Source organism: Streptomyces sp. NPDC006552, assembly GCF_040611655.1.
Classification (GTDB): Bacteria; Actinomycetota; Actinomycetes; order Streptomycetales; family Streptomycetaceae; genus Streptomyces.
Map to the genome: position 1 here is coordinate 1 of NZ_JBEXOS010000060.1, position 50135 is coordinate 50135.

The 50135-nt window shown below is 71.6% G+C and carries 46 protein-coding genes and 1 pseudogene; 21 read left to right on the plus strand and 26 right to left on the minus strand.

Annotation, left to right across the window (positions count from 1 at the left end):
• Positions 1–248 precede the first annotated feature (248 nt).
• The gene (nucS, locus tag ABZY33_RS27850) at positions 249–920 is read right to left on the minus strand and encodes an endonuclease NucS (protein ID WP_356494435.1); all 672 of its coding nucleotides are present in this window, start codon (positions 918–920) and stop codon (positions 249–251) included.
• Positions 921–1217: 297 nt separating this feature from the next.
• On the opposite strand from nucS, the gene ABZY33_RS27855 reads away from it, so the two are divergent.
• Complete coding sequence (locus tag ABZY33_RS27855; protein ID WP_356494436.1) at positions 1218–1610, plus strand: SCO5389 family protein; 393 nt, start codon at positions 1218–1220, stop codon at positions 1608–1610.
• 97 nt (positions 1611–1707) lie between these two features.
• Here the strand turns inward: ABZY33_RS27855 and ABZY33_RS27860 are convergent, their stop codons facing one another.
• A complete protein-coding gene (locus ABZY33_RS27860) occupies positions 1708–2742 on the minus strand; it encodes an LLM class flavin-dependent oxidoreductase (RefSeq protein WP_356494437.1) in 1035 nt (344 codons plus the stop codon).
• Between the two features lie 214 nt (positions 2743–2956).
• Here ABZY33_RS27860 and ABZY33_RS27865 point away from each other — a divergent pair, with 214 nt between their 5' ends.
• Complete coding sequence (locus tag ABZY33_RS27865) at positions 2957–3286, plus strand: ATP/GTP-binding protein (protein WP_356494438.1); 330 nt, start codon at positions 2957–2959, stop codon at positions 3284–3286.
• 12 nt (positions 3287–3298) lie between these two features.
• Here ABZY33_RS27865 and ABZY33_RS27870 read toward each other — a convergent pair whose 3' ends face one another.
• From ABZY33_RS27870 to mce, 7 genes are all read right to left on the minus strand, one after another.
• Positions 3299–4171 (minus strand): ABC transporter permease, encoded by an 873-nt coding sequence (locus ABZY33_RS27870; protein WP_356494439.1) that lies wholly within the window; start codon positions 4169–4171, stop codon positions 3299–3301.
• Positions 4168–5313: an ABC transporter ATP-binding protein gene (locus tag ABZY33_RS27875; protein ID WP_356494440.1), complete on the minus strand. Its 1146-nt coding sequence runs from the start codon at positions 5311–5313 to the stop codon at positions 4168–4170. Before ABZY33_RS27875 ends, ABZY33_RS27870 begins: the two co-directional genes overlap by 4 nt.
• Positions 5314–5459: 146 nt before the next feature.
• Positions 5460–6230 (minus strand): ABC transporter permease, encoded by a 771-nt coding sequence (locus tag ABZY33_RS27880; protein ID WP_356494441.1) that lies wholly within the window; start codon positions 6228–6230, stop codon positions 5460–5462.
• Between the two features lies 1 nt (position 6231).
• Complete coding sequence (locus ABZY33_RS27885; RefSeq protein WP_356494442.1) at positions 6232–7233, minus strand: ATP-binding cassette domain-containing protein; 1002 nt, start codon at positions 7231–7233, stop codon at positions 6232–6234.
• A 73-nt stretch (positions 7234–7306) separates the two neighbouring features.
• Positions 7307–8242, minus strand: a complete 936-nt coding sequence (locus ABZY33_RS27890; protein WP_356494443.1) for a cellulose-binding protein — start codon at positions 8240–8242, stop codon at positions 7307–7309.
• 183 nt (positions 8243–8425) lie between these two features.
• A complete protein-coding gene (scy, locus tag ABZY33_RS27895) occupies positions 8426–12412 on the minus strand; it encodes a polarized growth protein Scy (RefSeq protein WP_356494444.1) in 3987 nt (1328 codons plus the stop codon).
• A gap of 243 nt (positions 12413–12655) precedes the next feature.
• Entirely contained in the window at positions 12656–13096 is a 441-nt protein-coding gene (gene mce, locus ABZY33_RS27900) for a methylmalonyl-CoA epimerase (RefSeq protein ID WP_356494445.1), read from the minus strand.
• 138 nt (positions 13097–13234) lie between these two features.
• On the opposite strand from mce, the gene ABZY33_RS27905 reads away from it, so the two are divergent.
• The 3 genes and pseudogenes from ABZY33_RS27905 to ABZY33_RS27915 form a co-directional block, all read left to right on the plus strand.
• The gene (locus tag ABZY33_RS27905) at positions 13235–14437 is read left to right on the plus strand and encodes an acetyl-CoA C-acetyltransferase (RefSeq protein WP_356494446.1); all 1203 of its coding nucleotides are present in this window, start codon (positions 13235–13237) and stop codon (positions 14435–14437) included.
• 40 nt (positions 14438–14477) lie between these two features.
• On the plus strand, positions 14478–15434 hold the full coding sequence (gene meaB, locus ABZY33_RS27910; RefSeq protein WP_356494447.1) for a methylmalonyl Co-A mutase-associated GTPase MeaB: 957 nt from the start codon (positions 14478–14480) through the stop codon (positions 15432–15434).
• A 72-nt stretch (positions 15435–15506) separates the two neighbouring features.
• Positions 15507–15662 (plus strand): annotated as a pseudogene (locus ABZY33_RS27915) (MFS transporter); the annotation flags it as partial.
• An 81-nt stretch (positions 15663–15743) separates the two neighbouring features.
• Here ABZY33_RS27915 and ABZY33_RS27920 read toward each other — a convergent pair.
• Complete coding sequence (locus tag ABZY33_RS27920) at positions 15744–16364, minus strand: PepSY domain-containing protein (protein ID WP_356494448.1); 621 nt, start codon at positions 16362–16364, stop codon at positions 15744–15746.
• 136 nt (positions 16365–16500) lie between these two features.
• On the opposite strand from ABZY33_RS27920, the gene ABZY33_RS27925 reads away from it, so the two are divergent.
• Both ABZY33_RS27925 and ABZY33_RS27930 read left to right on the plus strand, forming a co-directional pair.
• The gene (locus ABZY33_RS27925; RefSeq protein WP_356494449.1) at positions 16501–17172 is read left to right on the plus strand and encodes a response regulator transcription factor; all 672 of its coding nucleotides are present in this window, start codon (positions 16501–16503) and stop codon (positions 17170–17172) included.
• Entirely contained in the window at positions 17169–18584 is a 1416-nt protein-coding gene (locus tag ABZY33_RS27930; RefSeq protein WP_356494450.1) for an ATP-binding protein, read from the plus strand. The genes ABZY33_RS27925 and ABZY33_RS27930 overlap by 4 nt, the downstream gene beginning before the upstream one ends.
• A gap of 81 nt (positions 18585–18665) precedes the next feature.
• Here the strand turns inward: ABZY33_RS27930 and ABZY33_RS27935 are convergent, their stop codons facing one another.
• The 4 genes from ABZY33_RS27935 to ABZY33_RS27950 all read right to left on the minus strand — a co-directional run bounded on the left by ABZY33_RS27935 (position 18666) and on the right by ABZY33_RS27950 (position 21338).
• Positions 18666–19142, minus strand: a complete 477-nt coding sequence (locus ABZY33_RS27935; protein ID WP_356494451.1) for a MarR family transcriptional regulator — start codon at positions 19140–19142, stop codon at positions 18666–18668.
• A gap of 129 nt (positions 19143–19271) precedes the next feature.
• Positions 19272–20051: an AIM24 family protein gene (locus tag ABZY33_RS27940; RefSeq protein ID WP_356494452.1), complete on the minus strand. Its 780-nt coding sequence runs from the start codon at positions 20049–20051 to the stop codon at positions 19272–19274.
• On the minus strand, positions 20048–20698 hold the full coding sequence (locus ABZY33_RS27945; protein WP_356494478.1) for an AIM24 family protein: 651 nt from the start codon (positions 20696–20698) through the stop codon (positions 20048–20050). The genes ABZY33_RS27940 and ABZY33_RS27945 overlap by 4 nt, the downstream gene beginning before the upstream one ends.
• A 1-nt stretch (position 20699) precedes the next feature.
• Positions 20700–21338, minus strand: a complete 639-nt coding sequence (locus ABZY33_RS27950; RefSeq protein WP_356494453.1) for an AIM24 family protein — start codon at positions 21336–21338, stop codon at positions 20700–20702.
• 139 nt (positions 21339–21477) lie between these two features.
• Here ABZY33_RS27950 and ABZY33_RS27955 point away from each other — a divergent pair, with 139 nt between their 5' ends.
• From ABZY33_RS27955 to ABZY33_RS27975, 5 genes are all read left to right on the plus strand, one after another.
• A complete protein-coding gene (locus ABZY33_RS27955) occupies positions 21478–21831 on the plus strand; it encodes a DUF3817 domain-containing protein (RefSeq protein ID WP_356494454.1) in 354 nt (117 codons plus the stop codon).
• Positions 21828–22124, plus strand: a complete 297-nt coding sequence (locus tag ABZY33_RS27960; protein ID WP_356494455.1) for an MTH1187 family thiamine-binding protein — start codon at positions 21828–21830, stop codon at positions 22122–22124. The genes ABZY33_RS27955 and ABZY33_RS27960 overlap by 4 nt, the downstream gene beginning before the upstream one ends.
• Positions 22125–22192: 68 nt before the next feature.
• Positions 22193–22702, plus strand: coding sequence for a MarR family transcriptional regulator (locus tag ABZY33_RS27965; protein WP_356494456.1), 510 nt, complete (start codon positions 22193–22195; stop codon positions 22700–22702).
• A 47-nt stretch (positions 22703–22749) separates the two neighbouring features.
• Positions 22750–23088, plus strand: a complete 339-nt coding sequence (locus tag ABZY33_RS27970) for a DUF3817 domain-containing protein (protein ID WP_356494457.1) — start codon at positions 22750–22752, stop codon at positions 23086–23088.
• A gap of 88 nt (positions 23089–23176) precedes the next feature.
• Positions 23177–24877 carry a methylmalonyl-CoA mutase family protein gene (locus ABZY33_RS27975; protein WP_356494479.1) on the plus strand — a complete coding sequence of 567 codons (1701 nt, stop codon included), beginning with the start codon at positions 23177–23179 and terminating at the stop codon, positions 24875–24877.
• Between the two features lie 462 nt (positions 24878–25339).
• Here the strand turns inward: ABZY33_RS27975 and ABZY33_RS27980 are convergent, their stop codons facing one another.
• Both ABZY33_RS27980 and ABZY33_RS27985 read right to left on the minus strand, forming a co-directional pair.
• Positions 25340–26755, minus strand: a complete 1416-nt coding sequence (locus ABZY33_RS27980) for a HAMP domain-containing sensor histidine kinase (protein ID WP_356494458.1) — start codon at positions 26753–26755, stop codon at positions 25340–25342.
• Positions 26752–27465: a response regulator transcription factor gene (locus tag ABZY33_RS27985; RefSeq protein WP_356494459.1), complete on the minus strand. Its 714-nt coding sequence runs from the start codon at positions 27463–27465 to the stop codon at positions 26752–26754. The genes ABZY33_RS27980 and ABZY33_RS27985 overlap by 4 nt, the downstream gene beginning before the upstream one ends.
• Before the next feature lie 65 nt (positions 27466–27530).
• On the opposite strand from ABZY33_RS27985, the gene ABZY33_RS27990 reads away from it, so the two are divergent.
• The 3 genes from ABZY33_RS27990 (at position 27531) to ABZY33_RS28000 (ending at position 30199) form a co-directional block, all read left to right on the plus strand.
• The gene (locus ABZY33_RS27990) at positions 27531–28688 is read left to right on the plus strand and encodes a UDP-N-acetylglucosamine--N-acetylmuramyl-(pentapeptide) pyrophosphoryl-undecaprenol N-acetylglucosamine transferase (protein ID WP_356494460.1); all 1158 of its coding nucleotides are present in this window, start codon (positions 27531–27533) and stop codon (positions 28686–28688) included.
• Positions 28685–29683 carry a GDP-mannose 4,6-dehydratase gene (locus ABZY33_RS27995; protein WP_356494461.1) on the plus strand — a complete coding sequence of 333 codons (999 nt, stop codon included), beginning with the start codon at positions 28685–28687 and terminating at the stop codon, positions 29681–29683. The genes ABZY33_RS27990 and ABZY33_RS27995 overlap by 4 nt, the downstream gene beginning before the upstream one ends.
• A 96-nt stretch (positions 29684–29779) precedes the next feature.
• Positions 29780–30199, plus strand: a complete 420-nt coding sequence (locus tag ABZY33_RS28000) for a hypothetical protein (protein WP_356494462.1) — start codon at positions 29780–29782, stop codon at positions 30197–30199.
• A 50-nt stretch (positions 30200–30249) separates the two neighbouring features.
• Here the strand turns inward: ABZY33_RS28000 and ABZY33_RS28005 are convergent, their stop codons facing one another.
• Positions 30250–30876: a TetR/AcrR family transcriptional regulator gene (locus tag ABZY33_RS28005; protein WP_356494463.1), complete on the minus strand. Its 627-nt coding sequence runs from the start codon at positions 30874–30876 to the stop codon at positions 30250–30252.
• 328 nt (positions 30877–31204) lie between these two features.
• Between ABZY33_RS28005 and ABZY33_RS28010 the strand changes: the two genes are divergently transcribed.
• From ABZY33_RS28010 to ABZY33_RS28025, 4 genes are all read left to right on the plus strand, one after another.
• Positions 31205–32185 carry a tetratricopeptide repeat protein gene (locus tag ABZY33_RS28010; RefSeq protein ID WP_356494464.1) on the plus strand — a complete coding sequence of 327 codons (981 nt, stop codon included), beginning with the start codon at positions 31205–31207 and terminating at the stop codon, positions 32183–32185.
• A gap of 637 nt (positions 32186–32822) precedes the next feature.
• A complete protein-coding gene (locus ABZY33_RS28015) occupies positions 32823–33440 on the plus strand; it encodes a DUF6230 family protein (RefSeq protein WP_356494465.1) in 618 nt (205 codons plus the stop codon).
• Positions 33441–33596: 156 nt separating this feature from the next.
• A complete protein-coding gene (locus tag ABZY33_RS28020) occupies positions 33597–34166 on the plus strand; it encodes a DUF6114 domain-containing protein (protein ID WP_356494466.1) in 570 nt (189 codons plus the stop codon).
• A gap of 94 nt (positions 34167–34260) precedes the next feature.
• Positions 34261–35526: a hypothetical protein gene (locus ABZY33_RS28025; RefSeq protein WP_356494467.1), complete on the plus strand. Its 1266-nt coding sequence runs from the start codon at positions 34261–34263 to the stop codon at positions 35524–35526.
• Between the two features lie 103 nt (positions 35527–35629).
• Here ABZY33_RS28025 and pyk read toward each other — a convergent pair whose 3' ends face one another.
• The 3 genes from pyk to pta form a co-directional block, all read right to left on the minus strand.
• Positions 35630–37060 (minus strand): pyruvate kinase, encoded by a 1431-nt coding sequence (gene pyk / locus ABZY33_RS28030; RefSeq protein ID WP_356494468.1) that lies wholly within the window; start codon positions 37058–37060, stop codon positions 35630–35632.
• Between the two features lie 74 nt (positions 37061–37134).
• A complete protein-coding gene (locus tag ABZY33_RS28035; protein WP_356494469.1) occupies positions 37135–38352 on the minus strand; it encodes an acetate kinase in 1218 nt (405 codons plus the stop codon).
• Positions 38353–38386: 34 nt separating this feature from the next.
• Positions 38387–40462 (minus strand): phosphate acetyltransferase, encoded by a 2076-nt coding sequence (gene pta, locus ABZY33_RS28040; protein WP_356494470.1) that lies wholly within the window; start codon positions 40460–40462, stop codon positions 38387–38389.
• Between the two features lie 243 nt (positions 40463–40705).
• Between pta and ABZY33_RS28045 the strand changes: the two genes are divergently transcribed.
• Complete coding sequence (locus ABZY33_RS28045) at positions 40706–41731, plus strand: 6-phosphofructokinase (protein WP_356494471.1); 1026 nt, start codon at positions 40706–40708, stop codon at positions 41729–41731.
• 134 nt (positions 41732–41865) lie between these two features.
• Here the strand turns inward: ABZY33_RS28045 and ABZY33_RS28050 are convergent, their stop codons facing one another.
• The 6 genes from ABZY33_RS28050 to ABZY33_RS28075 form a co-directional block, all read right to left on the minus strand.
• Positions 41866–42567: a helix-turn-helix transcriptional regulator gene (locus ABZY33_RS28050; protein WP_356494472.1), complete on the minus strand. Its 702-nt coding sequence runs from the start codon at positions 42565–42567 to the stop codon at positions 41866–41868.
• 88 nt (positions 42568–42655) lie between these two features.
• A complete protein-coding gene (locus ABZY33_RS28055) occupies positions 42656–43483 on the minus strand; it encodes a carbohydrate ABC transporter permease (protein WP_356494473.1) in 828 nt (275 codons plus the stop codon).
• Entirely contained in the window at positions 43484–44290 is an 807-nt protein-coding gene (locus ABZY33_RS28060; protein ID WP_356494480.1) for a sugar ABC transporter permease, read from the minus strand. It lies immediately after the preceding gene.
• A 100-nt stretch (positions 44291–44390) separates the two neighbouring features.
• On the minus strand, positions 44391–45758 hold the full coding sequence (locus ABZY33_RS28065) for an extracellular solute-binding protein (protein WP_356494474.1): 1368 nt from the start codon (positions 45756–45758) through the stop codon (positions 44391–44393).
• A 106-nt stretch (positions 45759–45864) separates the two neighbouring features.
• Entirely contained in the window at positions 45865–46542 is a 678-nt protein-coding gene (locus ABZY33_RS28070) for a response regulator (protein ID WP_356494475.1), read from the minus strand.
• Positions 46539–48224 carry a sensor histidine kinase gene (locus ABZY33_RS28075; RefSeq protein WP_356494476.1) on the minus strand — a complete coding sequence of 562 codons (1686 nt, stop codon included), beginning with the start codon at positions 48222–48224 and terminating at the stop codon, positions 46539–46541. The genes ABZY33_RS28070 and ABZY33_RS28075 overlap by 4 nt, the downstream gene beginning before the upstream one ends.
• Before the next feature lie 181 nt (positions 48225–48405).
• Here ABZY33_RS28075 and ABZY33_RS28080 point away from each other — a divergent pair, with 181 nt between their 5' ends.
• On the plus strand, positions 48406–49785 hold the full coding sequence (locus ABZY33_RS28080) for a cation:dicarboxylase symporter family transporter (protein WP_356494477.1): 1380 nt from the start codon (positions 48406–48408) through the stop codon (positions 49783–49785).
• The last annotated feature ends 350 nt before the right edge of the window (positions 49786–50135 follow it).

A 50135-nucleotide genomic window follows, 5' to 3' on the forward strand; every position in this document is an offset into this window, starting at 1 on the left:
GGCGACCGCGGCGGAACTCATCGCCCGGCGCCGGGTCCGTGGTGGGCGGCCCCTCGCCCGCGGCCGGCTCAGACGAGAGCGGCGACCAGGAAGGCCCCGCGCCCCTGGCGGGGTCGGCGTGACCCCGGCTTCGTCGGGGCCGGGCGTCCGGGCGCTCGCGCCCTTCGCGGGGTCGGTGTGACCCCGGCTTCGTCGTGTACGGGCGTCCGGGCGCCACGCGCCCCTGGCGGGGTCGGTCGGGGTCGGGGTCAGAACAGGCGGAGCTTGTCGTCCTCGATGCCGCGCAGCGCGTTGTAGTCCAGGACGGCGCAGCCGATCCCGCGGTCCGTCGCGAGCACCCGCGCCTGCGGCTTGATCTCCTGGGCGGCGAAGACACCGCGGACCGGCGCGAGGTGCGGGTCGCGGTTCAACAGCTCCAGATAACGCGTCAGTTGCTCGACCCCGTCGATCTCGCCGCGCCGCTTGATCTCCACCGCGACGGTCTGCCCCTCGCCGTCCCGGCAGAGGATGTCGACCGGGCCGATCGCCGTCATGTACTCGCGGCGGATCAGCGTGTAGCCCTCGCCGAGCGTGTCGATGCGGTCGGCGAGCAGCTCTTGCAGGTGCGCTTCCACGCCGTCCTTGATGAGACCCGGGTCGACCCCCAGCTCGTGCGAGGAGTCGTGCAGGATCTCCTCCATCGTGATGATGAGCTTCTCGCCCGCCTTGTTGATGACGGTCCACGTACCGGCCTCGTCACCGGTGCCCTCTTTGAGGGTGCACGGGGGCGACATCCAGTTGAGGGGCTTGTAGGCCCGGTCGTCCGCATGGATGGAGACGCTGCCGTCCGCCTTCACGAGGATCAGACGGGGGGCGGAGGGGAGGTGGGCGGTGAGCCTGCCCGCGTAATCCACGGAGCAGCGGGCGATGACAAGACGCATGGTCGGCAACGCTACTCGACGCCGGCCGGTCCACGCGATTCGCCCGCCCTCCGCCCACCGGCGCCCCGCCCGGGCGCTCGTGGCGCGCCCCATATGGTGCGGAACTCACCCGTTCGATATTGGCCGGTTGTGTGCGAGTCGAGCGCCGCACGCCCTGTTGCCGTCCCGTCGCGTTGCATACCGTAGAAGCAGGAGGTCGCGGCGCGTGCACGCTGCGTGTTCGCAAGCGTGGCGCGCCCGTGGGCTCCTGGACTGTCCGTCAACCCCCGCTTCCCCGGGGGTGCGAGAGGAGAACCCATGTCGCTCGACGTCTCACCGGCACTGTTGGAACAGGCCGAGCGAGGCGAGGTCGACGAAGCGGATTTCGTCGACTGCGTCCGGACCTCCCTGCCTTACGCGTGGGAGATGGTCAGCTCCCTGGTGGCTCAGCTGAAGGTCGACGGCGGAGAGTTCGCCGACAACCAGACGCCGCCGCCGGACGAGCAGGCACGGGGACAGCTGCTGCGTGCGCTCGCGAGCGACGCGATACGCGGCGCGCTGCAGCGGCACTTCGGTGTCCGGCTCGCGTTCCAGAACTGCCACCGGGTCGCGGTCTTCCCGCAGGACCCGTCGGTGGACGGCACGCTGGCCCGCTTCACCTCGGCCCGCAACCAGCTGCTCAACCAGTCGCCCGAACTGCGTGACTGCTGACGGCTGAACCACCATGCCCGCCGTCCCGTACGCGGGAGGTGCGTCAGTACGGGACGGCAGGCAGCGCGGCCCACGGGCTCCCCGCACCCGGTGCGGATCAGCCGAGCCGCGGCAGCACCTCGGTACCGAGCCGCCGCACGTTCTCCTCCGTCGCGGCGAGGTCGCCGGAACCCTCCACGAGGAGCGCGAAGCGCGTGATGCCGGTCCGCTCGGCGGTCGCGGCGAGCCGGTCCGCGCACACCTGCGGGGTGCCGACCGGATGCAGACCGCAGAGCAGCTCGGTGTACGCGACCGGGTCCCGCATCGCCCGCGCCCGTCCGTCCACGGTCACATGGGCCTCCAGGCCCTGCTTCAGCCACCCCGGCATCGTCTTGAGCAGCGTCTCCCGGGCCTCGCCGCGCCCGTCGCCGACCTGGGCGACACCGGCCGAGACATGGGGCGCCGCGGCGACCGCCCGCGCGGGCACCCCGGCCTCCCGGGCGCACCGCCGCCACGCGGCCACCATCTGCGCCTTCTCCTCGTCCCCGATGTGCATCCCGAGGAGCATCGCCAGCCCCCGCTCCGCGGCGAGCCGCACGCTCTTGGGCGACGTACAGGCGACGACGACCTCCGGTCCCGCCGGATCGCCCCCGCCGATCGCCTCCGCGGGACGCGGCACGACCGGCACCTCCCGGAAGGAGAACCGCTCGCCCCCGGCCGCCACGCGGGCCTCGCGCAGCCAGCGCAGCAGCAGGTCGAGGGAGTCGGGGAAGCCCCGCTCGTACGCCTCCAGACCCGCGCCGAAGACCTCCAGGTCCACCCAGGGGCCGCCGCGCCCCACCCCGAGCGAGAACCGCCCGCCGGACGTGAGGTGCAGCAGGGCCGCCTGCTCGCCCAGGGCCACCGGATGGGCCGTCGGCAGCACGCTCACCGCGGTGCCGACCCGCAGCGTGCGGGTGCGGCCGAGCAGCAGCGCGGCCAGGGTGATCGCCGACGGGCACGTCCCGTACGGCACGAAGTGGTGCTCGGCGAGCCACACCGCGTCCAGGCCCGCCTCCTCGGCGACCTCGGCCGACCGCACCGCCCGGTGCAGCGCCTCCCCCTGGCCCTGCCCCGGGAACTGGGCGGCCAGGACAAACGTTCCTACGCGCATCGCACTTCTGCCTTCCTTGGCGCCGACGCGGGCACTCCCCCTGAAGGCAACAACGGCTGACAAGTGCCAAGGGCACGGCTCGGCGGGAAGATTGGCAGATTGTCCGGAAAGCCTTGACAGGGCGCGGTGGCGGTGTGCGGCGGGTACCCCTGGAGCCGCGGCGTACGCTGGACGTCGAACTTCTACCCCTTGCACACAGCCCGTGAGGTGAGCCGTGTCTCCGCGTCGCAACCGTCCCAAGGTCGGCGGACCGCCCGCAGACAGCAGCACGGGTGAGGGGCGGCGCTACGGCGGCTTCCAGTCCACCGAGAGCTGGCAGGGCGAGGAGTGGTGCCTGCGCCACGTGGCGGGCGCGAGCGCGGCCGGCAAGACGTACCGCTGCCCCGGATGCGACCAGGAGATCCCCTCCGGGGTCGCCCACGTCGTGGCGTGGCCGCAGTACGGCGGGGTGGACGACCGGCGGCACTGGCACAAGGCGTGCTGGAACGCGAAGGACCGCCGCACCACGAAGGTGCAGCGGTCCCGCGGCGCCCCGCGCTACTGAGGGCGAACGCGCCTACACGTCGCGGTTGTTCAGCGTGAAGAAGGCGCCGCCGAGCACCACCGCCGTGGCCACGCCCATGATCCACAGCGGGTCCCAGCCCGACGGGCCCGAGGTGCCGCCCGCCACCGCGGTGTCGTAGAGCACCGCGAGCTGGCTGGGGATCGAGTACTCGAACAGGGCCTGCTGGAGGTCCTTGAGCGAGTCCGAGAACATGAACAGGGCGAGGACCAGCGGCAGCAGCACGACGCCGATCATGATCGTGACGGCGCCCGCCGAGTGCCGCACCAGCGTGCCGACGCCGAGCGCGAGCAGGCCGAGCAGCGCGACGAACAGGCCGACGCCGACGGTCGCCTTGAACAGCTGCGCGCCGCCCGGCGTGTCGACGCCCAGGATGCCCATCTGGAGGACGGCCACCAGGGCGGCCAGGACGGTCGTCAGCACGAAGACCAGCACGAAGAAGACGATGGCCTTGGCGGCCAGCACCCGGCTGCGGCTGGAGCAGGCCGTCATCGTCGTGCGGATCATGCCGGTGCCGTACTCCGAGGCGATGGTCAGGACGCCGAGCGTGATCACGCAGATCGTGCCGAGGAGGACCCCGAAGAAGCCGAAGCCGAGCACCTCCTCCGGGCGCGGCCGCGCGGTGTCGGACGAGGCGACGACCGCCGCCGAGGCCAGGCCGATGCCGACCATCAGCACGATCATCACGCCGAGCGTCCACATCGTCGAGCGCACCGAGCGGATCTTCGTCCACTCCGAGGCCAGCGCGTCGCCCAGGTGCGCCCGGCGCACCGGGATCGGCGAGGTGTACGTGCCCGGACCCGCCGGCCCGCCGGGCATCGCCGGGGGCTGCTGCGGAGCGGCGTAGGGCGTGGGCGGCGTGCTCATCGGGCGTCCTTGTCCATGGTCGGGGCTGCGGCGGCGGGCGGCTGCGGCGCGGCCGGGACCGGCGCCGGGGGCGCCGCGTACGGGTTCGGCACGGGAGCGCCGGCCGGCTGCGCCTGGGGCGGCGGCGGGGCGTACCAGCCCGGCTGGCCCGCTCCGGCCACCGGCAGCTGCTGTGGCGGCAGCACGCCCGGCGGCAGCGGCTGCTGGAAGCCGGCGAGCTGGTCGGTGGTCGAGCGGTAGTCGACGGCGCCCTGCGTCATGCGCATGTACGCCTCCTCCAGCGAGGCCTGGTGCGGCGACAGCTCCCACAGCCGCACGTCCGCGCCGTGCGCCAGATCGCTGATCCGCGGCAGCGGCAGGCCGGTGACGCGCAGCGCGCCGTCCTGCTCGGGCAGCACCTGGCCGCCGGCCTCGGTCAGCGCGGCGGTCAGCTTCTCGCGCTGCTGCGGCTCCGCGTCGGGGGTGCGGACCCGGGCGAAGTCGGCCGAGTTGTGCGAGATGAAGTCCTTGACGCTCATGTCGGCGAGCAGCTGCCCGCGGCCGATGACGATCAGGTGCTCGGCGGTGAGCGCCATCTCGCTCATCAGGTGGGAGGAGACGAAGACGGTACGGCCCTCGGCGGCGAGCGACTTCATCAGGTTCCGCACCCAGAGGATGCCCTCGGGGTCCAGGCCGTTGACCGGCTCGTCGAAGAGGAGGACCTGCGGGTCGCCGAGGAGCGCGGCCGCGATGCCCAGGCGCTGGCCCATGCCGAGCGAGAACCCCTTGGAGCGCCGCTTGGCGACCTCCTGGAGGCCCACGACGCCGAGCACCTCGTCGACACGGCGGGCCGGGATTCCGGCCAGCTGGGCCAGGCAGAGCAGGTGGCTGCGGGCGGCCCGCCCGCCGTGCATCGCCTTGGCGTCGAGCAGGGCGCCGACCTGGCGCGGCGCGTTCGGCAGCTTGTTGTACGGGTGGCCGCCGATCGTCACGTGTCCGGAGGTCGGCTGGTCCAGGCCGAGGATCATGCGCATCGTCGTCGACTTGCCCGAACCGTTCGGTCCGAGGAAGCCGGTCACGGTCCCCGGCCGCACCTGGAAGGAAAGGTTGTACACGGCCGTCTTGGCGCCGTAGCGCTTCGTCAGGCCGACTGCCTCGATCATTCTCCGCACCCATCGGAAGGTTCTGAAAGGTTCAGGACGTCGGGGCACACGCCCCCGTAAGGGTTAGGAGGATATCCGGGCGCTGACGGTTCCGGCCAAGAGTAGGTAAAGAGGCGGGCGGGGCCGATGGGGCCTCGGGGGATGACTCAGGCGTCACGCTTCTTCAACAGTACGTAAGCGACGAGCAGCGCGACCGCCACCCACACCAGCAGGATCGCGAGCCCGCCGTAGGGCCCGTACGGGGCGTCGTCGTCCGGCGGTGTCACCACCTGCATGATCTTCAGCCCCGCCTGGTCGGGGAAGTACTGGGCGACCTTCTTCGTCGCCGAGACGTTCCCGAGGATCGGCGAGACCAGGAAGAGGAACGGCATGAGGATGCCGAGCGAGAGCATGGGGGAGCGCAGGATCGCCGCGACCCCCATGGCGAACATCGCCATCAGCGTCATGTAGACGGCGGCGCCCAGGACCGCACGCAGCACGTTCGGGGCGCCCAGGTCGGTCGAGTGGGAGCCGAGCATCAGCTGGCCGAGGAAGAACGCCGCGAAGCTCGTGACCAGCGCGATGACGAGCGCGAGCAGCGAGGCGACCGCGACCTTGGAGAAGAGGAACGTGGCGCGCTGGGGGACCGCCGCCAGCGAGGTGCGGATCATGCCCGTGCTGTACTCGCTCCCCACCACCAGGACCCCGAAGACGACCAGCGCCAGCTGGCCGAGGGTCAGACCGGAGAATGCGGTGAAGGTCGGGTCGAAGGTGAGCTTGTCCTCGGTGGAGAGGTTCTTGAAGTCGTTCTTGGACAGGGCGCTGATCAGCATGCCGAGGCCGACGGAGACGAGCACGGCGAGGCCGAGCGTGAGCGCCGTCGAGTTCACCGATTTGATCTTGGTCCACTCGGAGCGGAGGACCTGGGCCGCGGCCATCTCAGGCCCCCTTCCGGTTGTCGCGCTGCTGCCAGTTCCCGCCCCAGCCCTGACCGGGCGGCTGCGGCTGCGGCGGCTGCGGTGCGGTGGAGGAGGGGCCCGAGTGGGCGTGGTACTCGACCGACTCGGCGGTCAGCTGCATGAACGCCTCCTCGAGCGAAGCCTGCTGGGGGCTCAGCTCGTGCAGGACGAGCTGGTGGCCCGCGGCCAGTTCACCGAGCTCCTCGGCGGAGTGGCCGTCGACCTCCAGCGCCCCGTTCCCCGCCTCGACGGCGGTGATGCCCGCCTCGTGCAGCACATCGAGGAGCCGCTCGCGCTGCGGCGAGCGCAGCCGCACGAAGCTGCGGGAGTTCTCCCGGATGAAGTCCGCCATGGAGGTGTCGGCGAGGAGCCGGCCCTGGCCGATGACGACGAGGTGGTCGGCGGTGAGTGCCATCTCGCTCATGAGGTGCGAGGAGACGAAGACCGTACGGCCGGCGGTCGCGAGGGACTTCATCAGGTTGCGGATCCAGTGGATGCCCTCGGGGTCGAGACCGTTCACCGGCTCGTCGAACATCAGGATCTGCGGGTCGCCGAGGAGCGCGCCCGCGATGCCGAGCCGCTGGCCCATGCCGAGCGAGAACCCCTTGGCCTTCTTCTTGGCGACCGCGGTGAGGCCGACGGTGTCCAGGACCTCACCGACCCGGCTGCGCGGGATCCCGTTGGACTGCGCCAGACACAGCAGGTGGTTGTAGGCGCTGCGGCCGCCGTGCATCGCCTTGGCGTCCAGCAGCGCCCCGATGTACTTCAGGGGGTTCTTCAGCTGTGCGTAGTGCTTGCCGTCGATGCGGACCGTGCCGGCGGACGGGTTGTCCAGGCCGAGCATCATCCGCATCGTGGTCGACTTGCCCGCCCCGTTCGGACCCAGGAACCCCGTCACGATGCCGGGCCGGACGGAGAAGGTCAGATTGTTGACGGCCATCTTCTCGCCGTACCGCTTGGTCAGCCCCTCGAGCTCGATCATGCGGTCACCGTAGAACGGCCAGGAGCCCCCTGCCACCGATATGGGGCAAGGGGCTCCTGTAGGCCGGAGAACGTCAGCGGGACTGCTGCGCGGGCACCCCGCGCGTGACCGGCTCGTCGTCGGCCGGCGCACCGGCCGCGGCGACCGCGGCGCCCGTGAGGGTCGCCAGCATCTCGCGCACGTTCGTCAGCTGTGCGTTGATCGAGTCGCGACGGTTCGTCAGGGCGGCGAGCTCGCGCTCCGACTCGCTGCGGATACGGTCCGCCTTGGCGTTGGCGTCCGCCACGATGTCCTCGGCCTGGCGCTGCGCCGTCTCCACCGTCTGACGGGCCCGGCGCTCGGCGTCGGTGCGCAGCTTCTCGGCCTCCAGGCGCAGCTGCTCGGCCCGGTGCTCGATCTCCGCGAGCCGCTTCTCGGCCTTGGCCTGACGGGAGGCCAGGTCACGCTCGGACTGCTCGCGGCGCTTGGCCAGATTGGTCTCGAAGTCGGCGGCGGCCTGCGCGGCCTTGGCGCGGGTCTCCTCGAAGAGGGCGTCCGCCTCCTCGCGCTTCTGCTGCGCGTCCTTCTGCGCCTCGCTGCGCAGCGAGGTCGCCTCGCCCTTGGCCTTCTCGACGATCCGGACGCCCTCGTCCTCGGCCTTGGACTTGCGCTCGGCGGCGAACGACTCCGCGTCGTTGCGCACCTGCTGGGCCGCGGACTCGGCGAGCTCACGGTGCTGCTCGGCGGCCCGGCGGGCCTCCTCGCGCAGGTCCTTCGCCTCCTCCTCGGCGAGGCGGAGGATCTTCTCGACGCGCGCGCCCAGGCCGGCGTACGACGGCTCCGCGTCGTTCACCTGCGCCTGCGCGTTCTGCGTCTCGAGGTGGAGTTCCTCGATGCGCTTTTCCAGAGCAGTGATTCGGGCCAGAGCGCTGTCACGGTCGGAGACGAGCTTCGAGATGCGTTCGTCCACCTGAGCGCGGTCGTACCCACGCCGCACAAGCTCGAAGCCGTAGGGGGAAGTGTCGCTCATGGGGTTCCTGTCGAATGAGACCGGTGAGGTGATAGAGGGAATCCTAGGGGCCGAAGCGGCGTGTCATCGAGCGGATGCCGGTTTGATCTGGAGAATGACACTCCTTTTGAGTGGCGTAACGGCGGAGGGCTTGCCAGGGACCGGGTCGAAGGTCCGTGCGAAGCATGACGATCGGCCTCCTGGCTACCCCTCCGACCCCTTGCCACTCGAACGGGTGGCGCCCGCCGTCGCGCCCGCCTTGACGCCACTGTCCTTGCCCCCGTTGCCGGCCGGCGTCTCGAAAGACTCCAACGCCTCCAGCACGTCCTGGACACGGGAGATCTCGGCATTGATGTCCTTGCGGCGCCGGACCAGGACGTCGAGCTCGTGCCGGCCCTTGTCGATCATCGCCGTGGCCTCCGCCTCGGCGTCCGCCTTGATCTTCTCCGCCTCGCGGGAGAGGTCGGCCTTCTTCTGCTCGGCTTCCTTGAGCAGCCCCTCGGCCTTCTTCACCGCCGCGATCCGGACCTTGCTCGCCTCCGAATTCGCGTCGTTCAGCAGCTCCTTGGCCTTGGCCTGCGCCTCGGCGAGCTGCTCCTCCGCGGCCTTGACCAGGGCGTCGCACCGTTCGCCCGCGTTCTTCATGGTCTCCGCCGACTCGCGCCGGGCCCGCTCGTGCAGCTCCTCGATCTCGCTGGTGATGCGCGCGCGCAGCTCCTCGGCCCGCTCGCGGATCTGCGTCGCGTCCCGGCGCGCCCCGACCAGCAGCTCGTCCGCGTCCGTACGGGCCTTCTCCACCCGCGAGTTGCCCTCGACGGTGCCCTCGGAGACGAGCCGGTCGGCCTCCTTGCGGGCCGCGCCGACCATCCGGTCCGCCTGCGCCTCGGCCTCGGCGGTCGCCTTCTGCGCCGCCTCCTGCGCCTCGCGCATCAGCTTGTCCGCCTCGACGGTGGACTCGGTGATGAGGGTGTCGACCTGCTCCGCCGCCTCCGTACGTCGCTTGTTGGCGTCCTTGCGGGCCTCGTCCAGGGTGCGCTCGGCCTCCTCGCGCGCCGCCGACGTGACGCGCTCGGCCTCGGCCGCCGCGTCCGCCTCGACCCGCTCGGCGTCGCCGCGGATCCGCTCCGCGTGCGCTTGCGCGGAGCCGACCGTCTCGGCGGCCTCGGCGCGCAGCCGCTCCGCGTCCCCGGTGGCGTCCGCGATCAGCTTCTCGGCGCCCGCGACGGCCTCGGTGCGCACCCGCTCGGCCTCGGTCCGCGTCTGTTCGGTCAACTGCTCGGCTGCGGCCGTCGATTCGGCGCGCAGCCGCTCGGCCTCGGCGGCCGCGGCGGCGACCAGCTCCTCGGCCTTCGCGGTCGACTCGGCGCGCACGCGCTCCGCCTCCGCGTTCGTCTCCGTCGTCAGCCGCTCGGCCTCGGCCGCGGCCTCCGTGATCAGCGCGTCCACCTGCGTGGCGGCCTCGGACCTGATCCGGTTCGCGTCGTCACGGGCGTCCGCCCGCGTACGGGACGCGTCCTGGTCGGCGGCGGCCCGCAGGTCCGACACCTCCGTGCGCACGCGCTGGGCGTGCTCGGAGGCCTCCGTACGCAGCCGCTCCGCCTCCGCGATCGCCTCCGCCACGGTGCGCTCCGCGAGGGCCTTGGCGGCCTCCGCCTCGGCGCTCGCCTCGCCGCGGACCCGGGTGGCGTCCTCGGTGGCGCGCTCGCGCTCCGCGTAGGCGTCGGAGCGGACCCGGTCGGCCTCCTCCTGTGCCTCCTGGCGCGTGCGCTCCGCCGCGTGCTCGGCGGCGCTGCGCAGCCCGGTGATCTCCTCCTGCGCCTGCTCCTGGAGCCCGGCCACGGAGTCGCGGACCTGCTGGGCGGTCTGCTCGGCGCTCGCCACCATCTCGGTGGCCCGCCGGTCCGCCTCCTCGACGAGGCGTGCGGCCTCGGCCTGCGCCTCCTCGACCCGGGCCCGGGCCACCGCGAGCAGCTCCTCGCTCTGCTCGCGGGCCCGCTCGCGCTCCTGGTCGGCCTCCTGGCGCGCGCTGCCGAGCGTCTCCTCGGCCTCGCGGCGCCGGCGGGCGGCCTCCTCCTGGGCGGCGGCCAGCGTCTCGGCGGCCTCCGTGGCGATGCGCTCCGCCGCGTTCTGTGCCTCGGAGCGGATGCGGTCGGCGGACTCCTGCGCCTCCGTCTTGAGCCGCTCCGCCTCGGCGGCGGCCTCGGAACGCAGCCGCACCGCGAGGTTCTCCGCCTCCGCACGGGCCGTCGAGGCGTCCGCCGCGGCCTCCGTGCGCAGCCGCTCGGCCTCCGTCTCGGCCTGCGCCTGCACCGTGCGTACACGCTCGGCCGCCTCGGTCCGCAGCCGCTCGCCCTCGTCGGCCGCTTCCTTGCGCAGCCGCTCGGCCTCGGCGCGCGCGTCGGTCAGCGCCGTCTCGGCCGCGGTCAGCCGCTCCTCGGCCTCCGTGTGCAGCCGGGTCAGCTCCGCGGCCGCCTCGTCCTGGCGGGCCGCTATGGCACGCTCGGTCTCGTCCTTCAGCTCCTGCGCGGTGCGCTCGGCCTCGGCGCGGGTGGTCTCCGCCTGCTCCTCGGCCTCGGTGCGCTGCCGCTCGGCCTCCGCGCGCGTGCGCTCCAGCGTCTCCTCGGCCTGCGTGCGCAGCGCCGTGGCCCGCTCGATGGCCTCGGTGCGCACCCGCTCGCTCTCGGCGGTCGCCGCGCCGCGCAGCTCGTCGCCGTCCGCGCGCGCCTTGGCCAGCAGCTCCTCGGCCGTCCTGGCCGACTCCTCGATCTGCTGGACGGCCTCGCGGCGGGCCTCGGCCCGGATCCGCTCGCCCTCCTCGACCGCCTCGGCGCGCAGCTGCTCGGCCTCGCCGCGCAGCCGCCGTGCCTCCTCCTGGAGCTCGACGGTCTTGGCGCGGTACTCCTTGGTGTCGTCCTTCGCGGTGCCCTTGAGCTGCTCCGCGATGTCGTGCGCCTCGGCGCGCAGCCGGTCCGCGGCGGCCTCGGCCTCGGCGCGGATCCGCTCGGCCTCCTCGGTGGCGGCCTTGGTCGTCGACTTCGCTTCCTCGGACGCCTTGTTGAGGACGTCCTCGGCGGTACGGGCGGCCTTCGCCAGCTCGCCCGCGGTCTCCTCGGCCGTCGCCGCGCGGGCCTTCTCCTTGGCCTCCGCGATCAGCTGCTCGGCCTCGGCGCGCGCGGTGGCGACGAGCTGCTCGGCCTCGGACCGGGTGGCCTCGGCCTCCTTGGTCGCCTCCCCGACGAGGCGGGCCACCTGCTCCTTGGCCGTGCGCGTGCGCTGCTCGTTGGTCGACTCGGCGCTCGCCAGCTGCTTGGCGGCGGCCTCCCTGGCCTCGCTCAGCACCTTGTCGGCCTCGGCGCGGGCCTCGCGCAGCGCGGTGTCGGCCTCGCTGATGCGCTGCTCGGCGGCGCGGCTCAGCTCGGCGGCCTGGCGGCGCGCGGTGTCGGACTCGGCCGTCGTCGACGTGCGCAGCTGCTCGGCGTGGTCGGTGGCCTCCTGGGCCTGCGTGGACGCCGCGGCCAGCAGCCGCTCGGCGTCCTGGCGGGCGCGGGCCAGGATCGCCTGCGCCTGGGCGCTCGCGTTCTCCGCCTCGTCGGTCAGCCTGCGGCGGGCCTCCGCCGCGACCCGCTCGGCCTCCGCGCGGGCGGCGGCCAGCGCCTGGTCGGCCTCGGTGCGCGACTCGTCGAGCAGCCGGCGGGCCTGCTGCTCGGTGCGCGAGCGCAGCTGCTCGGCCCACTGCACGTTCTCGTTGACGTGGGTCTCGACCGTGCGGCGGCGCTCGGCCAGCTCCTGGTCGAGCTGCTGGCGCCGGCTGACCGCCTCCGCGTGCAGCTCGGCCTGCAACCGGGACTGCTGTTCGGCGTGCTCCTGGAGGATGCGCTGGGTCTGCGCCCGGGCCTCGCGCAGCTCCCGCTCCGCGTCGGCGCGCAGCTGCTCGGCCTGGATCTGGGCAGTACGGAGCAACTGCTCGGCCTGGTAGCCGATGTCCGCCCCGTCATAGGCGGGCCGGGTCGCGAGGCTGCGCCGCGCCTCGTGCAACTTGGCGCGCAACACCTCGACCTGGTATCCCAGGTCCTCGGCGTGCTGGACGGCCTTCTCCCGCTCGGTCTTCAGCCGGTCCATCTCGGCTTCGAACCGCGAGAGATGGTCGGTCTCAGCCGGCCTTAGGCCGTCCTGGCTCTCGTAGCCCCGCACTGCGCGGTCCCATCCGTCCCCTGGTCGCAAGTACTTCCTTACGAGCCCCCTCCGTCCGCCGGACGGGGGCTCCCGGGGAATGGTGTCAGATCGAGAACGGCGGCGCCCCGGGCTTGCTTGCGCGCAGCCCGAACCGCCCCGACCCTCGTCCCCCGATACCCGGACCCCGGCCCGCGGCTGCCCCGTCGTCCCGCTTGCACGCGACAGCCGCCCCTTAACCCTACCGGCCCAAGTATGTGGAGGTCAGTGCTCCGCCGTCTCCTGAGGGGCGGCGGTGACGAGTTCGGTCAGTACACCGTGGCAGTCCTTGGGGTGCAGGAACGTGATGCGCGACCCCATCGAACCCCGTCGCGGCTCGTCGTACAGCACGCGTACGCCCTTGCCGCGGATGTCCGCGGCGTCCGCGTCGACGTCCGCCGTGCCGAAGGCGATGTGGTGCACCCCCTCACCGTTCTTGGCCAGCCACTTGCCCACCGCGGAGTCCTCGCGGGTGGGTTCGAGCAGCTGGAGGTAGGAGGCGCCCCCGTCGCTCGTCTCGTTGATCTTGAGCATGGCCTCGCGCACGCCCTGCTCCTCGTTGACCTCGGTGTGGAACACCTCGAAGCCGTACGTGGCCCGGTAGAACTCGACGGTCGCGTCGAGGTCGTGACAGGCGATCCCGATGTGGTCGATTCGCGTCAGCATGCTGTAAGTGCAGCGCGGTCCGCGGTGGTTACGCAACGTGCGCGCGATCACACCGGCCGGGCGATGACGTGCGGCGTACCGCTCAGTACATTCGGGTAAACCCTCGTTCACTCCTCCTCCCTCAAGGGGCCGTGCCTCATGTCTGGAACGACCGGTACCACCTCAGTGATCGTCGCGGGCGCGCGGACGCCCATGGGCCGCCTGCTCGGCTCGCTCAAGTCCTTCTCCGGGGCCGATCTCGGCGGATTCGCGATCAAGGCCGCCCTCGACCGTGCGGGTATCGGTGGCGACCAGGTGCAGTACGTGATCATGGGTCAGGTGCTGACGGCCGGGGCGGGGCAGATCCCGGCGCGCCAGGCCGCCGTCAAGGCGGGCATCCCGATGAACGTGCCGGCGCTGACGATCAACAAGGTCTGCCTCTCGGGCCTCGACGCGATCGCCCTCGCCGACCAGCTGATCCGCGCCGGCGAGTTCGACATCGTGGTCGCCGGCGGCCAGGAGTCCATGACCAACGCCCCGCACCTGCTCCCGAAGTCCCGCGAGGGCTACAAGTACGGCGCCGTCGAGATGCTCGACGCGATGGCGTACGACGGCCTGACGGACTCCTTCGAGTCCATCCCGATGGGCGCCTCGACGGAGAAGCACAACACCCGCCTGGGCATCGCCCGGCCCGAGCAGGACGAGGTCGGCGCCCGCTCCCACCAGCGGGCCGCCGCCGCGCAGAAGAACGGCCTGTACGAGGCCGAGATCACCCCGGTGGAGATCCCGCAGCGCAAGGGCGAGCCGGTCCTGTTCAGCAAGGACGAGGGCATCCGCGCCGAGACGACCGCGGAGTCGCTCGGCAAGCTGCGCCCCGCCTTCGCCAAGGACGGCACGATCACCGCCGGCACCTCCTCGCAGATCTCCGACGGCGCCGCCGCCGTGGTCGTCATGAGCAAGGCCAGGGCGGAGCAGCTCGGCCTGGAGTGGATCGCCGAGATCGGCGCGCACGGGAACGTGGCGGGCCCGGACAACTCGCTGCAGTCCCAGCCCTCGAACGCGATCCGCCACGCCCTGAAGAAGGAGGGCCTGGAGGTCGCCGATCTCGACCTCATCGAGATCAACGAGGCGTTCGCGGCCGTCGCGGTGCAGTCGATGAAGGACCTCGGCGTCTCCGCGGAGAAGGTGAACGTCAACGGCGGCGCGATCGCCCTCGGCCACCCGATCGGGATGTCCGGCGCCCGGATCGTGCTCCACCTCGCCCTGGAGCTGAAGCGGCGCGGCGGCGGCGTCGGCGCGGCCGCCCTGTGCGGTGGCGGTGGCCAGGGTGACGCGCTGGTGCTGCGGGTACCCAAGGCGTGACCCATGTCGTCGGTACGGGTTTGAAGCGAACGGAGCTGTGATGCAGGACGTCCCCACGCTGGTCGCCCAGGCGAGAGAGGGCAGGCCGCGCGCCGTGGCCCGGCTGATCTCCCTGGTGGAGGGGGCGTCCCCGCAGCTGCGCGAGGTCATGGCCGCGCTCGCGCCGCTGACCGGCAACGCGTACGTGGTCGGGCTCACCGGGTCGCCCGGCGTCGGCAAGTCCACCTCCACGTCGGCGCTGGTCAGCGCGTACCGGCGGGCCGGGAAGCGGGTCGGGGTGCTGGCCGTCGACCCGTCCTCGCCGTTCAGCGGGGGCGCCCTGCTGGGCGACCGGGTGCGGATGTCGGACCACGCCTCCGACCCGGGCGTCTACATCCGCTCGATGGCCACCCGCGGCCACCTCGGCGGCCTCGCCTGGGCCGCGCCCCAGGCGATCCGGGTCCTGGACGCGGCCGGTTGCGACATCGTTCTGGTCGAGACCGTGGGTGTCGGCCAGTCCGAGGTGGAGATCGCCTCCCAGGCCGACACCAGCGTCGTGCTGCTCGCCCCCGGCATGGGCGACGGCATCCAGGCGGCCAAGGCCGGAATCCTGGAGATCGGCGACGTGTACGTGGTCAACAAGGCCGACCGGGACGGCGCCGACGCCACCGCACGCGAGCTGAACCACATGCTCGGCCTCGGTGAGGCGCGGGGGCCCGGCGACTGGCGCCCGCCGATCGTGAAGACCGTCGCGGCGCGCGGCGAGGGCGTCGACGAGGTCGTGGAGGCGCTGGAGAAGCACCGTGCGTGGATGGAGGAGCGCGGGGTGCTGGGCGAGCGCCGGGCCGCCCGCGCCGCCCGCGAGGTCGAGACGATCGCGGTGACCGCGCTGCGCGAGCGGATCGGCGACCTGTCCGGCGACCGCCGGCTCGGCGCGCTGGCCGAGCGGATCGTGGCGGGCGAGCTCGACCCCTACCGGGCCGCGGACGAACTGGTGGAGGGCCTCACCGGGAACTGAGCGGGCGGGCGCCCGCGCCGCCCTGATCGGCCGGCTGTCGTACGGGACCGTCTCCCTGTCCCTGCTGCTGGGGCGGTGGCGTGTGTGGGCCTGTTCGTCGCCCCGGCCTTGACGACGGCCTACCTCATCGCGGACGAGGCGGTCGGCCCGGGCCTGCGCGCGCAGGCGGGCGCCTGGGTCAACACCGCGGTGAACGCGGGCAGTTCGTGCGGCACGGCGAGGAGCGGAGCCCGGCAAAACGAGCCCCGCCGTCGGACGAGAGGCAGCGGGGTCCGGGGCAGAGCCCCGTGACCCGCGCCGGAAGAAACCTCAGTCGTCGTCGCCGTCGCCATCAACGGACCGGTCCACGGACACCGCGCCCGACCGGAAGTCGACCCGCCAGTCCTGCTGCTTCCCGTTCGCCGCGGTCGTCTCGGTCTCCCACGCCTTGACGACCCCGTCGTCATCCGCGTCGACCGAGGTCACCACGCCCTTTCCGGCGGCAGCCCGCGCCGCGTCCTCGGCGGACACCGACGCACCCTTCAGCGCGGCGGCGACCCGCGCCGCGTCCCCGTCGTCGTCCTTCTCCGTGTGCGAGCCGAGCACCTTCCCCGTACCGGGATCGACGTCGACGTCGTGCCACGTGTTGCCGGCGCCGATGACGTCGACCTCCCAGACCAGGCGGCCGTCGTCGGAGTCGAGGTCGGCGCCGGCCGCGGTGCCCGGGGTGTGCTTCAGGGCGGCGGCGATCGCGTCCCCGGCCTTCACCTTCGCGCCCTTCGCCTCGTTCGCGTTCTCCTGCGCGTCGCTGACACCGTCGTCCTTGACCCGCACACTCGACCGCGGGCCCGACGAGGGGCCGTCCTCGGCGACCGCCACCGTGGTGGCGGTGCCCGCGCCCAGCACGGCGACGGCGGCGACGGCGGCGATGGCGGTCGTACGGCGCTTCATGAGGTTCTCCAGTTCGTCGTCCGAAGGAGTGCTCCGGTCGTGTTCTTGCGACGGGGACCAACCTGCCCGAGCGACCCTGAAGCCCCGCTGAAGAAGCCTGAAGGACTCTTCAGCTTCGACCTGCCACCCTCTTGCTATGCGCTTGTTGATCGTCGAGGACGAAAAGCGGCTCGCCCTGTCGCTGGCCAAGGGGCTCACCGCCGAGGGTTACGCCGTGGACGTGGTCCACGACGGCCTGGAGGGACTGCACCGCGCCGGCGAGGGCACGTACGACCTGGTCGTCCTCGACATCATGCTGCCCGGCCTGAACGGCTACCGCGTCTGCGCCGCCCTGCGCGCCGCGGGCCACGACGTGCCGATCCTGATGCTCACCGCGAAGGACGGCGAGTACGACGAGGCCGAGGGGCTCGACACCGGCGCCGACGACTACCTGACGAAACCCTTCTCGTACGTGGTCCTCGTCGCCCGGGTGAAGGCGCTGCTGCGCCGCCGGGGCAGCGCGGGCAGCGCCTCGCCCCTGCACACCGTCGGCCCCTACGAGGTGGACACCGCGGCCCGCCGGGTCACCCGCGCCGGGCACGGTGAGATCGCACTGACCGCCAAGGAGTTCTCGGTCCTGGAGCAGCTCGTGCTGCGCGCCGGGGAGGTCGTGTCCAAGGGCGACATCCTGGAGCACGTCTGGGACTTCGCCTACGAGGGCGATCCGAACATCGTCGAGGTGTACGTCAGCGCCCTGCGCCGCAAGCTCGACGCCTCCCTCATCCGGACCGTGCGCGGCGCCGGTTACCGCCTGGAGGCCCCCCGGTGAGGCGGGCCTTCGGCTCGGTGCGGGCCCGCGCGGCGCTGGCCGCCACCCTCGTCGTCGCGGTCGCCCTGGTCGCGGCCGGAACCGCCGTGCTGCTCGCCCTGCGCACCGACCTCACGGGGCGGGCGGACAGCGCCGCCGACTCGGCCGCGCGCCGTGTCGCCACCTCCCTGGCCACCGGGACCGCGCCCGACGCCCTGGACCTGGACGACGACGACCAGCCGGTGCAGGTCGTCGACGAGGACGGCAGGCTGCTGGCCGCCACCGACGACCTGCGCCGGATCAGCGGGACCGGCACGAGCGCGGTCGAGCCGGTCCCGGCTGCGGCCGAGGACAGGGACGACGACGGGGCTGCCCGAGGCAAGGTCGCCGACACGGTCGAGCACAGCGACGGCAGCGCGACGATCGAGGAGGACAGCGCCGACTACCGGTTCGCCGCGCTGGAGGTGGAGGACACCGCGTACGGCGAGCTGACCGTGTACGCGGGCAGCCCCCGCTCGGCCGAACAGGGCGCCGTCTCCACGGCGCTGACCGCCATGCTCATCGGCTTCCCGCTCCTGCTCGTGGTGGTGGGGACGGTCACCTGGCTGGTCACGCGGCGCGCGCTGCGGCCCGTCGAGGGCATCCGCGCCGAGATGGCCGCGATCACCGCCTCCCAGGACCTGGCGCGCCGGGTGCCCGAGCCCCGGACCCATGACGAGGTGGCGCGCCTCGCACGGACGACGAACGAGACCCTCGCCGCGCTGGAGGCCTCCGTCGAGCGCCAGCGCCGGTTCGTCGCGGACGCCTCGCACGAGCTGCGCAGCCCGATCGCGAGCCTGCGCACCCAGCTCGAAGTGGGCGCGGCGCACCCGGAGTTGCTCGATGTGAGCGGCGCCGTCGAGGACACCGTACGGCTCCAGGAGCTGGCGGCCGATCTGCTGCTGCTCGCCCGGCTCGACGCCGGGGAGCGGCCCGGCCGCGCCCGCGTCGACCTCGCCGCGCTGGTCCGCGAGGAGCTCTCGCAACGGACCGGGGACCGCCACCCGGTCGCCGTGGAGGTCCGGGGGAGCGCCCCGGTGAGCGGCTCCCGGGGCCAGCTGGCGCGGGTGCTCGGCAATCTGGTGGACAACGCGCAGCGGCACGCCCGTACCGGCGTTCGGGTGGCGGTGGCCACCGAGGGGGAGCGGGTGCTCCTGACCGTCGCCGACGACGGGGACGGCGTACCGGAGAGCGAACGGGAGCGGATCTTCGAACGGTTCGTGCGGCTCGACGACGCACGCTCCCGGGACGGCGGCGGGGCCGGTCTCGGCCTCGCCATCGCCCGGGACGTGGCCGCGCGGCACGGCGGCACCCTGACGGTGCGCGCCGCGCCCGGCGGCGGAGCCCTCTTCGCGCTCGGACTGCCCGCGGACCCGGACGCGGACCGCGTCTGAGTCAGTAGGGGAGAATCGGTCGGAGGAAACGGGCCACGGAGGAAGCCAGGGGCCCTCCGTGACCGTCGGGATTCGCAGGTGTCACGGTTTGCCGCGCTGCGAACGCAGGTGGTCGGCGATGGGTGTGAGCGCCCGGTGCAGGTGGCCCAGGTCGCCCGGCGGGACGAGATCGACGAAGTGCTGCCGCACGGACGCCACATGGTGCGGGGCGACCTTCTGCATGGTCTCCAGACCGAAGTCGGTGAGCACGGTGTAGAGGCCGCGCCGGTCCGACTCGCAGTTCTCGCGGCGCACCAGGCCCGCGTTCTCCATGCGGGTGATCTGGTGCGAGAGCCGGCTCTTGGACTGCAGGGTCGCCGCGGCCAGATCGCTCATCCGCATCCGCAGCTCCTCGGCCTCGGAGAGGTTCACCAGGATCTCGTAGTCGTTCATCGTCAGGCCGAAGGGCTGGAGATCCTTCTCCAACTGGTAGTTCAGCAGCCTGTTGACCTCCAGGTGGGTGCGCCAGGCGCACTGTTCCTCGTCGGTCAGCCACTGCGTGGCCGTTTCGGTCTCCATGAAATCGATTCTACCTAAGAAGTTGAAAGGCGAACGAATGTGAGGGCTGTGACGCCTCACACCCCCCGGTCGTGGCGTACCGCACGGAAAGGGGTCACGCGTTCGACGTCACACTCCGCAGACTACCGCTCACAGCCCGAAGCGACGCTGGAGGTCTCCGAGCTGTCCGGGAAGACGCGGTGCGGACGGCTGACCCTGGCCCGCGCCCGGCCCGCCCCCGGGGACGCCCGCCTGGTGCGCCACCTCACCCGTTGGGCGCTCGGGCAGCAGCGCCTCGCTGGACTGCAGCAGGACCGTCCCCGCGCCCACGAACTCGAACTGATGCTCCTCGCCGGAGACCCCGCCGACGCCCGTCATCGCACGTAGACCGCCGATCACGCCGGTCAGGTACCCGTGGTCGTAGTGGTGGCACGGCGAGGGGCAGTCCGCCCAGCCGACGAGCGCCTGTGGATCTACGCGCACGGGCGGTTCCATGAAGACGACAGGACCGTTCGACGCGGCGACGAATTTGCCGGTGCCAATGAGCGTGAGGAAGCCCGGCACGATCGATTGCTTCAGTGCGAGAGTTGGCTGAAAAGCGAGCAGATTCCCGGCACGGATGGTCAGATTGCCGTCATCCAGGTCGTAGGAGTTCACATCGAAGGCCCGGTCCGCGAGGAGCATCTTGCCGCTGCCCTCCGCCACCACCCAGTCGCTCGCGTGCAGCGGCGAATGGAACGAGGTGCGCACGAGCCGGTCGAGCCGCCCGTGCCCGATGCCGTTGAACTCCATCCGCCCGTAGTAGGCGATCATCTTGCCCTTCTGCAGGAACCACTGGCTGCCCTTGAGTTCCACGCAGAAGGTGTAGTTGTTGACGTTGTCGTCGACGGGCAGGGTCGCCGGGTCGTGCACTACCGGTCCGGTTGTCACAGCTTCTCCTCCGAGGCCTGGACGTACACCGCGCCGCTCCCGCTCAGCTCCAGCTGGAACGCCTCGCCGCTGCCGCGGCCCACCATGTCCCGCCAGCCCAGCGCCGTGGACAGCTTGTTGCGCACGTCCCCGTGGTGGGCGACGTAGGCCTGCGGGTCGACGTGGACGGACCGGCCCGGGGTGATCGGGACCTCGATGACGCCGCCGTGCGCCATCACCGCCACCGACCCCTGCCCCTTGAGCGTCGTGGTGAACAGCCCCTGGCCGGTGACCTGTCCGCGCACCATGCCCATGACGCCACCCTGCGCGCCCAGGAACATCGTGCCCTGCTGCAACGACCCGTCGAACGCGAGCAGCCGGTCGGCCTCCACGTACAGCGTGTCGCCGGAGAGCGTGATCACCTGCACGTGGTGGCCGCCGTGCCCGAACAGCACCGTCCCGCTGCCCTCGACGGTCATCAGCGGCGTCGCCTCGTTCGCCACCCGCCGGCCCAGCATGGACATCACACCGCCCTGCCCGCCCTGGACGTTGGGCGTGAAGGAGACGTCCCCCTTGTACGCGAGCATCGCGCCGCGCTGGCTGTAGAGCCGCTGCCCGGGCAGGACGGTCGCCTCGATCATCTTCGAGTTGATCTCACGGAAGGGCATCTCACACATCCCCCGCGATCGTGGTGCGCTCACTGGGCTGGACGTAGACGAGCCCGTCGCCCTCGAACCGGATCTGGAACGCCTCGCCGCCGCCCTCCCCCAGGAACGTACGGAAGGTGACACCGGACTGGAACGTCTGGTGCAGGTTCCCCTGGTGCGCGACGTACGCGCCCGGGTCGACGGTCAGCGGGTAGTCGCGGCTGACGCGGAGCACCACCGCTGGGCCGTCGCTCATGATCGCGACCTGGCCGTGCCCCTCGACGGTCGTGGTGAACAGGCCGTTGCCCTGCGAGGCGCCGCGCACCCCGGTGAAGGTGGTGCCCGTGCGCAGCCCGGCGGCCGTGCAGAGCAGGTTGCCCGACTCCACGTAGAGCTTGTCGCCGCGCAGCTCGACCAGGTTGATCTCACTGGCCCGGTCGGCGAACCAGCAGGTGCCCTGGCCCGTCACCTCCATCACCACCATCTGCTCGCCGGTGATGCGGCGCGTCACCATCCCGCGTATCCCCTCACCCCCACCGCTCAGCTTTTTGAACGTCATCCGGCCGTCGTACGCGACCATCGACCCGTTCTTCGCCTTGACGCCGTCACCCGTCATGTCGACGGCGAGCATCTTGCTGCCCTGCAGCCGGAACGTTGCCACGCCTCGAAGGTAACCGGCCCGGGGAGCCCGCCGACAGGGCCCGCGAGGAGCGGTGCCACAATGAGCAACGCTTGTGCGTGCGTTCACAAGATCGTCGCCCGCACCACCGCCCGCCCGCCGCTCCTGCCGAAGGTGACCCGTGGACATCAAGACCGCCTCCGCCCTCCGACGCCTCCGCCTGGTCTCCGCGCCCGAGGCCGTCTCGTTCCTGCTGCTCATCGTCTGCTCGGTGCTGAAGCGCACGACCGACTTCAACGCGGTGCCGGTCATGGGCATGGTGCACGGCATCCTCTTCGTGCTCTACGTGATCTTCTGGCTGGACGCCTGGAACCGCGCGAAGTGGCCGCTGGGCCGGGCCGCCCTGTACTTCGTCCTCTCCGTCCTGCCCACCGGCGGCTTCTTCGCCGAGCGCAAGCTCAAGCGCGAGGCCGAGAGCGCCGTCGACCAGGCCATCGCCGCCCGCGCCCGCCAGGAAGGGATCGTGAACGCATGATCGTCGCCTTCTCCGTGACCCCGCTCGGGGTCGGCGAGGACGTGGGGGAGTACGTGGCCGACGCGGTCCGCGTCGTCCGCGACTCGGGTCTGCCGAACCGCACCGACGCGATGTTCACCTCCGTCGAGGGCGAGTGGGACGAGGTCATGGACGTCGTCAAGCGCGCCGTGGCGGCCGTCGAGGCGCGGGCGCCCCGGGTGTCGCTGGTGCTCAAGGCGGACATCCGGCCCGGCGTCACCGACGGCCTGACGTCCAAGCCGGCCACCGTGGAACGCCACCTCGCCCAGGGCTGACCGGGGCCGGGCGGCCAAAGGGCGAGACGGAGCTGACCGGCATGTGACCGGCCGGTAAGGTCGGGTGCGTGCCGAAGCCGCTCAGCCTTGCCTTCGATCCCATCGCCCGCGCCGACGAACTGTGGAAGCAGCGCTGGGGATCCGTGCCCTCGATGGGTGCGATCACCTCGATCATGCGCGCCCACCAGATCCTGCTGGGCGAGGTCGACGCCGTCGTCAAGCCGTACGGACTGACCTTCGCGCGCTACGAGGCACTGGTGCTGCTCACCTTCTCCAAGGAGGGCGAGCTGCCCATGTCGAAGATCGGCGAGCGGCTCATGGTGCACCCCACCTCCGTGACCAACACGGTCGACCGGCTGGTGCGCTCGGGCCTCGTCGCCAAGCGCCCGAACCCCAACGACGGCCGCGGCACGCTGGCCACCATCACCGGCAAGGGCCGCGAGGTCGTCGAGGCGGCGACGCGCGACCTGATGGCGATGGACTTCGGGCTCGGCGTCTACGACGCGGAGGAGTGCGGCGAGATCTTCGCGATGCTGCGGCCCCTGCGGGTGGCGGCGCACGACTTCGACGAGGCGTGAGCGGGCCCGGCTGAAGATCGCGCAAATCGGGCAGTTAGGCTCCTCCCATGAAGAAGAGCGTGCTGACCCGCTACCGCGTCATGGCCTACGTGACCGGTGTGCTCCTGGTCCTCCTGTGTCTCGGCATGATCGCCAAGTACGCGCTCGGTATCGACGGCGCGGCGGACGCCACGCGCGTCATCGCCATCGCGCACGGCTGGCTCTACGTCATCTACCTGGTCTTCGCCTTCGACCTCGGGTCCAAGGCGAAGTGGCCGGTGGGCAAGCAGCTGTGGGTGCTCATCGCGGGCACCATCCCGACGGCCGCGTTCTTCGTGGAGCGCAAGGTCTCCGCGGAGCTGGACGCCAAGGTCGCCGACGACGGCACGAAGCTCGCCCGGGCCTGACCCCCGCCGCTCACACCCCTGCGAGGTGTGAGCGGTTTGCCATCGACTTTTACTAGGACGTCCTAGTAAATTGGCCTCCATGGGAAGCATGGACGCTGACGCCATCGCGGAGGGCCGCCGCCGCTGGCAGGCCCGGTACGACTCCGCCCGTAAGCGGGACGCCGACTTCACCACCCTCTCGGGTGACCCGGTCGAGCCGGTCTACGGGCCCCGGCCCGGGGACACGTACGAGGGCTTCGAGCGGATCGGGTGGCCGGGCGAGTACCCGTTCACCCGCGGCCTCCACCCGACCGGGTACCGGGGCAGGACCTGGACCATCCGCCAGTTCGCGGGGTTCGGCAACGCGCAGCAGACCAACGAGCGCTACAAGATGATCCTGGCCGCCGGCGGCGGCGGGCTCTCCGTCGCCTTCGACATGCCGACGCTCATGGGCCGCGACTCCGACGACCCGCGCTCCCTCGGCGAGGTCGGGCACTGCGGCGTCGCCATCGACTCGGCCGCCGACATGGAGGTCCTCTTCCAGGACATCCCGCTCGGCGACGTCACCACGTCGATGACGATCAGCGGCCCCGCCGTCCCCGTCTTCTGCATGTACCTGGTCGCGGCCGAGCGCCAGGGCGTCGACCCGGCGGTCCTCAACGGCACGCTCCAGACCGACATCTTCAAGGAGTACATCGCCCAGAAGGAGTGGCTCTTCCAGCCCGAGCCGCACCTGCGCCTGATCGGCGACCTGATGGAGCACTGCGCCGCGTCCATCCCGGCGTACAAGCCGCTCTCGGTCTCCGGGTACCACATCCGCGAGGCGGGCTCCACGGCCGCGCAGGAGCTGGCGTACACGCTGGCGGACGGGTTCGGGTACGTCGAGCTGGGCCTGGCCCGTGGCCTCGACGTGGACGTCTTCGCGCCCGGCCTGTCCTTCTTCTTCGACGCGCACCTCGACTTCTTCGAGGAGATCGCCAAGTTCCGCGCGGCCCGGCGGATCTGGGCCCGCTGGATGCGCGACGTGTACGGGGCGAGGAGCGACAAGGCGCAGTGGCTGCGCTTCCACACCCAGACCGCCGGTGTCTCGCTCACCGCCCAGCAGCCGTACAACAACGTGGTGCGTACGGCGGTGGAGGCGCTGGCAGCGGTGCTCGGCGGCACCAACTCCCTGCACACGAACGCCCTCGACGAGACGCTCGCGCTCCCCAGCGAGCAGGCCGCGGAGATCGCGCTGCGTACGCAGCAGGTGCTCATGGAGGAGACCGGCGTCGCCAACGTCGCGGATCCGCTCGGCGGCGCCTGGTACGTGGAGCAGCTCACGGACCGGATCGAGGCCGACGCGGAGAAGATCTTCGACCAGATCAAGGAGCGCGGGCTGCGGGCCCACCCCGACGGGCAGCACCCCATCGGCCCGATCACCTCCGGCATCCTGCGCGGCATCGAGGACGGCTGGTTCACCGGCGAGATCGCCGAGTCCGCCTTCCAGTACCAGAAGTCCCTGGAGAAGGGGGACAAGCGGGTCGTCGGCGTCAACGTCGCTCACGGTTCTGTCACCGGTGACCTGGAGATCCTGCGGGTCAGCCATGAGGTGGAGCGGGAGCAGGTGCGGGCTCTTGCCGGGCGCAAGGCGGGGCGGGACGAGGCCGCTGTGCGGGGGGCGCTGGAGCGGATGCTGGGGGCTGCGCGGGACGGTTCGAACATGATCGGGCCCATGCTTGACGCTGTCCGCGCGGAGGCGACCCTGGGGGAGATCTGTGGGGTGCTCCGGGACGAGTGGGGCGTCTATACGGAGCCGGCTGGGTTCTAGGGGGTTGGGTTCTGCGGGGTGCGCCGCGGGGCTGGGTCGGTGTGGGGACGGGTTGCAAGTTCCCGCGCCTCTGGGCGGCTGTTCGGCTGCCCCGCGGTGGTGGCTGGTCGCGCAGTTCCCCGCGCCCCCAGGTAGTGGGCCGGCTGTCCCGCCGTGGGGCTTCTCGCGCAGTTCCCCGCGCCCCTGCAAGGCGCACTGCGTGCGCCCGCTTTTGGCTGCGGGTCGGTGGGGGCTGGTCGCGCCGTTCCCCGCGCCCCTGAGATGCGCACTTCGTGCGGCATCTCATTGGCGCCCTATGAGGCGCGGCCTCATCCCGGCGCCCCATGGAGCTGCGGCGGAGCCGCATGCTCCAGGGGCGCGGGGAACTGCGCGACCAGCCCCCACGGCGCGTCAGCCGAAGGACTACCCATAAGGGGCGCGGGGAACTGCGCAAAAAAGCCCCGCCAGAGTGCAGGCACAGATTTAGGGGCCGCCTGGTGGGGGCGCGAAGGTCAGCCGGAACAGCGCTCCACCCCCGCCCGCGGCCTCCGCAACAAGCTCCGCCCCATGCGCCCGAGCAATTTGCTGGGCCATCGCCAGCCCGAGCCCAGAACCCGGCAGCGCCCGAGACGCCTCGGCCCGGTAGAACCGGTCGAAGACATGCGGAAGGTCCCCAGGAGCGATCCCGGGCCCGTGATCCCGCACCGTCACCTCCCGCCGGGTCAACACGACCTCGACCGGCCCCCCACCCGGCGGAGTGAACTTCGCCGCGTTGCCGAGCAGGTTCGCCAGCAGCCGGGACAGCCGCGAGGGGACACCGGGCAGCGTGACCCTGGCCGCGTCCGGCAGCACCGTGAGCGTGAAGGCGACTGCGGGCCAGTGCGCCCGCGCCGCCTCCACCGCGTGCGCGACCAGCGGGGCGAGCGCCACCTCCTCGACCAGCGGCCGCGGCTCCTCGTCACGGGCCAGCTCGATCAAGTCGTTGACGAGGGACGTGACTTCGTGGATCTGCCGGCCGAGCGCCGCGGAGGCCCGATCCCGCTGAGCCGGGGTCAACCGTTCGGCCCGCGCCAGCAGCTCCGCGTTCGTGCGCAGCGCCGTCAACGGCGTCCGCAGTTCGTGCGAGGCGTCGGCCACGAGCCTGCGCCGGGCCGCCACCGACTCCTCCAGCTCACCCAGCATCGTGTTGAACGAGGCGGCCAGGCGCGTCACCTCGTCCCGCCGCCCCGGCGGCAGATCGATGCGCGTCCGGGCGTCCCGGGTCGCCGCGATCCGCTCCGCGGTGGCCGTCAGCCGGGCGACCGGCGCCAGACCGCGCCGCGCCACCCAGTAACCGCCCGCCGCCGCGAGCAGCACCCCCGCCACGCTGATCGCGGCCAGCAGCGCGGTCGCCTGCCGCAACCCCTTCGCCGTCGGATCCGACCGCAGCGCCACCTGCAAGGCCGTGTCGGCCCCGCCACCCGTGAACGGCGTCGTCAGCATCCGCACCCGGTGCCCCTGGAGCGTGAGGTCCGTGTAGTACGGCGCGCGCGTGCCCGCCGCGACGGCCCGCGTGGCGTCGGTGACCGGCAGCAGGTACGGCCCGCCGGGGTCGTCCGCCGCGTCGGCGGGGACGAGCTGGGCGCAGGCCGGGGCCGCCAGATACCGGCACTCCCCGGCGAGCACGCCCGGCGGCTCGCCCCGGTTCTGCTGCGTGGCCAGGGTCGCGGCCTGGGCCAGCTGGAGTTCGAGCTGGTGCCCGAGCTCGTAGCGGATCACGGCGTACGAGGCCAGGCACACGCCCACCGTGATCAGCGCGACCGTGGCGCAGGCCAGCAGCGCGAGCCGGGTGCGCAGCGGGGTGCGGTCCTTGATCCGGGCCCGCCTCCGCACCTGCCGCTCGGCCGCGTCCCCGTTCACGGCGTGCCCAGCCGGTAGCCGACCCCGTGGACCGTGTGCAGCAGCCGCGGCTCGCCGGGGCCCTCCAGCTTGCGCCGCAAGTAACCGATGTACACGGCGAGGGAGTTGGACTCCGGCCCGAAGTCGCGGCCCCACACCGCCTCGTGGATCACCTCGCGCGGCAGCACCTGCCCGGCGTTGCGCACCAGGACCTCCAGGAGCGCGAACTCCGTACGGCTGAACTCCAGGGCCCGGCCGCCGCGCCGGCCCGCGCGGGTCCGCGGGTCGACGACGAGATCGCCGTAGGCGAGCGTCCCGGGGGAGTCGTCCGGCGCCGGGTCGGCGGCCGCCCGGCGCAGCAGCGCCCGCACCCGCGCCACCAGTTCGTCCAGCGCGAACGGCTTGACCAGGTAGTCGTCGGCGCCCGCGTCGAGCCCGTCCACCCGCTCGCTCACCGAGTCGAGCGCGGTCAGCACCAGCACGGGCGTCCGGTCCCCCACGGCCCGCATCTGCCGGCACACCGCCAGTCCGTCCAGGACCGGCATCATCACGTCGAGGACGACGAGGTCCGGCTCCCAGCGCGCGAGCGCGCCCAGCGCCCGCTGGCCGTCGGACGCGCCCCGCACGAGGTGCCCCTCGACGCTCAGCGCGTCCTCCACCGCCGAGCGGACCTCGGGATCGTCGTCCACGACCAGCACCCTGGCCGCACCGCGCTCGCTCGCTGATCTCATGGTCACCACGGTGCCAAACCGGGCTCTTAAAACCCTCTTAGAGCGCCCCGCGACGCTCACTTCTCATGCGAAGCGACTCGCGCAGCCCTCTGCGCACCCCCTTGTCCGTCGTCATCGGCGCGGGCGGCACCGGTGGGCACATCTACCCCGGGCTCGCCCTCGCCGACGCCCTGCGCCGGGCCGTCCCCGACGCGGTGATCTCCTTCGTCGGCACCGAACGCGGCCTGGAGACCCGGCTGATCCCGGCCGCCGGGTACCGCCTGCACACCGTCGACATGATCCCGTTCGACCCCTCACTCGGCGCCCGCCGCTACCTCCTGCCGGCGGCGCTGCTGAAGTCCGGCGCCCAGTGCAGGGCCATCCTGCGCGCGCAGGGCGCCCAGGTCGCCGTCGGCATGGGCGGCTATCCGAGCGCGCCCGTCATCGTGGGCGCCCGGGCGGCGGCGCTGCCCAGCCTCATCCACGAGTCCAACGCGGTGCCCGGCCGGGCCAACCGGTTCGCCGCCCGCCTCACCCCCCACATCGCCGTCGCCTTCGACCGCAGCCGCGCCCATCTGCCGGGCGGCGCGCGGGCGTTCACCACCGGCATGCCGATCGCCGCGGCCCTCGCGGAGCTGGACCGACCGGCCCTGCGGGACGCCGCCCGCCGCGCACTCGGCGTCCCCGACGGCGCCCGGCTCGTCCTCGTCAACGGCGGCAGCCTCGGCGCGGCGCGGCTGACCGAGGCGGCGGTGGGCCTGGCGGCCCACTGGCGCGGCCGCCCCGACGTCCATCTCCTCATCAAGACGGGCCCGGCCGCCCTCGACGCCACCCGGCGCCGGCTCCTGGGCACCCCCGCGGCCGCCGTCCCCTACCTCGACCGGATGGACCTCGCCTACGCCGCCGCCGACCTGGTCGTGTGCCGGGCGGGCTCGGCGACGGTCGCCGAACTCGCCACCACACGGGTCCCGGCCGTCCTCGTCCCCTATCCGCACGCGCCGGGCGACCACCAGACCCACAACGCGCGGGTGCTGAGCGACGCGGGCGCAGGGCTCCTGCTGCCCGACGCCGACACCACCCCCGACAACCTCGCCGCCCTCGTCGAACCGCTGCTCGCCGCCCCGGCGCGGCTCGCGGCGATGTCGGCGGCCGCACCCCAGGGCCCGCACGCCAGGGCGGCCGACCTCCTGGCGGACCACGTCATAGAACTCGCAGGACACACAAGGGAGTTGCAGCGCACATGAGTACGACATCCAGCTGGGCAGGGCACACGGTGCTCGTCACCGGGGCGGAGGGCTTCATCGGCTCGACGCTCGTCGACCTGCTCCTCGACGCGTGCGCACACGTCCGCGCCTTCGTCCACTACAAGCCCTACGCCGACAAGGGCCACCTGGCCCACCTCCTCGACGACCCCCGAGTGGAGTTCTGGGCGGGCGACGTCCGCGACGCGGGCCGCGTCGCGGACGCCGTCGCCGGCTGCGACACGGTCTTCCACCTGGCCGCGTTGATCGGCATCCCGTACTCGTACGACTCTCCGGGCGCGTACGTCCAGACGAACGTGGTCGGCACCGAGAACATCGCCGAGGCCTGCCGCCGCCACGCGGTCCGCCGCCTCGTCCACACCTCGACCAGCGAGGTCTACGGCACGGCGCTGACGGCCCCGATCGCCGAGGACCACCCCCTCCAGCCGCAGTCCCCGTACTCGGCCTCGAAGATCGGCGCGGACATGATGGCGCTGTCCCACTGGCACGCCTTCGAACTCCCGGTGACGGTGGTCCGCCCCTTCAACACCTACGGCCCGCGCCAGTCGGCCCGCGCCGTCATCCCCACGATCCTGGCCCAGCTCCACTCCGGAGCCCGCGAGATCAGGCTCGGCTCGCTGACCCCGACCCGCGACTTCACGTACGTCACGGACACGGCCCGCGGCTTCCTGGCGGTGGCGGAGTGCGACCGCGCGCTGGGCCAGGTCGTCAACCTCGGCACGGGCCAGGAAATCTCGATCGGCGCCCTGGCCGAGGCCCTCATCCATGCCACGGGCAGAGACGCCCGGGTGGTCGTCGACCCGACCCGCCTGCGCCCTTCGGGGAGCGAGGTCCATCGCCTCCTCTCCGACAACACCCGGGCCCGCGAGTGGGCGGACTGGCAGCCCCAGGTCACGCTCCCGGAGGGCCTGAAGCACACGTCCCAGTGGGTGGCTGAGAACCTGGGGGTGTTCGCGCCGGGGCGCTATCAGGTTTGATGGCCAGGACGGACACGAGGACACGACCGACGAGCACTCCGGCAGTACCGAAGCTGGTACGACGGGAGTCCAGGGAGCCAGGCAGGAGCGGTGCTCATGAGTTTCGGCCTGACGCTCTACCGGTTCTCCGGCGGCGAGCTGGCCGGTCTGAGCGCCGACGCCATCCGAGACTTCCTCGCGCGTCACTCCGATCTGCGGACGGGCGTGAGCACGGGTCCCGAGGAGTTCAGGATCCGGGCCCACGACGGCAGCGAGGCCGAACTGTCCCTGTGTGACGGAGTGTTGGCGGTGGAGCGTCCGCAGGCGGGCGCCGTGTGGGACGTGCTCATCGGCCTCGTCACTCACATCGGCGCCGGCATCCTCCTTCCCGACGGGGCCTTTCTGTGTCCGGAGGGGATGCGGGGGGAACTGCCGGACGGTATGGCGGATGACGCGGCTGTGTGCGTCCCCGAGATCACCTTGGACGCGGTCGAGAGAATCGCCGGCCCCTTCGTCAAGCCACTGGGACAGCGCTGAACTCGTGCCCCGCCGCTGCCCGGCGTCCGCCCGACGGGCCCCCGAGGGCGTTACGGCGACGCCGCCGCCAGACCGCCCAACAGCAACGCCGTGAACCGCCGTACCCACTCCCCGTCCACCGGCTCCGCGCTCACCAGCGTCCGGTGCACCACCGCTCCCGCCACCACGTCGAAGATGAGGTCGGCCGTGGCCGCCGCCACGAACGGGTCGTCGTCGGAGGGGAGTTCGCCGCGGCGCTCCGCGCGGGCGCGGCCCTCCAGGACGAGGCGCTTCTGGCGGTCCACGATCGAGGTGCGGATGCGTTCGCGGAGCGGGGCGTCCCGGGTGGACTCCGCTACCACCGCCATCAGCGCCGTCTTGGTCTCCGGGCGGTCCAGGATCGCCGCGAACTGGAGGACCACGCCCTCGATGTCGGCGGCCAGGGAACCATTGTCGGGGAGTTCGAGTTCATCGAAGAGGACGGCGACCGCGTCGACCACGAGCTCGTTCTTGCCCGCCCAGCGCCGGTACAGCGTCGTCTTGGCGACACCGGCCCGCGTCGCCACGTCGCCGAGGGTCAGCTTCGACCAGCCGAGGTCGACGAGGGCCGCCCGTGTCGCCTCCAGGATCGCCTCGTCCGCCGCGGCGGACCGCGGCCGGCCGAGACGGCCTGGTGGGGGCGGGGTGCGGCGCTGCATGGACGCGACCATACCGGCCGGTAGCAAGAAGAGCGCGCGTGAGGCAGATCACCCGGGGGCGCCCCCCGGCGCCCCGCCTCCGGCAGATACGCTACGAGCCGTAGCGAAAGCACGATCTCGTACGACCGACTCGGATCTGCACCCCGGGCGGCCACGGCGAGCGGCAACCACGAGGTGCCGGGTGGGGACCCGGTACCGCACCAGGTGCCGGGTGGGGACCCGGCATCGACGCATCAGGCCGAGTCCGCTCCGTACGCCTCGCAATCCGGCGGGAGGCGACGGAGGGGACCCGGCCCACAACGGTCCGCGGAAGGGGGAGACTGTACGCATGCAGCCACGGAACATGTCCATGAGCGGAGTCGTCGATCTCGCCGCGGTGAAGGCGGCCCAGGAGGCGAAGGCGAAGGCGGAGCAGGCGCGCGCCGAAGCGGCCCGCCAGGGCGGCGGCCCGGCCGCCGTGTCGCCGTCGAGCCTTGTCATCGATGTCGACGAGGCCGGCTTCGAGCGGGATGTTTTGCAGCGCTCCACCGAGGTGCCCGTCGTCATCGACTTCTGGGCCGAGTGGTGCGAGCCCTGCAAGCAGCTGAGCCCGCTGCTCGAGCGCCTCGCCACCGAGTACAGCGGCCGCTTCGTGCTCGCCAAGATCGACGTCGACGCCAACCAGATGTTGATGCAGCAGTTCGGGGTCCAGGGCATCCCCGCCGTCTTCGCGGTGGTGGCCGGGCAGGCGCTGCCCCTCTTCCAGGGCGCGGCCCCCGAGGCCCAGATCCGCGGCACCCTCGACCAGCTGATCCAGGTCGCCGAGGAGCGCTTCGGCCTCACCGGCATCGCCGTCGATGGGAGCGCCGTCGACGCGGAGGGCGCCGCACCGGTCGTGGAGGCTCCGGCCGGTCCCTACGACGCGCTCCTCGAAGCCGCGGTCCGCGCCCTTGACGCGGGCGACCTGGCGGGGGCCGTCCAGGCGTACAAGAACGTGCTCTCCGACGACCCCGGCAACTCCGAGGCCAAGCTCGGCCTCGGCCAGGCCGAACTGCTCCAGCGGGTGCAGGGCATCGACCCGCAGCAGGTCCGCAGGGACGCCGCCGAGAAGCCGCAGGACGTGGCCGCGCAGATCGCCGCCGCCGACCTGGACCTGGTGGGGGGCCATGTCGAGGACGCCTTCGGGCGACTGGTCGACGCCGTGGCCCGCTCGGCGGGCGACGACCGGAACGCGGCGCGGGTCCGGCTGCTTGAACTGTTCGAGCTCGTGGGGAGCGACGACCCGCGCGTGACCACCGCGCGTACGGCCCTGGCCCGGGTTCTCTTCTGAGTCCCGCGGTGACCTGTCCTTAAACACTGCGGCTTGTGATGCCGGGGTGAAAATTTCGTCCGCGAGGACGCACGGCGGCCGCACTTTGCCAAAACTTGGTAAATGCGGCCGCTGTTACTTGGAGTAAGTCACACCCTCTCCTCTGCCCGGTTCCGTACCGGAATCAACCACTTTGGCGATGGCCAGAGCGGCACCCTGCGTCGCCGTTCGATGCCGGGCGGTCGTTGTTCGGTTATCCGCCCGTTACCCATGAGTAACGAACCCCCTTGTGTCCACGCCGGGAATGCACCACGATCGGGCACGCTCGGTCCACTCCTCACCGTCCGACAGCCATTCGCGCGGCGGGGGTCGTGGGTCCCCACCGGGCAGGTCGGCGGCGGACCAAGGGGAGCGCCGTCGGTCTGGGACAGGGGGGTCTTGACCGTGAGGTCGAGCCTGTCCAGCGGGTTGCGCGTGATGGCTCAGGTGCGACCAGTGGTTGTCGCTCGGGGGTGATCGCCGGTGATCAGGGTGCGGATGCGCCTCCGATGCGGGCGCTCTCCTTCCCGAGGACGTAGCACTTCTCCCATCCCTGCCCGGCTGAGCCGCTCTTGGGGCAGTCAGGGCCGGAGATGTACGTCCGAGAAGGAGGAAAGTCATGAAGTCCGTGACTCGTGGCGGGACCAGATGGAAGCGGTTCGCCGTAGTCATGGTGCCGAGCGTCGCGGCGACTGCCGCGATAGGTGTGGCCCTGTCCCAGGGCGCGCTTGCGGCATCGTTCAGCGTTTCGGGCCAGTCGTTCAAGGTGACGGCCAGCTCTCTCGATGGCAAGGGCTTCGCCCAGTACGGCGCCATCGACACCGGTAAGACGGGTGCGCACCCGGTCGCCGTCGTCGGCATGAAGACGGCGACGATCCACGACCTGTGCCAGTCCGTCGTGGTGCCGGTCCCGGTCTTCGGCGATGTGTCGATGAAGCTCAAGGCCGGCAACGACCCGAAGAACCCGGTAGAGGCGAAGACCCTCTACATCGATGCCGATGACCTGAAGACCGATGCGACGTTCGAGAACATCGACATCGGTGTGGCGGCCGGTGACGCCAGCAAGGGCCCGGGTATCCACCAGGGCGACAAGGCGGACCCGAACTCGTTCGCCCAGCAGGCCGACTCGGTGCACTTCGAGAAGGTCCAGCAGCGGGCGTGGGCCACGACGGCCGCCACGTTCAAGCTCTCTGGCCTCAAGATGAGTGTCCAGAAGGGCAAGCACGAGTGCTACTAGTCCGCAAGGGTCCGCTCAGGGCCCGGGACTAGGCACGTGATGCGCTGAACGGCCGGGCGCGGGGGCGGACGGGTAACGCTCCGAGTCGTCCCCGTGCCCGGAACCGGCCAGCCATCGTCACCACAGAGCAACGCCATTCCCGAGGAGCTGTACGAGATGAGCGCCGAAGCGCACGCAGGGCGGAGCCCGAAGACGGGTAACATGCGCCAGTCGTTCCGAGGGTGGCGCGGTCAGCGCCCGTTCTGGGGTGGCCTGCTGGCCATCCTCGGCGGCATTCCCATCATGTACTTCCCGTACGCGAATCTGACGCTCGGCAGCATGACGATCCGGATGGCGACGACGGCGGGGGCCGGGTCGCTCATCATCGGGGTCCTGCTGGTGGTGCTCGGCCTGACGATGTGGTTCCAGCCGCACTCCCGGGTGTTCGCGGGTGTGGCGGCGATTCTTCTCGCCCTGGTCTCCCTGGTGGTCTCCAACTTCGGCGGTTTCGTCATCGGCTTCCTGCTCGCCCTGATCGGCGGCGCCCTCGGCGTCGCCTGGGCGCCGGGGCGGCCGCGCGACGAGGCGGCCGAGGCAACCACGCGGGGCGGTGACGGCGCCGGGAGTCAGGACCAGGGCGGCGTGCCGCCGGTCGCGGGAGCCACCTACCGGGTCGCGGGCGCAAACGACGATGTGTCAGGGACGAGCCCGGAGAACGGGACGAACGGGAGGCACCGTGCCGGCTGACGAGGTGCACCACGAGGACCCCATGGTGGATTCTCGTGCGAGAACCGGGCCGCGGCATGCAGCACCGAGGAAGCATCTTTTCACCAGGCTGCACATGCCCGCGGGCAAGGCGATAGCCATCGCGGCCATGCCCACGGCCGTACTGATGGGACTCGGTCTGACGCCCACGCTGGCGTCGGCCAAGGACAACCCGACCAAATTCTCGGCGGACGATTACAAGGCGTGCGCCGACGCGGTCGAGGCGGAGCGCGACGCCAAGAGCGGTGGCGCCGACGGCAAGACCGGCAAGGACAAGGCCGAGGAGTCCACGACCCCGAAGCCGTCCGCCTCCGCGTCCACCGGCAAGGACAGCGACAAGGGTCCGGCCAAGGACACCGCCAAGGGCACCGATCAGGGCAAGGACGGCGCCGAGGACCCGGGCAAGGACACCGGCTCCGAGAAGGCGGCACAGCCGACCCCGTCGCCGTCGGCCTCCTCCGGGACGAAGTCCGCGGGCGCCACCACGGCCACGCCGTCCCCCTCGAAGTCCGAGACCAAGAACCCGCTCGACCCGCTGGGTGTGGGCGACGCGCTGAAGGACCTGTTCACGCCGAAGGACAAGGAGACGGCTAGCCCTTCTCCCAGCCCGTCGGCGTCGGCCACCGGATCCGGTGCCGCGCAGGGTTCCACGGCCCAGGACTCCAAGGATCAGGACTCCAAGGACCTGGGTTCCGCAGCCAAGGACACCGTCGACGGCGTCGGCGACACGGTCAAGGACACGGCCGGCAAGGCCGGCGACGCGGTCAAGGACACCAAGGACAGCGTCGACAAGGCCACCGAGGACGCCGCGAAGAAGGCCGAGGACGCGGCGACCCCGTCTCCTTCCGCCAGCGGCATCCCGGACGACTGCCCGGTCGCCACCGACGCCGAGGGGGCAGACGAGGACACCCCGGCGCAACTGCCCAACGACGTCTGGAAGCTGCAGGCCAGCTCGCTCCTGCTCAAGGGTGCGGACTACCAGGGCCTGGTGGACGTCCGGATGGCCGACGGCTCCACCAAGCGGGTCATGAAGTACGTCATCTCCAACGGGACGGACATCGGGGATCTGCACCAGATCGCCCCCGGGCCCGACGGGAAGTACTTCCACATCCGCTCGGACAAGGGCTCCACGTCCACCATCCGGGACGGGAAGACCACCATGTACACGGAGGAGCTGTCGGGCAACCTGCTCGGGCTCATCCCCATGACGTTCAACGCGGACAACCCGCCGCCGATCAACCTGCCGATCCTCTACTTCACCAACGTGAAGGTGACGCAGGCCGCCCAGTTCGGCGGCACCCTGCACGTGCCGGGACTGCACACCACGGTCGAGAACAGCTGACCCCGACCCGCACGGCCCGTTCCGGGAGCCGCACAGACGCCGAGGGCGCCCCCTGTCTCGTACCGGGGGCGCCCTCGGCGCGTGTGCTGCGAGCGGTGGTGCGTCAGTCGCGGTCGCCGCCGCCCAGGTGGTGCACCCGGACCATGTTGGTGGTGCCGGGGACGCCGGGGGGCGAACCGGCGGTGATGACCACGGTCTCGCCGTCGTTGAAGCGGTTCAGCCGCACCAGCTCGGCGTCGACCAGCTCGACCATGGCGTCCGTGTTGTCCACGTGCGGCACGACGTAGGACTCCACGCCCCAGCTCAGCGAGAGCTGGTTGCGGGTGTTCTCGTCCGTGGTGAAGGCGAGGATCGGCTGGGCCGCGCGGTAGCGGGACAGGCGGCGGGCCGTGTCACCGGACTGCGTGAAGGCGACCAGCGCCTCCGCGCTCAGGAAGTCGGCGATCTCGGCGGCGGCACGGGCCACCGAACCGCCCTGGGTACGCGGCTTCTTGCCGGGCACCAGCGGCTGAAGGCCCTTGGAGAGCAGCTCGACCTCGGCCGCCTGGACGATCTTCGACATCGTCTTGACGGTCTCGATCGGGTAGGCGCCGACCGAGGACTCGGCCGACAGCATGACCGCGTCGGCGCCGTCCAGGATCGCGTTGGCGACGTCGGACGCCTCGGCGCGCGTGGGGCGCGAGTTGGTGATCATCGACTCCATCATCTGGGTCGCGACGATCACCGGCTTGGCGTTGCGGCGGCACATCTCCACGAGGCGCTTCTGCACCATCGGGACCTTCTCCAGCGGGTACTCGACGGCCAGGTCGCCACGGGCGACCATGACGGCGTCGAACGCCGCGACGACGCCCTCCATGTTGGCGACGGCCTGCGGCTTCTCCACCTTGGCGATGACGGGGACCCGGCGGCCCTCCTCGTCCATCACCTTGTGGACGTCCTTGACGTCGCTCGCGTCACGCACGAAGGACAGGGCGACCATGTCGCAGCCCATCCGCAGCGCGAAGCGCAGGTCATCGATGTCCTTCTCCGACAGGGCGGGCACGTTGACGGCCGCACCGGGCAGGTTGATGCCCTTGTGGTCGGAGATGACACCGCCCTCGACGACGATCGTCTTCACGCGCGGCCCGTCGACCTCGACGACGCGCAGCTCGACGTTGCCGTCGTTGATCAGGACCTGGTCGCCCTTGGAGACGTCGCCGGGCAGCCCCTTGTAGGTGGTGCCGCAGATCGACTTGTCACCGGGCACGTCCTCGGTGGTGATGGTGAACTCGTCACCGCGCACCAGCTCGACGGGGCCCTCGGCGAAGGTCTCCAGACGGATCTTCGGGCCCTGGAGGTCGGCGAGGACGCCCACCGCGCGGCCGGTCTTCCCGGCGGCGGCGCGCACCCGGTCGTAACGACCCTGGTGCTCGGCGTGCGAGCCGTGGCTGAAGTTGAAGCGGGCCACGTTCATACCGGCTTCGATCAGCGAGACGAGCTGCTCTTCGGAGTCGACGGCTGGGCCCAGCGTGCAGACGATTTTGGAACGGCGCATGGGGGCGATCCTATCGGTTTGTTTCGCTACGGAATATTCCGTCTGGTGGAATCTACAAATGGGCGGGCGGGTGCTCAGTCGTTGCGCGGGGCGACCAGCGCGTAGGTCTGCCGGGCGATCTCCAGCTCCTCGTCCGTGGGGACCACCGCGACGGCGACCCGGGCGTACTCGGGCGAGATGAGCCGGGCCTCGTCGGAACGTACGGAGTTGAGCGCGCCGTCGACCGCGAGCCCCAGCTCCTCCAGGCCCGCGACCGCAGCTTCCCGCACCGGCGCCGCGTTCTCCCCCACCCCGGCGGTGAACACGACCGCGTCCACCCGGCCGAGCACCGCGTAGTAGGCACCGATGTACTTCTTCAGGCGGTGGATGTAGATGTCGAAGGCGAGCTGCGCCTCCTGGTCGCCCTCGTCGATCCGGCGGCGGATCTCCCGCATGTCGTTGTCCCCGCAGAGTCCGATCAGGCCGCTCTTCTTGTTGAGGAGGTCGTCGATCTCGTCCGCGGACATGTTGCCCACCCGCATCAGATGGAAGATGACGGCCGGGTCGATGTCGCCTGAACGCGTCCCCATCACCAGCCCCTCGAGCGGGGTGAGCCCCATCGACGTGTCCACGCACCGGCCGCCGCGGACCGCGGACGCCGACGCGCCGTTGCCCAGGTGCAGCACGATGACGTTCACGTCCTCCGGCTCCTTGCCGAGCAGCCGCGCCGCCCGGCGCGAGACGTAGGCGTGCGAGGTGCCGTGGAAGCCGTAGCGGCGCACCCGGTGCTCGTCGGCGGTCTTCACGTCGATCGCGTACCGCGCCGCCGACTCCGGCATCGTCGTGTGGAACGCCGTGTCGAAGACCGCGACCTGCGGCAGGTCCGGGCGGAGCGCCATCGCCGTGCGGATGCCCGTCAGGTTGGCCGGGTTGTGCAGCGGCGCCACCGGGATCAGCCGCTCCACCTCCTTGAGCACCGCGTCGTCGATCACGGTCGGCTCGGAGAAGAAGAGGCCGCCGTGGACCACGCGGTGGCCGATCGCGGCCAGATCGGGGGAGTCGAGGCCGAGCCCGTCCCGGGCCAGCTCCTCGGCGACCGCCTTCAGGGCCTCCTCGTGGTCGGCGATCGGCCGGCTGTGCTCACGGGCCTCGCCGCCCTCGCCGGTCAGCGGCGTGTGCTTGAGGCGCGAGGTCTCCTCCCCGATGCGCTCGACGAGCCCGGCCGCGAGCCGGGAGCTGTCACGCATGTCGAGAAGCTGGTACTTCACCGACGAGGAGCCGGAGTTGAGGACGAGGACTCGGGTCGCGTTCACGGAAAGGAGTGCCTTTTTCGTCGGGTACGAGGGTTCAGTTGGCCGGCGTCTGGGCCTGGATCGCCGTGATGGCGACGGTGTTCACGATGTCCTGCACGAGCGCGCCGCGGGACAGGTCGTTGACCGGCTTGCGCAGGCCCTGGAGGACCGGACCGACGGCGATCGCGCCGGCCGAGCGCTGCACGGCCTTGTAGGTGTTGTTGCCGGTGTTGAGGTCCGGGAAGATCAGCACGCTGGCCTGGCCCGCCACCTCGGAGCCCGGCAGCTTGGTGGCCGCGACGCTCGGCTCGACCGCCGCGTCGTACTGGATCGGCCCCTCGATCCGCAGGTCGCCGCGGCGCTCGCGGACCAGCTCGGTCGCCTCGCGGACCTTGTCCACGTCGGCGCCGGAGCCGGAGGTGCCCGTCGAGTACGACAGCATCGCGATCCGCGGGTCGACCCCGAACTGCTCGGCGGTGACCGCGGACTGCATGGCGATGTCGGCGAGCTGGCGCGCGTCCGGGTCCGGGTTCACGGCGCAGTCGCCGTAGACGAGGACCTTGTCGGCCAGGCACATGAAGAAGACGGAGGAGACGATCGCCGCGTCCGGCTTCGTCTTGATGATCTCGAAGGCGGGCCGGATGGTCGCGGCCGTGGAGTGTACGGAGCCGGAGACCATGCCGTCGGCCAGCCCCTCCTGGACCATCAGCGTGCCGAAGTAGTTCACGTCGGCGACCACGTCGTGCGCCAGCTCCACCGTGACGCCCTTGTGGGCGCGCAGCTGCGCGTACACGGTGGCGAACCGGTCGCGCAGCTCGTGCGTCTGCGGGTCGATCAGCTCGGCGTCCGCGAGATCGACGCCGAGGTCCGCGGCCTTCTTGCGGATCTGCTCTACCGGACCGAGCAGGGTCAGGCCGCAGACGCCGCGGCGCAGCAGCACGTCGGCGGCGCGCAGCACCCGCTCCTCGGTGCCCTCGGGCAGCACGACGCGGCGCTTGTCGGCGCGGGCCCGCTCCAGCAGCTTGTGCTCGAACATCATCGGCGTGACGCGGTCGGTCGCGGGCGCCTGGATCGTCCTGAGCAGCCCGGCCGTGTCGACGTACCGCTCGAAGAGGCCGAGGGCCGTCTCCGCCTTGCGGGGCGTCGCCGCGTTCAGCTTGCCCTCCAGGGCGAAGAGCTCGGCCGCCGTGGGGAACGAGCCGCCGGCCACCGCGACCACCGGCGTGCCCGGCGCGAGCCGGTCGGCGAGCTTGAGGATCTCCTCGCCGGGCCGCTCGTTCAGGGTCAGCAGGACGCCCGCGATGGGCGGGGTGCCGGCGCTGTGCGCGGCGAGCGAGCCGACCACCAGGTCCGCGCGGTCGCCCGGGGTGACGACCATGCAGCCCGGGGTCAGGGCGTTCAGGAAGTTCGGCAGCATGGCGCCGCCGAAGACGAAGTCCAGGGCGTCACGGGCCAGCCCCGCGCCGTCGCCGAGCAGCACTGTGCCGCCCAGGGCGTGGGTGATCTGGGAGACGGTCGGCGCGGAGAGCGCGGGCTCGTCGGGCAGGACGAAGGTGGGCACCGGCAGATGGGCCGTGAGCTTCTCCTGGATGCCGTCGCGGTCCTCGGCGGCGACCCGGTTGACGATCATCGCGAGCACGTCGCAGCCCAGGCCGTCGTAGGCGCGGTAGGCGTTGCGGGTCTCGGCGTGCACCGACTCGGCCGGCTGCTTGCGGCCGCCGACCACCGGGATGACGGACGCCCCGAACTCGTTCGCGAGCCGCGCGTTCAGCGCCAGCTCGTCCGGGAGCTGGGTGTCGGCGTAGTCGGTGCCGAGCACGAGCACGACGTCGTACTCCCGGGCCACCGCGTGGAACCGGTCGACCAGGCGCGAGAGCAGCTCGTCGGTGCCCCGCTCGGCCTGGACCGCCGAGGCCTCGTCGTAGGCGAGGCCGTACACGCTCGCCGGGTCCTGGGAGAGCCGGTAGCGGGAGCGCAGCAGGTCGAAGAGGCGGTCGGGGCCGTCGTGGACGAGGGGACGGAAGACACCCACCCGGTCGACCTGGCGGGTCAGCAGCTCCATCACCCCCAGCTCGACGACCTGGCGGCCGTCGCCCCGCTCGATCCCGGTCACGTACACGCTGCGCGTCACGCGTGCTCTCCGTCTCCGTCGAGGCCAAAAAAATGGCCGTAATGAAGGCTGTGCCCTCTTGACAATACCTCTGGGGGTGGGTAAGTCGCCCCCCGGGCGAACGTCCTGTACAGCGCGGTCCGAGTGCCCTGGGACAGCATGCCGAAGCTCCCCCCGGCGGCGCGGGCGAACGCACCGCCTCCTGGAGCGTGGAAGAATTGCCGTGGCTCACACGTACCGGCAGCGAGCAGGAGACACAGCACGATGCGCATCGGAGTTCTGACCGCAGGCGGCGACTGCCCTGGACTGAACGCAGTGATCCGGTCGGTCGTGCACCGCGCCGTCACGCACTACGGCGACGAGGTGATCGGCTTCGAGGACGGTTACGCGGGCCTCCTCGACGGCCGCGCCCGGCCCCTCGATCTCAACGCGGTCAGCGGCATACTCGCCCGTGGCGGCACCATCCTGGGCTCGTCCCGCCTGGAGCGAGACAAGTTCCGCGCGGCCTGCGAGGACGTCAAGCAGCTCGCCGAGGCCGGCGGCTTCGACGTGCTCATCCCGATCGGCGGCGAGGGCACGCTCACCGCGGCCCGGATGCTCTCCGACGCGGGGCTGCCCGTGGTCGGCGTCCCGAAGACGATCGACAACGACATCTCCTCCACCGACCGCACCTTCGGCTTCGACACGGCCGTCGGCGTCGCCACCGAGGCGATGGACCGGCTCAAGACGACCGCCGAGTCCCACCAGCGGGTGATGGTCGTCGAGGTCATGGGCCGGCACGCGGGCTGGATCGCCCTGGAGTCCGGGATGGCCGGCGGCGCGCACGGCATCTGCCTGCCCGAGCGGCCCTTCGACCCGGCCGACCTGGTCAAGATGGTCGAGGAGCGGTTCGCCCGCGGCAAGAAGTTCGCCGTCATCTGCGTCGCCGAGGGCGCGCACCCCGCCGACGGCACGATGGACTACGGCAAGGGCGCGATCGACCAGTTCGGCCACGAGCGCTTCCAGGGCATCGGCACCGCCCTCGCCTACGAGCTGGAGTCCCGGCTCGGCAAGGAGGCGCGGCCCGTCATCCTCGGCCATGTGCAGCGCGGGGGGACGCCGACCGCGTACGACCGGGTGCTCGCCACGCGGTTCGGGTGGCACGCGGTGGAGGCCGCGCACCGCGGGGAGTTCGGGCGGATGACCGCGCTGCGCGGCACCGACATCACGATGGTGCCGCTGGCTGAGGCGGTCACCGAGCTCAAGACCGTCCCGGCGGACCGGATCGAGGAGGCGGAGTCCGTCTTCTAGGCGCGGGGTCGGTTTGCGCGGCGTCGCGTCTGCGGGGTGAGGTACGTAGCCGGGTGCGACGCCCGTGCGTGGTTGCTCGCGCGGTTCCCCGCGCCCCTGAGGGGCGCACTCCGTGCCGCCCCCGGGCGCCGGGCTCAGGCGTGGCGGATTCGGGACCAGAACTCGTCCAGGATGCGGTCCAGGAAATCGCGGCCCGCGTCGCCCGAATCCGCCGAGGTGCCGCCGCCCCAGCTCAGCGTGGAGGTCATCAGCGCCTGGTACTCCAGGTGCATCTCGTGCAGCACGTCCTCCGCCTCGCGCCGCTGCACCGGTACGAGCCGGGTCAGCGGCCGCACGTACGCCTGCCAGCGCGTGGTCGCCGCGCTGCGCAGCAGCTCCGCCAGCTGGGTGTCCCGGCCGGTCACCGTCGAGAACGCGCGCGGCGCGAGCCGCAGCGTCCCGGCGAGCGCGCTCGACTGGCGCTCGTTGCCCCGCCAGTCGCCGGTCTCCTCCATCCGCAGGTACGCGTGGATCTCCACGCCGGCCTCGCGCGCCACGTCCTCCGGGGCGAGCCCGAGCGCGAGCCGGTGTTCGCGCAGCGTGCGGGGCGCGCCGATCAGCTCGCCCGGCGAACACCACAGCGCCCCGGCGAGCGCGGTGAGCTCACCCGCCAGCGGCGCCGCGTCGCCGCGCTCCCAGGCGAGGATCGTCTCCGGGGTGATGTGCGCGAGCCCGTAGGACGCGCGCATGCCGTACGCGACATGGCCCGGGGCCATGCCCAGTGCCTCACGAAGGCGGCGGGCGGCCGGGGCGTTGAACGGAGGGGTGGGCTGATGCGACGCGGCGGTGTGCTGCACGGGCACAAAATAGGGGGGATGGGCCCGCTTGGCTACGGTGCGTTCGTCTTGCGTGACATGTCGTAGGAACGTACAGCGGTCCCGGCCGTCACCCCTTGACCGCGCCGCCGAGCGCGAAGCCGCCGCCGAACCGGCGGGAGACCAGCACGTACAGCAGGATCACCGGCGTCGAGTAGATGACCGAGAACGCCGCGAGCTGGCCGTAGACGACCGTGCCGCGGTTGCCGAAGAAGTCGTTGATGCTGACCGACGCCGGCATCTGGTCGGGGGAGAGCAACAGCATGAACGGGACGAAGAAGTTGCCCCACATCATCGCGAAGCAGAACACCGTGACGACGGCGACGCCCGGGCCCATCAGCGGCAGCACGATCCGCACCAGGGACTGGAAGGTGCTCGCGCCGTCCGTCCAGGCCGCCTCCTCCAGCTCCTTCGGGACGCCGTCCATGAAGTTCTTCATCAGCCAGATGGCGAACGGGAGCTGGGAGGCGGTGAAGAAGTAGATCGTGCCCGCCATCGTGTCGATCAGGTTCACCTGCACGAACAGCGCGTAGACCGGGACCATGATCGCCGTGATCGGCAGGCACGTCGCGAAGAGGATCGTCGCGAGGTACGGGTTGTTCAGGCGCGAGCGGTAGCGGGAGAGCGGGTACGCGGCGAGCGCCGCGCAGACCACCGTCAGGGCCGTCGCCCCGCCGCACAGGATCAGGCTGTTCAGGAGCGGCGTGAAGGTGATGTCCGGCTTCAGGACCGCGTCGAAGTTGTCGAGCGTGGCGTGGGCCGGGAACTTCACGCGCAGAGTGGCGTCGGCGTCCAGGGAGGACAGGACCACCCAGGCCAGCGGGAGCGCGAAGGCGAGGGCGACCAGGGTCAGGGTCGCGTCGGCGGTGAGCCGGTTCCTGGTGGTGCGGCGGGCCACTCATGCCTCCGGGCGCAGCAGGCGCATGTAGACCAGCGAGAACAGGGAGCCGACCACGAGCAGGAGCAGGGCGACCGCCGTGCCGTAGCCGATCATGCTCTTCTGGAAGGCTTGCTCGTACATGAACAGCGGCAGGGTCTGGCTGTGGTTGCCCGGGCCACCGCGCGTCATCACCCAGATCAGCCCGAAGACGGAGAGCGTCTGCAAGGTGTTGAGCATCAGGTTCGTGCCGATGGAGCGGCGGATCATCGGCAGCGTGACGCGCCACAGCCGCTGCCAGGCGTTCGCGCCGTCCACCTCGGCGGCCTCGCTGATCTCCGTCGGGATCTCGGAGAGCGCCGCCGAGTAGACGAGCATCGAGAAAGCCGTGCCACGCCACACGTTCGCGAACGACACGGCGAGGATCGGCAGCGTGAACAGCCAGTTCTGACCCGGCAGATGGAGCCAGCCGAGGATCGCGTTCAGCGTGCCCTCGCGCCGGAAGAACGCGTAGAGCAGGAACCCGGCGACGACCTCCGGCAGCACCCACGCCGTGACGACGACGGCGCCGGTGACCGTGCGGACCGGTTTCGAGGCGCGTTGCATCAGCGCCGCGAGGGCCAGCCCCAGCGTGTTCTGGCCGACGATCGACGACAGGAACGTGAAGACGAGGGTGAGCCGGACCGCGTTCAGGAAGGCGTCGTCCTTGAAGGCGGCCCGGAAGTTGGCGAAGCCGACGAAGGACGACTCCGCCTGGCCGGTGAGCTGGAGGTCGGTGAAGGCGATGTAGGCGCAGTAGGCGATCGGCCCGGCGAGGAAGAGGAGCATGATGATCGTCGCCGGGGCGATGGGCAGGGCGCGCAGTGCTGTCGTGGCGCGGCGGTTCACGTGGCTCGGGTCACCTTCCCGTGGTTCGGCACCGGTCCGGTCAGGGCTTGCTGACGACCTTGCCGTCCGCCGCCGTCTTCAGCTGCTCGTCGTAGGCCGCGGCCGCCTTCGCCACCGACGCGTCCCCGGTCGTCACCGACTCCATCGCCTCCTGGATCGCGGTGGAGACCTTGGGGTACGCGGGATAGGCCGGCCGGTAGTGGGTCGTGGCGACCAGGTCCGTGAAGAACTTGATGCCGGGCTGCGCCTGCACGTAGGCCGGGTCGGCGGCGACGTCCTTGCGGACCGCGATGCCGGAGTTGGCGATGTACCAGCGCCGCGCGTTCGCCTTGGTCTGCATCGTCTTGACGAAGTCGAAGGCGAGATCGGGGTTGCCCGCCTTGGCGGGGACGGCCCAGGTCCAGCCGCCGGACATGCTGACCTTGCCGGGAGCCTGGCCCCCTTGCGTCGGCATGTGCGCGAGCCCCAGCTTCTGCGACCACTCGGGCCACGCGTGGCCGCTGCCCTTGAGCCAGTCCTGCGGCAGCCAGGAGCCGTCGAGGTCGATACCGAGCTTGCCCTGCGGGAGCATCTCGCCGCGCACCCGGGTCGCCCAGTTCGGGTCGAGGGCGTCGGAGACGTCGGGGCCGAGCTTCTCCTTGAAGACGGTGTCCACGAACGCGAGGCTGTCCTTGAACGCCTTCGAGCCCGCGACCCACTTGTCCGACGCGCTGTCGTAGAGCGGATCGCCGCCCGTGCCGTCCGTCCCGTACAGCAGCATCTCGAAGCCCTGCATGGTCGCGGCCTCGCCGTTCGGCTTGCCCGTGTAGACGTTCAGCGGGATCGCGTCCGGGACCTTCTTCTTGATGGTGCGGGCCGCGTCGAGAATGTCGGCCCAGTTCTTCGGCTGCCAGGGCGTGGTGATGCCGGCCTTCTCGAAGATGCCCTTGTCGTACCAGAGGCCGCGGGTGTCGGTGCCGTCCGGGACGCCGTACGTCTTGCCGTCCTGGGCCTTGGCCGCGGTCTTCGCCGTGCCGATGAACTGGTCCCAGTCCGCCCACTTGGCGAGGTAGGGATCCAGCGGCTTCAGATAGCCGCTGGTGATGTCCGAGTTGATGAGGAAGGTGTCCTCGTAGACCAGGTCGGGCGCCGTCTTGGGGGAGCGCAGCATCTGCTGGAGCTTCGTGTAGTACTCGGAGTCCGGCGCCTTGATCGGGACGAGTTCGACCTTCTTGCCCGGGTGGGCCTTCTCGAACTGCTTCTTCATCGCGGCCAGATAGGTGTCCATGACCTTGATCTGGTTGTCCGTGGACTGCTTGAACGAGACCTTGATGGTGTTCGCGTCACTGCCGGAGCCGCCGCCGCAGGCGGTGAGCGTTCCGGCGGCCAGCAGGGCGGCGGCGACGAGGAGAGGGGCGGTGGGGCGCACGGGCACGACCTCCTACGGAGCTCACGGGCACCAATGCTCGCGGGGCTGCCCGTGAACGTACGGGCCGGTTCGGAGCAAGGTCAATGGGTGTGCACCGCAGGCCGGTTCACTTCCAGGAGTAGACCAGTTCGGGCCTGCCGACCTGCCCGTACTGCGGGCTGCGCGCGGCCAGGCCCGAGTCCACCAGGTGCTCCAGATAGCGGCGCGCGGTGATGCGCGAGATACCGGCCGAACCGGCGGCCGCGGCCGCCGTCAGACCCGTCGGCGCCGCCTCCCGCAGCGTCTGCGTCACCCGCTCCAGCGTGGGCGCGCTCAGCCCCTTCGGCAGCGCGGCCGGGGCGGGGGAGCGCAGATTGGCCAGCGCCCGGTCGACCTCGTCCTGCCCGGCCGCCTCCCCGCTCGACGTGCGGTACTCGGCGTAGCGCGCGAGCCGGTCGCGCAGCGTGGCGAAGGTGAAGGGCTTCAGCACGTACTGCACGACGCCCAGCGAGACCCCCTCCCGCACGACCGCGAGATCGCGGGCCGAGGTCACCGCGATGACGTCCGCCTGGTGGCCCGCCGCCCGCAGCGACCGGGCCAGCGCGAGCCCGTGCCCGTCGGGCAGATGCAGGTCCAGCAGGATCAGATCGACCGGCGCCCGCTCCAGGGCGCGCCGGGCCCCGGCCGCGGTGTGGGCCTTGGCCACGGTGACGAAGCCGGGCACCCGGTCGACGTAGAGCGCGTGCGCGTCGGCGGCGACCGGGTCGTCCTCCACCACCAGGACTCTGATCCGCGGGTCCGTCATGACGTTCCGTCCTGTGCTGTGGGCGCGGTGCCCGCGCCGGTGGCCGCACGGGCCGCGGGCGCGGGAGCGGATGCGGGCGCGGCGCCGCTCTCCGTCCCCCATGGCAGCAGCGCCGTGAACGCGGCCCCGCCCTCCGGCGACCTGGCCAGTTCCAGTCTCCCCCCGTTGCGGCGCACCGCCTGCCGGACGAGCGCCAGGCCGAGCCCGCGCCCGCCCGGCTCCGCCGGCTTCGTCGACCAGCCGCGCTCGAACACGGCGTCCGAGTGCTCCGGGTCCACCCCCGGCCCGGTGTCCGAGACCCGCAGCAGCAGCGACTCGGCGCAGGCGCGGGCGGTGACCGTGACCCGGGCCCGCGGGGAACCCTGCGCCGCGTCCACCGCGTTGTCGATGAGATTGCCGAGGACGGTGACCAGATCGCGGGCGGCGAGCGCCCGCGGCAGCAGCCCGTCGTCGATCCAGGTGTCCGCGGAGACGACCAGCTCCACCCCGTGCTCGTTGGCCTGCGCCGCCTTGCCGAGCAGCAGCGCGGCCAGCACCGGCTCGCTGACCGCGCCGACGACCTGGTCGGTGAGCGCCTGGGCCAGCTCCAGCTCCGCCGTGGCGAAATCGACCGCCTCCTCGGCCCGGCCCAGCTCGATCAGCGACACCACCGTGTGCAGCCGGTTCGCCGCCTCATGCGCCTGCGACCTGAGCGCCTGAGTGAACCCGCGCTCGGAGTCCAACTCACCCATCACCGACTGGAGTTCGGTGTGATCGCGCAGGGTGACCACCGTGCCGCGCCGGTCCCCGCTGGCCACCGGCGAGGTGTTCACGACCACCACCCGGTCGGCGCTCAGATGCACCTCGTCGACCCGCGGCTCGGCCGCCAGCAGGGCGCCGGTCAGCGGCGCGGGCAGCCCCAGCTCGGCGACGCCCCGGCCCACCGCGTCCGGCCCGACCCCGAGCAGTTCGCGGGCCCCGTCGTTGATCAGGGCCACCCGCCGCTGCCCGTCGAGCATGACCAGACCCTCCCGCACGGCGTGCAGCGCGGCCTGGTGGTAGGCGTGCATCCGGCTCAGCTCGCCCGCGTTCATGCCGTGGGTGTGACGCCGCAGCCGCGCGTTGATGACGTACGTGCCGATGCCGCCCAGCACGAGCGCTGCCCCGGCCACCCCGGCCACGGCCAGCACCTGCCCGCGCGCCTGCGCGGTGATCTCCTCGACGGTGATACCGGCGCTGACCAGGCCGACGACCCGGTGCCCGGCCCCGTAGACCGGCGTGACCACCCGCACCGAGGGCCCGAGCGTCCCCGTGTACGTCTCCGGGAACGTACGGCCGCGCAGCGCGGGCGCGATGTGCCCCAGGAACCGCTTGCCGATCTGCCGCTCGTCGGGGTGCGTCCAGCGGATACCGGCCGGATCCATGATCGTCACGAAGTCCACCCCGGTGTGCCGACGCACGTCCTCCGCGTAGGGCTGGAGCGTCGCGGACGGATCCCCGCCCCCCTCGATCGCCGCGCGCACCGAGGGCGCGTCGGCGACCGCCGTCGCCGCCGCGGTCGCCTGCCGCCGCGCCGCCGTCTCCGCCTGCCCGCGGTCACTGACGTACGTGAACAGCGCGCACCCCGCGACCACCACCGCGACGAGGACGGCCTGCATCGCGAAGAGCTGGCCGGCCAGGCTGCGGGGGAGGGGGAGGCGCATGCCGCCCAGTCTGCACGGTCGTATAAGTACGAACTAAATGAACGGAAGGGTGACGGTCCTCACGGCCTGGGAGATAGTCACCGGGATCCGCAGACCGTGAGCCGCACGGCCTGTGCGTACGTGAACCCTGCCCCTTATTTCAGAGCGTTCCAGTACGCCGACGTCGTCGTCAGGAGGAACCGTGGCCGAGACCGGGACCGCGTCCAAGCCCCCCGCAGTGAAGCGGGACCGCACGCACTATCTCTACATCGCTGTCATCGTGGCCGTGCTGCTCGGCATCGCCGTCGGCTTCATCTGGCCCGACTTCGCCAAGGAGCTCAAGCCCATCGGCACGGGCTTCGTGAACCTGATCAAGATGATGATCTCGCCGATCATCTTCTGCACGATCGTGCTCGGCGTCGGCTCGGTCCGCAAGGCCGCGAAGATCGGCAAGGTCGGCGGCCTCGCCCTCGGCTACTTCATCGTCATGTCGATGGTCGCCCTGGCCATCGGCCTCGTCGTCGGCAACATCCTGCACCCCGGCGACGGCATGCACCTGACCGAAGCCACGAAGGAGATCGGCCACACCGCGGCGAAGGACGCCGCCGAAGGCCCGGTCGACTTCGTCCTCGGGGTCATCCCGACGACGCTGGTCTCCGCGTTCACCGAGGGAGAGGTCCTCCAGACCCTCCTCGTCGCCCTCCTCGTGGGCTTCGCACTCCAGGCGATGGGCCGCTCCGGCGAACCGGTGCTGCGCGGCGTCGAGCACATCCAGAAGCTGGTCTTCCGCGTCCTCGGCATGATCATGTGGGCCGCCCCGCTCGGCGCCTTCGGCGCGATGGCCGCCGTCATCGGCGAGACGGGCGTGGACGCGCTCAAGGCACTGGCCACGATCATGGTCGGTTTCTACGTCACCTGCGCCTTGTTCGTGGGCATCGTGCTGGCGCTCATCCTGCGGTTCGCGGCCGGCTTCAACCTCTTCAAGCTGCTGCGGTACCTGGGCCGCGAGTTCCTGCTGATCCTCTCGACGTCGTCGTCGGAATCCGCGCTGCCACGGCTCATCGCGAAGATGGAGCACCTGGGCGTCAGCCGTCCGGTCGTCGGCATCACGGTGCCGACCGGCTACTCCTTCAACCTCGACGGCACCATGATCTACCTGACCATGGCGTCCCTCTTCATCGCCGACGCCATGGACCAGCCGATGAGCGTCGGCCAGCAGATCGGCCTGCTCCTGTTCATGATGATCGCCTCGAAGGGCGCGGCCGGCGTCTCCGGCTCCGGTATCGCGGTGCTCGCGAGCGGCCTCCAGTCGCACAAGCCCGCCCTGGTCGACGGCGTCGGCCTCATCATCGGCATCGACCGGTTCATGAGCGAGGCCCGCGCACTGACCAACTTCGCGGGCAACGCGGTGGCCACACTGCTCATCGGCTCGTGGACCGGAGAGGTGGACCGGGACCGGGTGCACCGGGTGCTCGCCGGTGACCTGCCCTTCGACGAACGGACACTCCTCGACACGAGCGAGGACGACTCGGACCTGCCGGCGCCGCGGGGCGGCGAGCCGAAGGAGCCCGTCAAGGTCTGACGCGGGGGCCGAACGGCCTGGCAGCGGGGTCCGGCACACAGCTGCCGGGCCCCGCCTTTGTACTACCGGCCCCGGTGGCGTAGGGTCCTTCGAGTTGCCCCGGAGCCATCGGCTCCGGGACGTCACCTCCCGCCGCTCCGCGCGGCACCCACCATCAGCACGATCTCCCGACCGGGATTTGATTTCGGCATGCCCGTCATCAATTCGTATTCGGGTTGCGCAGGACCTGATCGATCCGATTAGGAACTGCCGCGGGGATCCGCTAATGTTCGGGAGGTCGGAAGGGCCCAACAGCCCGGAAGAGAAACCCGGTTGACAGGGAATCAGGCCCGAAAGGATCTGATAGAGTC

Coding starts and splice junctions, on each gene's coding strand:
- ABZY33_RS27985 (WP_356494459.1), bottom strand. CDS start 27,465: ATGAGATCAGCGAGCGAGCGCGGTGCGGCCAGGGTGCTGGTCGTGGAC.
- ABZY33_RS28060 (WP_356494480.1), bottom strand. CDS start 44,290: ATGCTCCTCTTCCTCGCCGGGCCGATCGCCTACTGCGCCTACATCGCC.
- ABZY33_RS28045 (WP_356494471.1), top strand. CDS start 40,706: ATGCGCATCGGAGTTCTGACCGCAGGCGGCGACTGCCCTGGACTGAAC.
- meaB (WP_356494447.1), top strand. CDS start 14,478: ATGCAGGACGTCCCCACGCTGGTCGCCCAGGCGAGAGAGGGCAGGCCG.
- ABZY33_RS28000 (WP_356494462.1), top strand. CDS start 29,780: ATGAGTTTCGGCCTGACGCTCTACCGGTTCTCCGGCGGCGAGCTGGCC.
- ABZY33_RS27885 (WP_356494442.1), bottom strand. CDS start 7,233: ATGATCGAGCTCGAGGGGCTGACCAAGCGGTACGGCGAGAAGATGGCC.
- ABZY33_RS27925 (WP_356494449.1), top strand. CDS start 16,501: ATGCGCTTGTTGATCGTCGAGGACGAAAAGCGGCTCGCCCTGTCGCTG.
- ABZY33_RS27990 (WP_356494460.1), top strand. CDS start 27,531: ATGCGAAGCGACTCGCGCAGCCCTCTGCGCACCCCCTTGTCCGTCGTC.
- nucS (WP_356494435.1), bottom strand. CDS start 920: ATGCGTCTTGTCATCGCCCGCTGCTCCGTGGATTACGCGGGCAGGCTC.
- ABZY33_RS28025 (WP_356494467.1), top strand. CDS start 34,261: ATGCCCGCGGGCAAGGCGATAGCCATCGCGGCCATGCCCACGGCCGTA.
- ABZY33_RS27960 (WP_356494455.1), top strand. CDS start 21,828: ATGATCGTCGCCTTCTCCGTGACCCCGCTCGGGGTCGGCGAGGACGTG.
- ABZY33_RS27975 (WP_356494479.1), top strand. CDS start 23,177: ATGGACGCTGACGCCATCGCGGAGGGCCGCCGCCGCTGGCAGGCCCGG.
- pyk (WP_356494468.1), bottom strand. CDS start 37,060: ATGCGCCGTTCCAAAATCGTCTGCACGCTGGGCCCAGCCGTCGACTCC.
- ABZY33_RS27880 (WP_356494441.1), bottom strand. CDS start 6,230: ATGGCCGCGGCCCAGGTCCTCCGCTCCGAGTGGACCAAGATCAAATCG.
- mce (WP_356494445.1), bottom strand. CDS start 13,096: ATGCTGACGCGAATCGACCACATCGGGATCGCCTGTCACGACCTCGAC.
- ABZY33_RS27855 (WP_356494436.1), top strand. CDS start 1,218: ATGTCGCTCGACGTCTCACCGGCACTGTTGGAACAGGCCGAGCGAGGC.
- ABZY33_RS28070 (WP_356494475.1), bottom strand. CDS start 46,542: ATGACGGACCCGCGGATCAGAGTCCTGGTGGTGGAGGACGACCCGGTC.
- ABZY33_RS27920 (WP_356494448.1), bottom strand. CDS start 16,364: ATGAAGCGCCGTACGACCGCCATCGCCGCCGTCGCCGCCGTCGCCGTG.
- ABZY33_RS28020 (WP_356494466.1), top strand. CDS start 33,597: ATGAGCGCCGAAGCGCACGCAGGGCGGAGCCCGAAGACGGGTAACATG.
- ABZY33_RS27890 (WP_356494443.1), bottom strand. CDS start 8,242: ATGAGCGACACTTCCCCCTACGGCTTCGAGCTTGTGCGGCGTGGGTAC.
- ABZY33_RS27870 (WP_356494439.1), bottom strand. CDS start 4,171: ATGAGCACGCCGCCCACGCCCTACGCCGCTCCGCAGCAGCCCCCGGCG.
- ABZY33_RS28075 (WP_356494476.1), bottom strand. CDS start 48,224: ATGCGCCTCCCCCTCCCCCGCAGCCTGGCCGGCCAGCTCTTCGCGATG.
- ABZY33_RS27995 (WP_356494461.1), top strand. CDS start 28,685: ATGAGTACGACATCCAGCTGGGCAGGGCACACGGTGCTCGTCACCGGG.
- ABZY33_RS27970 (WP_356494457.1), top strand. CDS start 22,750: ATGAAGAAGAGCGTGCTGACCCGCTACCGCGTCATGGCCTACGTGACC.
- ABZY33_RS27860 (WP_356494437.1), bottom strand. CDS start 2,742: ATGCGCGTAGGAACGTTTGTCCTGGCCGCCCAGTTCCCGGGGCAGGGC.
- ABZY33_RS28015 (WP_356494465.1), top strand. CDS start 32,823: ATGAAGTCCGTGACTCGTGGCGGGACCAGATGGAAGCGGTTCGCCGTA.
- ABZY33_RS27875 (WP_356494440.1), bottom strand. CDS start 5,313: ATGATCGAGGCAGTCGGCCTGACGAAGCGCTACGGCGCCAAGACGGCC.
- ABZY33_RS27945 (WP_356494478.1), bottom strand. CDS start 20,698: ATGCCCTTCCGTGAGATCAACTCGAAGATGATCGAGGCGACCGTCCTG.
- ABZY33_RS28005 (WP_356494463.1), bottom strand. CDS start 30,876: ATGCAGCGCCGCACCCCGCCCCCACCAGGCCGTCTCGGCCGGCCGCGG.
- ABZY33_RS27935 (WP_356494451.1), bottom strand. CDS start 19,142: ATGGAGACCGAAACGGCCACGCAGTGGCTGACCGACGAGGAACAGTGC.
- ABZY33_RS27905 (WP_356494446.1), top strand. CDS start 13,235: ATGTCTGGAACGACCGGTACCACCTCAGTGATCGTCGCGGGCGCGCGG.
- ABZY33_RS28010 (WP_356494464.1), top strand. CDS start 31,205: ATGCAGCCACGGAACATGTCCATGAGCGGAGTCGTCGATCTCGCCGCG.